This window comes from Flavobacterium sp. U410, assembly GCF_053570605.1.
This window is the reverse complement of the sequence record NZ_JBSEFI010000017.1, coordinates 1-57,671: the sequence shown is the minus strand read 5'-3', so window position 1 is coordinate 57,671 and position 57,671 is coordinate 1. Positions and strand designations below refer to the sequence as shown.

Genomic DNA, 57,671 nt, shown 5'->3' with positions numbered 1-57,671 from the left:
TTTGGCCATGCCAGTTTCATCTTTAATACTTTTGTAACCTTCAAAACTTTTTTGATAATTTAAAATTGCCAAATCATATTTTCCATGTAAATCATTAGCAGAACCTAAACAGGTATAAGCTTCAGCTTCAAGTTTAGGATGTTTTTTTTTGGCCATTGACAAAGCTTCTTCTGCAAAAGCAATTGAAGAATCGTAATCAGTAGGAGCAATTTCCCAACTCAAATCATTTAGAATTTTGATTTTTTCTTTATCGTTTTTACTTTCTGCTAGGCTCTTTTTCAAAGAGTCAATTACATCTTGTGCATGACTACTATGAGGCAGAAAAAAAGCAAATAGGAAACAATAAGTTAAGAGTAGTTTTGTTTTCATATAAAAGACTTACTATCCAAATTTAATATTATTTTAAAGAAACAAAATAAAAATGTTATCAAGTGGAATGGGATTAAATAAGAAATAAATCAATTTGGAGCGAAAAAATGTGTTTTTTCTAGTAGATCATAAAGTTTCATAATCCGAAAATGAGGTTTTATGGAAAGAAATAGAGCTTTCGTGAACTTTATAAATATCTAAAAATCTTTATTGACTAGCTTTGAAACATGAATAAGTTAGTTGATCCATATAATTTAATTTTTGCTATTTCAGTTCTGGTTTTAATTTTAAACTTAATTGTGCTATTTATACTATAAGTAATTGTTAGAATCTCGTTAAACTTTATTGAGAATCAAATTTCTAGGAGAAGAATTAGTTACTTTGCATAAAATATTGATTTATGTATCGTATTATTGTCCCAATATTGATCTTTCTTTTTATAGAAATATATTCTTTTCAAGCAGTTAAAACCGCTGCCAAATCGAAATGGGTATTGTTGATCTACGGAATAATATCTGTGGTCTTTTTACTTTATTTAGCCTATTACTTTTTTACGTTTGATAGAAATACAGCTCAGGATAAACGTTTTCAGTGGACTATTGGTTTACTTCTATTGTTGTATTTGCCTAAAATTATTTTAACGTTAACGTTGTTTTCGGAAGATGTCTTCAGATTGTTTCAAGGTACTTTCCAATATTTTTCAAAAAGTGAAGAAACAACAGTGAGTTTTTTACCGGAACGAAGAAAATTTGTGAGTCAAATGGCTTTAGTTTTAGCTGCCGTTCCTTTTACATCGCTTTTGTATGGTATGACCAAAGGAAAATACAATTTTAAAGTAATGAAGCAAACCTTGTTTTTTCCGGATCTACCAGAAAGTTTTGACGGAACAACAATTACACATATTTCAGATATTCATAGTGGAAGTTTTGACGATGCAGAGAAAATCCAATATGCTATTGATTTGATTAACGAACAGCAATCAGATTTAGTATTGTTTACCGGTGATATCGTGAATACACATGCTTCTGAAATGGATCCTTGGATTGATACGTTTAAAAAAATTCACCAACCGGTTTTAGGGAAATATTCAGTTTTAGGGAATCATGATTATGGGGAATATTATGATTGGAATTCTAAGGAAGCTAAAGAAGAAAATTTTAAAGCAATAAAAGATTTACATCAAAAAATAGATTTCAACTTATTACTTAATGAAAACGTTGAGATTAAAAAAGGCTCTGATTCCATTAAATTAGTTGGAGTTGAAAATTGGGGTAAGAACTTTAAACAGGCTGGTGATTTAAGGAAAGCCTCTCAAGGAATACAAGAAAATGATTTTAAGATATTAATGAGTCATGATCCAAGTCATTGGGAATATGAAGTTAAAAATCACCCGAATAATTACCATTTAACGCTTTCTGGGCATACACACGGATTTCAGTTTGGAATTGAAGTTCCCGGTTGGATCAAATGGAGTCCGGTGCAATATGTATATAAGCAATGGGCAGGATTGTATGAAAATCTAGGGCGCTATGTATATGTTAATCGCGGATTTGGCTTTCATGCTTATCCTGGAAGAGTGGGGATTATGCCAGAAATTACGGTTATTGAACTAAAAAAAGGAGAAAATATAGCTTAATTCAGTAAAAATGCTACATTTGTATATTGTTTTCTACGAAAAACGTATTTTTTGATCCTTTAAAATCAATTTTATGTCAAAATTTGGAGAGTTAATTGATGCTAGAGTTCCTGTACTAATTGATTTTTTTACAGAATGGAACGATTCGTCTGTAGCCATGAACGAAGTGATCCGTGATGTTGCTGCAGCATTAGGCGATAAAGCAAGGGTAATTAAAATTGATGTGGAAAAAAACAGAGAATTAGCCGATGCTCTAAGAGTGAAAGGTTTACCAACTTTAATGATCTATAAAGCAGGACAAATGGTTTGGCGTCAAAGCGGAGAGTTAGATGCAAATACATTAATAGCTTTAGTTCAAGAGCAGGCTTAATCTAGTTTTCCAAACTCAAATCCCTTACTTTTTAACGCTTTTATTACTTCCGGGAGGGCTACTTGCAAGTTAGGCCAAGCTTTCTTACTGTCGTGAAATACGATAATGCTTCCGTTTTGCACATTCTTTACAACATTTTGAATACAAACTTCTGTAGAAGTGTTGGCATCAAAATCATAAGTAATAATATCCCACATGACAATTGTATAGCCTTTTTTACGAATGATTCTGGCTTGTGAAGGCTTAATCTTTCCGTAAGGAGGGCGAAAAAGCTTTTGTGCTGTTTTTGCTTCTTGTGAAATGATATTTTCGCAAGCTTCAAAATTTTGAATATACTCTTTGGCTGACGTTTTCCATCCTTTTAAGTGATTGAAAGTGTGGTTGCCAACAGAATGTCCTGCTGCAATTACTTTTTTAAAGATATCGGGATGTTTTTTAATATTGTCACCAATACAGAAAAAGGTTGCCGGAATATTTTCTTCTTTTAAAAGATTCAAAACCCATTCGGTTATCTCCGGAATCGGACCGTCATCAAAAGTGAGATACACTTTTTTTTCGGCATTCGGAACTGACCAAAGATACTTTGGAAACAAAAACTTGATGATTTTATATGTTTTAACCCAATTCATATAGTTAAAAAAGCCACGATCATAAATCGTGGCTTTTTCTGGTTTATTCCATTTCTCTTCTAAATTCAGGGAAAAGTTTGTTGTAATTGTTGAATTTTACTTTCTCTTGATTATAGAATTCGGTGTCTTTAGCATCTTTCATGTATTCTAATAAGCTTCTATAGCGTTCAATACTACTTACAATGTCGTAGCGATAATCATAACGTTCGTTAGCAGTCATGCTATTAAAGAAAGTTAACTCTTCTTGATATTTAGAAATAAGCTCTGTTAATAATTTTCTTGCTTTATCTTTCTTGCCTACTTCATAGTATCCTTGAGCAAAGGGCTCAACGATAGTATAATATTCAAAGTATTTAACCGGCATTTTCTCCATTGCTAAATCAATTATTTTTTCAGCTTTTTGATTTTTACCTTCAATAATCAAAGCCTCCATTAGTCTAGCCATGTTGGTTCTGTAAGTAATACCATTTCTTCTGGTCTCAGGATCGTGATAGATTTCAGGACTACCGCTATTTCCCCAATACCATTTGGTAACAATGTCATACATTTTATCAGTATCGATAGCTCCCATTTCCATTGGATTAGGTTTGCCTTTTTGAGGAGTTTTAACAGGAACTAGTTTAAAACATAAACCATCTAACTCTAAATAGTCTTTCATCCACAAGTAGTCATCCTCTCCAAAACTTCCTCCGGTAAAATAAATAGGACGTTTCCAATTATTGGTGTTAACGATGTCTAACATCATCAAGCGGTTTTTGTACAACGCATCACCTTTGATTTTAAATTCCATTGTAGGTACAATTGAATCGTAGAATTTAGGGGAAACAACTTTGTTTTTGATGATAGTCTCTTTATCAATAGGGATGAAAACTTTATTAGTTGGGAAATAGTTAATCCATTGGCCACTTCTCATTTGAATTTTAGCTCTTTCATCATCTAAAGATAAAAATTTAATAAAATCATCCAATGAAAGGGAATCTTTAGTACGTTCTAATAAGAAACTGTAATCGCGATTACTTCCTTTGTATTGATCTCTTGTAAAAGAAATTGGCACCGGATCTGAATTATATGCTTTTCTTTTCATTTGGTCAATGTACCAATCTGTCATGAATAAACTAGTGTTTACAATTCTAACGTCGGTACGATACCCTTCAATTTCTTGCGCATACCATAAAGGGAATGTGTCATTGTCTCCGATAGTAAATAGGATGGCATTTTCGTCACATGAATCTAAGTACGCTTTTGCCATAGCAATAGCTGTATAGCGATTACTTCTGTCGTGGTCGTCCCAGTTTTCTTTTGCCATCAAAAGTGGAGAAGTTAAGAAACAAACGGCCAAAACTGAAGGAACTATAACTTTTGGACTTAGATATTTTTTTAATCCGTCATATAGTGAGTAAGCTCCAAAAGCCATCCACATTGCAAATACATAAAATGAGCCTACTAAGGCATAATCACGTTCTCTAGGCTCAAAAGGTCTTTCATTAAGATAGATCTTTAAAGCTAAGCCTGTGAAAAGGAATAAAGCTAATAAAACATAAAAACTTTTAAGATCTTTTTTGGCATGATAAATCATTCCGATTAATGCTAAGATAAGAGGTAGGAAATAATAAGTGTTTCTTCCTTTGTTGTTTAGCATGTCAGAAGTTAAGTTTTTCTGTGAACCAAGCCTTGCAGAATCTACTATAGGAATTCCGCTGATCCAGTTTCCGTCTAAATCATCACCACGCCATTGTTTGTCGTTTTGTCTTCCGGTGAAGTTCCACATTAGATAGCGCCAATACATGTGACCAAATTGATATTGGAACATGAATTTGATATTATTAAAGAAACTTGGCTTTTCAACAATTAAATATTCGCCATATCCTTTAAGAAACTTATCATAGTCGTCTAAATCAAATTTTCCTTGACTAAAACCACTTCTAAACTCAGCAACCACTTCAACTAATTCTTGTTCGTCAGCATATTCCGGTTTGATTCTAAAATCAAGAGGTTCTGTAAACATCATGTAGTTTACATTGTGTTCACTACTCCACATTCTAGGTAAGAATGCTTTGTGATTATCATCAGTATTTTGAACAGAATTGATGTAGTTGTTTGTAATTACATATTTTCCGGTTTTGTAGTCTCTTTCGTAGTTAGGTTTTCCGTCTAAATATGGGGTGTTTTCATCAAGTCCTGAATAGGTATCAGAAAATTGTGGTCCGTAGAACAGCTTTTGTTCACCATATTGCTCACGGTTATAATACGCTAAAACTTCAGCCGCATCTGATGGTTTATTTTCGTTAATCGGAGGATTAGCATTGGCACGAATAGGTAACATCATCCAAGTTGAAAATCCAATCAAGATGAAAAGAGTGCATAATAAAATCGTGTTGTAAAGAATAAAGCCCTTCTTTTGAGTATATCTTAAGCCGAAGAAGAATACAGCCAAAATAGCTAAAAAGGCAAAAACAGTACCTGAGTTGAACGGCATACCTAAACTATTGACCATGAAAATTTCTGTTTTTCCGAAGAAAGCCAAAGTGTATGGTAAAAGAAGTTTGAATATGAAAAGTAAGATTGCAACAATAACAATATTGGCAATGATAAAACTTTTTGTAGTAACGTTTTTGTATTTTTTGAAGAAATAAAGAAATCCGATAGAAGGCAAAGTTAATAATGCCATAAAGTGAACACCAAAAGAAAGTCCAATAATTAATGAAATTAATAATAACCAACGATTTCCTCTTGGAGTGTCAATGTCTTGTTCCCAACGCAAGCCAAGCCAAAACAGAATTGCAATTAAGAAAGAAGCCATAGCATAAACTTCTGCTTCAACAGCATTAAACCAAAAACTGTCTGAGAAGGTATAAGCTAAAGAGGCTATGAATGAGCCACCTAAAATCATGATATAACTTGAATCGCTGTCATCTTCTTTTATAAATATTCTTTTCATTAATAAGGTTAATGACCAAAACATAAATAAAATGGTAAATGCACTAGAAAAAACAGACATCATGTTTACCATTAATGCAACTTGAGTTGGGCTGCCGGCAAACATGGCAAAAAATGCACCTAACATTTGAAATAACGGAGCTCCGGGTGGGTGACCTACTTCTAGTTTAGCAGAAGTTGTGATATATTCACCACAGTCCCAAAAACTCATAGAAGGTTCAACAGTTAAAGAATAGGTGGTTAATGCAATTGCAAAGGAAACCCATCCAAGGATAGTATTCCATTTCTTAAAATTGAATGAACTCATAGAGATTGTTTTAACGTCGCTTATAAACTTTTACAAAGAAACTATTTTTTTGCTTAAAGAAAAGCCAAAAAAAAATTTTTAATATTTTTTTTGAAAAAATTTGCAGGGATAAAAAAATGTACTACATTTGCACTCGCAATGACAAAGTTGCTTGGGAATTGGCCCATGGTGTAATGGTAACACTCCGGTTTTTGGTACCGTCATTCAAGGTTCGAGTCCTTGTGGGCCAACAAAAAAACTCTGATAGAAATATCGGAGTTTTTTTATGCTTTTTTGTAAAAAAAAGAAACTCAGCCTAAGCTGAGTTTTGAGTGTTATATTTTAAAAGTAACTACAGGTCTTTTTGCGTGGTTGACTAAATCTTCGCTAATACTGCCGTTAAAAAAGTGAGAGATGCCTTTTCTTCCGTGAGTGCTCATTCCTATTAAGTCTGCATTGACTTCTTTGGCGAAATGTAGGATGCCTTTCTCTACATTGATATCGTTGTAGATATGGGTAGAAAACTTATGGATTTTGAAGTTGGATGCAAATTCATCCATTATCTTTTGAGCAACGCGAGTAGATTTAAAGTTGTTAGGAGTGTTGATGGTTAGTAGGTGGAGATGTGCGTTGAATTCATTAGCAAATTGAACTACTTTTTCAAAAGGTTTTTTAATCTCGTCTGAAAAGTCAGAAGCGAAAACAAAATGATCAATAGCGAATGCAGGATCGTCCTTTTTGATTATTAAAACGGGGGTTGTGGAATTTCGGACTACTTTTTCTGCGTTAGATCCAATGAACATTTCCTGAAAACCGCTTGCGCCATGTGATCCCATTACTATTAGGTCTGCATTGTGGATTTCTGCATTTTTGACAATACCTGTAAAGGCCATTTCAAATTGCATGATTTTTGATATTTTCGTATCTTTTAAATAAGGAGCATCCATTAAAGCGTCTAATTTTGCTTCTGCGGCATTTTTAAACAGCATTAATTCAGGTATTTCGTGAGATGTTGAAATAGCATCATTGCCAGATGTAGGAAGTTCCAACATGTGTATTAAGAAAATTTCGCCGTTGTTTTTTTGAGCAATCTGTGCCGCTACTTTTAATGCGTATTCGGCATGTTGGGAAAAATCGGTTGGGACTAAAATTCGTTTCATAAAGTACGTTTTATAAGGTTGGATGTAAAAAATTACATAATAAAGTTAGTAAATATGTATCAAATCTACAATTTTTTTTTAATTAAAAAAATATCCTTATATTTGCTGCAAATTATTTATTACTAGTTAAATAATGAGGCACGCACAGCGTGCCTCTTTTTATAAAATATGAGTTTTAAAGAAAGAGTTCAGCATTTATTAGAAACGGCATTAAATGAGCGTTCAGACTTGTTTTTAATTGATTTGAAAATAGGGGAAGGAAATAAGATAAATGTTGTGATAGATGGAGATAATGGTGTAAATTTGCAAGACTGCATAGATGTAAGTAGAGCAATTGAACATAATCTTGACCGTGAAGAAGAAGATTTTTCGCTTGAGGTGGCTTCTGCCGGAGCTTCTAGTCCGTTACAGTTGGTGAGGCAATACAGAAAGAACCTAGGAAGAAAGTTGAAAGTGAAGATGAATTCGGGGGAAGTTTTAGAAGCAGATATAACTGCTGCTAGCGATGACAACATTACCTTGGAGTGGAAAACCCGAGAGCCTAAGAAGATAGGTAAAGGGAAAGAAACAGTTATAAAACAAGAGGTGCTGCCTTATAGTGAAATTAAAGAAGCAACAGTTATAATATCATTTTAAAAAAAAACACAAATAAGTTGACATGGAGAATATTGCGTTAATTGAGTCGTTTTCAGAGTTTAAAGATAATAAGCTCATCGATAGAGTTACCTTAATGGCAATCTTGGAAGATGTGTTTCGCAATGCATTAAAGAAAAAATACGGTTCTGACGATAATTTTGATATTATTATTAATCCGGATAAAGGAGATATGGAAATCTGGAGAAACAGAACGGTTGTAGAAGATGGTGAGGTAGAGGATTCAAATTCTGAAATTTCTCTTTCTGAAGCGCGCAAAATTGAACCTGATTTTGAAGTTGGTGAAGAAGTATCAGAAGAAGTGAAATTAATTGATTTAGGAAGAAGAGCAATTTTAGCTTTACGCCAAAACCTAATATCTAAAATTCATGAACACGATAATACAAATCTTTACAAACAGTTTAAAGATTTAATTGGTGATATTTATACCGCTGAAGTTCATCATGTGCGACCTAAAATGGTTGTTTTGATGGATGATGAAGGAAATGAAATTGTGTTGCCAAAAGAAAAACAAATTCCAAACGATTATTTCAAAAAAGGAGATAATGTGAGAGGGATTATTGAATCGGTTGAATTAAAAGGAAATAAACCTCAAATCTTAATGTCGAGAACTTCTCCGGATTTCTTAGAGAAATTGTTTGAGCAAGAAATTCCTGAGGTGTTTGATGGTTTAATCAATGTTAAAAAAGTAGTTCGAATTCCTGGTGAAAAAGCAAAAGTAGCGGTAGATTCTTATGATGACAGAATTGATCCGGTAGGAGCTTGTGTGGGGATGAAAGGTTCTCGTATTCATGGAATTGTACGTGAGTTAGGAAATGAAAATATTGATGTGATTAATTTTACCACAAACCCGCAATTATATATTACCAGAGCATTGAGCCCGGCTAAAGTTTCTTCGGTTAAAATAGATGAAGCAAATAAAAAAGCAGAAGTGTTCTTGAAAATTGAAGAAGTGTCTAAAGCTATTGGTAAAGGAGGATATAATATTCGATTAGCTAGTATGCTTACAGGATTTGATATTGATGTTATTCGCGAAGGAGTTGAAGAAGTGGATGATGTAGAATTAAGAGAATTCTCAGACGAAATTGAAGCTTGGGTAATTGAAGAATTTGAAAAAATCGGTTTAGATACTGCAAGAAGTGTACTGGAACAAGATGTGCATGATCTAGTAAGAAGAACAGATTTAGAAGAGGAAACAATCTTAGATGTATTTAGAATTTTAAAAGAAGAATTGGAAGACTAAATCTCTAAAATATATTTACACTGCTAAACACAACACAAACTAGAATTTAGAAAAATTAAAAACATTATATGTCTGATAAAAGAGTTATAAGAATCAACAAAGTTTTAAGGGAATTAAACATTTCTCTTGATAGAGCTGTGGACTTTTTGAAAGAGAAAGGGCATGAAATTGAATCAAGTCCAAATGCCAAGGTCTCTCAAGAGGAATATGATGTCTTATGTCAACAGTTTTCTGCAGATAAAGGCAAGAAAGAAGCTTCTATGGAAGTAGGAGAGGAAAAAAGAAAAGAGAAAGAAGCTTTAAAGCGCGAGTTGGAGAAAGAATTAGAACTAAAACGTCAGCAAGAAGAAAAGTTAAGACAAGAGCAAGAGATTATTAAAGCAAAGGCTATTGTTACGGCTCCGAAAGCTGTTGGTAAAATAGATTTGAATCCAACGAAACAAGAAGAGAAAGCAGAAGAAGTTGTTGAACAAAAGATTGAAGAAGTAGCTAAACCTGAAGAACCTAAAGTTGTTGAGGAAGTGGCTCCGAAAGAGATAGCTCCTAAAGAAGAGCAAATTCAAGTTCAAAAAACAGAAGAAAAGGTAACTCCTAAGTTAGTTAAAGAGGTTAAAGAAGTAAAAGTTGAAAAGAAAGATGAAGGCTTGATAATTGAAGATGAAAAAATTCAAACGCAATATCAAAAGCTTTCGGGAGCAACGTTTACCGGACAAAAAATCGATTTGTCTCAGTTTGAAAAGCCTAAAAAGAAAAAAGAAGAGAAAAAAGACTTCAAAAAAGGCAATCACAATAACTCAAATAATAACCAAGGAAATAATAATCAAGGACAGAATAATAACAATAACGCAAATAAGAAAGAGGTTGGCGGAGATAAAAACAAACGTAAGCGTATTGTAAAACCTGTTCAAGGACAAAATAACCAAGGAGGAAATAATAACCAACAAGGGGCTAAAAAAGATTTCGGTAGAGATCGTTTTAATAAAGGTAAAAAACCGGTAATCCAAAAAGTTGAGCCGACAGAAGAAGAGGTTAAAAACCAAATTAAAGAAACGCTTGAGAGATTACAAGGTAAAGGGAATAAATCTAAAGCAGCTAAATATCGTAAGGACAAACGTGAGACTCACCGTCAGCGTTTAGATGAAGAGCAACAACAACAAGATCTAGAAAGCAAAATATTAAAAGTAACAGAATTTGTTACTGTAGGTGAAATTGCTACGATGATGGATGTGCCAATTACTAAAGTGATCGGAACTTGTATGTCGTTAGGAATCATGGTAACCATGAACCAAAGATTAGATGCTGAAACACTTTCTATTGTTGCAGATGAGTTTGGTTACGAAGTTGAGTTTATTACAACAGATATTGAAGAAGCTGCTGAAGAGATTCAAGATAGCCCGGAAGATTTACAAGAGCGTGCTCCTATTGTTACGGTGATGGGACACGTTGATCACGGTAAAACATCATTCTTGGATTATGTTCGTAAAACGAATGTAATTGCAGGTGAGTCAGGAGGTATTACACAGCATATTGGTGCCTATTCAGTGAAATTAGATGATGGTCATAGAATTACGTTCTTAGATACTCCGGGTCACGAGGCCTTCACGGCAATGCGTGCTCGTGGTGCTCAGGTGACGGATATCGCTATTATCGTGATTGCTGCGGATGATGACATCATGCCACAAACAAAAGAGGCAATTAGTCATGCACAAGCAGCTGGAGTTCCAATGGTTTTTGCAATTAATAAAGTGGATAAACCAACGGCTAATCCTGAGAAGATTAAAGAGAAATTAGCAGCTATGAACTTGTTAGTAGAAGAGTGGGGTGGTAAGTACCAATCACATGATATCTCTGCTAAATCAGGTTTAGGAGTTAAAGAATTATTAGAGAAAGTTTTATTAGAAGCTGAGCTTTTAGAGTTAAAAGCAAATCCGGATAGATTGGCTCAAGGAACTGTTGTAGAAGCACAGTTGGATAAAGGTAGAGGTTATGTAACTACTATCTTGGTTCAGAATGGTACTTTGAAAATCGGAGATTATGTTTTAGCAGGGAAACACCATGGTAAAATTCGTGCGATGTTTGATGAGCGAGGGCATAACATCAAAGAAGCAGGTCCATCAACTCCGGTTTCAGTTTTAGGATTGGATGGAGCGCCTACTGCAGGTGATAAGTTTGTAGTGTATGAAGATGAAAGAGAAGCAAAACAAATAGCAGCAAAACGTACGCAATTAATGCGTGAGCAATCGGTTCGTACGCAAAAACACATTACGTTGGCAGAAATTGGTCGTCGTATTGCATTAGGTCAATTTAAAGAATTAAATATTATTCTTAAAGGTGATGTGGATGGATCAGTAGAAGCATTGTCAGACTCATTCTCTAAATTGTCTACAGACGAAATCCAAATCAATATTATTCACAAAGGTGTTGGGGCTATTACTGAATCGGATGTATTGTTAGCTTCAGCTTCAGATGCAATTATTATCGGATTTAATGTTCGCCCTCAGGGAAGTGCAAAAGCATTGGCTGAGAAAGAAGAGATTGATATCCGTAATTATTCAATCATCTATGCGGCAATTGATGATGTTAAAGATGCAATGGAAGGAATGTTGTCTCCGGAATTAAAAGAAGAGGTAACAGGTACAGCCGAAGTTAGAGAATTGTTCAAAATTTCTAAAGTAGGTACCATCGCAGGTTGTATGGTCACAGATGGTAAAGTGTTTAGAAACTCTAAGATACGTTTGATTAGAGAAGGTGTAGTAATTTATACTGGAGAATTGGCAGCTTTAAAACGTTTTAAAGACGACGTTAAAGAAGTGTCTAAAGGGTATGATTGTGGTATGCAGATTAAAAACTACAACGATTTGAAAGAATACGATATTATTGAAGCTTTCCAAGAAGTGGAAGTGAAGAAAAAATTGAAATAATTTTCTTTCGAAAAATAGAAAAGCCGAAATCTTAGATTTCGGCTTTTTTTATGAATAATACAATTTTTTTTAAAAAATCTATTTTCCTGGTTTGATTAAAAGAGCTGTAGGATATTTCTTTTTTATTTCTAATAAAGCTCTTTCTGCATGAAGGCGAGATTTATAGTTTCCGACATAAACTTTATAGGTTGGATTAGTATAAATGATAGTACCTTCAATGTCTCTAAAATCTCTTTTAAAGGCAATTAACTGATTATTTGCTTCTAAGCTGTTTCCGTAGAAAATTTGTATCTTATAGCTGTCATTTATTGCTAAATTTGCATTGATTTTAGCTTTTTCATTCAATAAGAATGAAAATTTTTCATCTTGACTTAGAATGGTTTTTGATTCTTGAGCATGCATTCCTATAGAAATAAAAAAGGAAAAAACAGATAGTTTTGCTATAGTGTTAAAGGCTAATTTTCTCATTTTGAATATGGATTTAAAGCAAAAATACAATTTATCTTATTATTCGATAATGATAGAGTTATTTAGAATAAATATAAATTGCATTTTAAGACAAAATTAAGGTTTTTATAATAGTTCGAATGTCGTATTTTTGTCGGAGTTTAAAATAAAGCATGGTGGTAGAGCTACTAAAAATGTTCTAAAATCATGCCAAAAATGACACGATAATCATAATAAATATGAAAAAGGTGGGTAACCATAAATCATTTTCAAAGATTTTCTTCAGTTTAGCGCTAACGCTATCTTTTTCTTTATCTGTATTCTCTCAAGATGCTGCTCCGGAAGCTGCTGCAGGTGCAGGAGACCCGGCAAAAGGTAAAGAGTTGTTTAATACCAATTGTGCTGCTTGTCATAAATTAGACAAAAAGTCTACAGGTCCGGCTTTAAGAGGTGTGGCTGATAAATATGACAAAGAGTGGATTTACAAATGGGTTCACAATAGTGCTGAGTTAATCAAGGCAGGCGATGCTCAAGCAGTAAAAGTATTTGAAGAAAACGGAAAAGTGCCAATGACGGCTTTTCCTCAGTTATCAACACAAGATATTGATAACATTTTGGCGTATACGTCACAGCCTGCGGAAACTAAAACGGAAACAACATCGACTCCTGTGGGAGGAGATCAGACTCAAGAAGCTTCGGGGATTTCAAATGAGGTTATTTTAGGGGCTTTAACTTTGGTATTGGCAATGCTTGTTGTGATGTTGTTGTTGGTAAACAATGTCTTGAGAAGAATTGCTAAAGCTAACGGGATTGAAGTTGTGTCTGAAAAATCGTTGCCTTTATGGAAAGCATTTGCTAAAAATCAGTTTTTAGTATTAGTTTCTGTGATTGTTTTCTTGTTAGTTGCTGCTTATTTTGCTTATGGGTATTTAATGCAAGTGGGTGTGGATCAAGGGTATGCTCCGGTTCAGCCTATTCATTACTCTCATAAAATTCACGCTGGTGATAATGGTATTGATTGTAAATACTGTCACTCTTCGGCAAGAGTTAGTAAGACTTCTGGAATTCCTTCTTTGAATGTTTGTATGAACTGTCACAAGAATATTAGTGAAGTTGCAGAATCAACTGCTACTCCAGAGCATTCTAAAGCGTTCTACGATGAGCAAATTCAAAAATTGTATGCTGCTGTAGGTTGGGATCCGGCTAAACAGACGTATACAGGAAAAACTCAGCCTGTGAAGTGGGTTAGAATTCATAATCTTCCTGATTTTGTTTATTTTAATCACTCACAACACGTAACTGTAGCGGGTGTTGAATGTCAAAAATGTCACGGTCCTGTTGAAACTTATGAAGTTATGGAGCAATTTGCGCCGTTAACAATGGGATGGTGTGTTAACTGTCACAGAGAAACTAATGTGAAGGTGGAAGATAATGAATATTATAAAAAGATTCATGAAGAGCTTTCTAAAAAGTATGGTGTTGACAAGTTGACGGCAGCTCAAATGGGAGGATTAGAATGTGGTAAATGTCACTATTAATAAATTAATTTAAGAAGCTAATATCAATATATAATATGGCATCAAACAAAAAATACTGGAAAAGTGTTGAAGAGCTAAATGAAAACAGCTCTATTGTTGAGACGCTAAGAAACAATGAGTTTGTAGAGCAAATCCCTGTGGATGAATTTCTTGGTAACAAAGAAGGTTTGTCTACTGCAAATACAACTCGTCGTGACTTTTTAAAATACGTAGGTTTTAGTACGGCTGCAGCTTCTTTAGCTGCTTGTGAAGGACCTGTTGTAAAATCGATTCCTTATGTGATTCAACCGGAAGAAATTATCCCTGGTGTAGCAGATTATTATGCTACAACCGTGGCTGATGGTTTTGATTTTGCTAATATTTTAATCAAAACACGTGAAGGTCGTCCAATTAAAGTTGAGAACAATAAATTAGATGGAGCTATTTCTGGTGCAAATGCCAGAGTTCATGCATCTGTTTTATCTTTGTACGATAGTTTACGTTTGAAACAACCTAGGATTGCTGGTAAAGATGCAACTTGGGCTGAAGTAACTTCAAAAATAAAAGTAAGTTTAGATGAGGCTAATGAAAAGGGAGGTAGTGTAGTGTTTTTAACTTCTACAACAGCTAGCCCTTCTACAGAAGCTTTATTGGCTGAATTAAAAGCTAAATATCCAACTGTAAAACAAGTAGTATATGATGCTGTTTCTGATTCAAATGCTTTAGATGCTTTTGAAACTGTTTATGGTGTTAGAGGTTTTGCGGGTTATGATTTTTCTAAAGCAGATGTTATCGTTTCTGTAGGTGCTGATTTCTTAGGAGATTGGCAAGGTGGTGGATATGATGCTGGTTATGCTAAAGGAAGAATTCCTAAAAACGGAAAGATGTCTAAGCATATCCAAATCGAGGCAAATATGTCTTTAGCTGGTGCAAATGCAGACAAGCGTATTCCGTTAACAATAGCGCAACAAAAACAAGCTTTGGTTGAATTGTATAGTGTTGTTGTGGGTGGTGCTAGTTCCGGGTTGAAGAGTGTGGAAGTGGCTAAAGCTGCTCAGCAATTAAAAGCAGCCGGATCTAAAGGTGTAGTGGTTACTGGTTTAGATGATTTGGATGCTCAATTGTTAGTATTGGCTATTAATGCTGCAATTTCTTCTGAAGCTTTTAATCCAAGTGCTGCTAAATTAATTAGAAAAGGTAACGCTAAAGAAGTTGCTCAATTAGTAGCCGATATGAAAGCAGGTTCGGTACACACATTGATTATGAATGGGGTGAATCCTGTGTATACTTTAGCTAATGCTAAAGACTTTGCTGAAGGTCTTAAAAAAGTAAAATTATCAGTAGCGTTTTCTTTAAAAGAAGATGAAACGTCTACTTTAACAACTATAGCTGCAGCAGCTCCACATTATTTAGAATCTTGGGGAGATGTTTCTTTAGTGAGAGGTCACTATAGTATTATGCAGCCAACTATTCGTCCATTGTTTGATACAAAACAATTCCAAGAAGTAGTATTAAGCTTATTAGGCAATAGTGCATCATATTATGATTATTTAAAAGGTTTTGCTAGTACTCAATTAGCTGGTAAATCTTGGAATCAAACAGTTCATGATGGTTTTGCTCAAACTGAAGTTGCGCCATTAACGGCTGCTTCTTTTGATGTATCTTCTTCTGTTTCTAAATTAGCATCAGCTAAATCTTCAGGATTGGAATTAGTATTGTATACTAAAACCGGAATGGGTGATGGGCAGCAAGCTAATAATCCATGGTTGCAAGAGTTTCCGGATCCAATTACAAGAGTTTCTTGGGATAACTATGTGACAGTTTCTAAAAAAGATGCTGAAAAACTAGGGTTAGAGAACTGGAATGTTGCTAACGGAGGTTTAAATGGTAGCTATGTAACTTTAAAAGTTGGAGCTGCTACTTTAACAAAAGTTCCTGTAGTAATTCAACCAGGTCAAGCGGTTGGAACTGTAGGTTTAGCTTTTGGTTATGGTAAAACGGCAGGTCTGAAAGAAGATATGCAAGTAGGTGTTAATGCTTACGCTTTATATTTAAACGCTAATGCTGTTCAAAATGTTGCTATAACTAAAGAGGATGGAGAGCATGAATTTGCTTGCGTTCAGTTACAAAAAACATTGATGGGTAGAGGTGATATTATTAAGGAAACTACTTTAGAGATTTTCAATACTAAAGATGCTGAAGTTTGGAATCCGGTTCCAATGGTTTCTTTAGATCATAAAGAAGTGGCTTCTACAGAAGTTGACCTTTGGGAATCTTTTGATAGAAGTATAGCGCATCACTTTAATTTATCAATTGACTTAAATGCTTGTACAGGTTGTGGTGCTTGTGTGATTGCTTGTCATGCTGAAAACAACGTTCCTGTAGTAGGTAAGTCTGAAGTAAGAAGAAGTCGTGATATGCACTGGTTGCGTATTGATAGATACTATTCTTCTCAAGATACTTTTGAAGGTGATGTTGAATTAAAAGAAAGTGCATCCGGATTAATGAATTCGATTGATACATTCACAGGAATGGAAGATCCTTCAGAAAATCCGCAAGTAGCTTTCCAACCGGTAATGTGTCAACACTGTAATCACGCTCCTTGTGAAACAGTTTGTCCTGTTGCTGCAACTTCTCACGGTAGAGAAGGTCAAAACCACATGGCTTATAACCGTTGTGTAGGTACTCGTTACTGTGCAAACAACTGTCCATATAAAGTACGTCGTTTCAACTGGTTCTTGTACAACAAGAATAGTGAATTTGATTACCACATGAATGATGATTTAGGTCGTATGGTATTGAATCCAGACGTTAACGTGCGTTCTCGTGGGGTGATGGAAAAATGTTCTATGTGTATCCAAATGACACAAGCTTCTAAATTGAAAGCAAAACGTGAAGGAAGATCTGTTAAAGATGAGGAATTCCAAACAGCTTGTTCTGCAGCTTGTTCTAGTGGTGCAATGGTATTTGGAGATGTAAACGATAAAGAAAGTGAAGTAGCTAAATTAGCTGAAGATGCAAGAATGTATCACTTACTAGAGCATATCGGTACTAAACCAAATGTATTCTATCACGTAAAAGTTAGAAACGAAAAATAATTATTAATTAACAGAAACAATATAAAGGATTATGTCGTCTCATTACGAAGCACCCATTAGAAAACCTTTAGTGGTAGGAAATAAATCTTATCACGATGTTACGGTAGACGTTGCTAAACCTGTAGAAGGTCGTGCAAATAAGCAATGGTGGATTGTATTTTCGATAGCATTTGCTGCTTTCTTATACGGTTTAGGCTGTATGATCTATACAGTATCTACTGGTATTGGTACTTGGGGTTTAAATAAAACAATTGGCTGGGCTTGGGATATCACCAACTTCGTTTGGTGGGTAGGTATTGGTCACGCCGGAACACTTATCTCTGCGGTATTATTATTATTCCGTCAAAAATGGAGAATGGCCATTAACCGTTCTGCAGAAGCAATGACGATTTTCTCGGTAATGCAGGCAGGTTTATTCCCAATCATCCACATGGGACGTCCATGGTTAGGATACTGGGTATTACCAATTCCGAACCAATTTGGTTCATTATGGGTTAACTTTAACTCTCCATTATTATGGGACGTATTTGCGATCTCTACTTATTTATCAGTATCATTGGTTTTCTGGTGGACTGGTTTATTACCTGACTTCGCTATGCTTCGTGATAGAGCTGTTACTCCTTTTACAAAAAGAATTTATTCTACATTATCATTCGGTTGGAGTGGTAGAGCAAAAGACTGGCAACGTTTTGAAGAGGTTTCTCTTGTATTAGCTGGTTTGGCAACTCCACTTGTACTTTCTGTACACACAATCGTATCTTTTGACTTCGCAACGTCGGTAATTCCTGGTTGGCATACAACTATCTTACCTCCTTATTTCGTTGCCGGAGCGATTTTCTCAGGATTCGCAATGGTGCAAACTTTGTTAATCATTATGAGAAAAGTATCTCAATTAGAAGACTACATTACATTGCAACATATTGAGTTAATGAACTTGGTTGTTATGATTACAGGATCAATTGTTGGTACTGCTTATATTACTGAGTTATTTGTAGCTTGGTATTCTGGAGTAGAGTATGAACAATATGCATTCTTAAATAGAGCAACTGGTCCTTACTGGTGGTCTTACTGGTGTATGATGACTTTTAACGTAATTTCTCCACAGGTAATGTGGTTCAAGAAAATTAGAACGAGTATTGCTGCTTCATTCGTTATTTCAATTGTAGTTAACGTTGGAATGTGGTTTGAGCGTTTCGTAATCATCGTTACATCATTACACAGAGATTATTTGCCATCTTCATGGACAATGTTCCAACCGACTTTTGTTGATGCTGGTATTTATATCGGAACTATTGGATTCTTCTTTGTATTATTCTTGTTATATTCAAGAAGTTTCCCTGTAATTGCACAAGCTGAAGTTAAGACTATCTTGAAATCATCAGGTGACAATTATAAAAGAGAGAGAGAATTAAACGGTCATAATCATTCTGATAATCATTAATATCATGAGTAATAAAGTTATACACGCTATATATAATGATGATGATGTGTTAATGGATGCTGTTAAACAAACAAGAGCAGCTCATCATCATATTGAAGAGGTTTATACGCCTTTTCCTGTACACGGTTTAGATAAAGCTATGGGACTTGCTCCTACACGTATCGCGATTGCTGCATTTATTTATGGATTAATTGGACTTTCTGTTTATACAAGTTTGATTAATTATGTAATGATTAATGATTGGCCTCAAGATATTGGTGGTAAACCTAGTTTTAGTTTTATTGATAATTTACCGGCTTTTGTGCCTATTATGTTTGAAGGAACTGTATTCTTCGCGGCTCACTTAATGGTTATTACTTTTTACATGAGAAGTAAATTATGGCCTTTTAAACAAGCAGAAAATCCAGATGTAAGAACTACTGATGATCATTTCTTAATGGAAGTTGGAGTTCATGGAAATGAAGATGAGTTAGTTTCTTTCTTACAAGGGACAGGTGCAGTTGAAGTAAAAGTAATTGAAAAGCATTAACAAGTATGAAAAGCTTATATAAAATTGTAGCTGTAGTTGGTCTGTCAATTGTTGCAACTTCTTGTTTCAACAAAAATAAGCCTAACTATCAATTTTTTCCAAACATGTATGAAGCGGTTCCTTATGAAACCTATTCAGAACATGATGTTTTTAAAGGAGGTAAAGAAGGACAGTTACCGGCAGAAGGGACTATCAAAAGAGGTTTTGTTCCTTACGAAATTCCTAATACACCTGAAGGTTATGCTTTAGCTAAAGCTACCTTGAAATCACCTTTAGATTCTCTTTCTCGTAATCCGGAGAATGGTAAAGCATTATTCAATATTTATTGTGCAATTTGCCACGGAGAAAAAGGAGACGGTAAAGGAAACTTAGTGAAAAGAGAGAAATTCCTTGGAGTACCTAACTATAAAGATAGAGAAATTACAGAAGGAAGTATTTATCACGTAATAACGTATGGATTAAACTCTATGGGTTCGCATGCTAATCAATTGTCTCAACAAGAGAGATGGCAAGTTGTTGATTACGTTTTAAAACTAAGATCAGAATTATAATTGTAAAACACTTTTGAAAATAATTGATATGTACACGTTTTCAAGTAAATTAAAAACTTTTTCTTTGATTTTGATGGTGATTGGAGCTATTGGAATTGGAGTTGGTTTTTGGAGTGCACCAAAGACTATAGAAGAAGTTGAAACTATTTTATCAGAGAATAGCCATGGTCATCACGATCAAGCTGCCTCTCATGACGCACACGCTGCGCACGATGCTCATGCTAACCATGACGCTCATGCAGATGCTGCTCATCAAGAACATGTAAACCATGTTTTCCACCAATTGCAAAACAAACCTTGGGCTGCATTCTATGTTGCTTGTATTTTCTTCATGTTGTTGAGTGTTGGTGCTTTAGCATTTTATGCTATTCAACAAGTAGCACAGGCAGGTTGGTCACCAATTTTATTCCGTGTTATGGAAGGGATTAGTGCTTACTTATTACCTGGTTCTATTATTTTCTTCTTAGTTTTAGTTCTTTCGGGTGTTCATATGAATCACTTATTTGTATGGATGGATCCTGAAGTTGTAGCACACGATCACTTAATTCAAGGGAAATCTGGATACTTAAACGTAACATTCTTCTTAATTAGAGCTGTATTGTTCTTAGGTGTTTGGAACTTATACAGAATATTTGCTAGAAAAAATTCGATTGCTCAAGATGAAAACGAAGGAAATTCTTTTTATAAAAAGAATTTCAAATTATCAGCATCATTTTTAGTATTCTTTATTGTTTCTGAGTCTATGATGTCTTGGGATTGGATTATGTCTGTAGACCCTCACTGGTATAGTACATTATTTGGATGGTATGTTTTTGCTAGCTTCTTTGTTAGCGGTATTACTGCTATCGCTTTGATTACAATCTATTTAAAATCTAAAGGTTATTTAGAGCAAGTTAATACAAGCCACATTCATGACTTAGCTAAGTTTATGTTTGGTATTAGTATTTTCTGGACATACTTATGGTTCTCTCAATTCATGTTAATTTGGTATTCTGATATTCCAGAAGAGGTTACTTACTTCGTAACACGAATTGAACACTATAAATTACCATTCTTTGGTATGTTGGCTATGAACTTTATTTTCCCATTATTAATTCTTATCAATACAGATTTCAAACGTTTGTCTTGGATAGTGGTAATGGCTGGTATAGTTATTCTTTCAGGACACTATATTGATTTCTTCAATATGATTATGCCTGCTACAGTTGGTGATCAATGGTTCATTGGTTTACCTGAAATCAGTTCAGTTTTATTCTTCTTAGGATTATTTATCTTCGTGGTATTTACTGCATTGACTAAAGCTCCGCTTGTAGCTAAAGGAAATCCATTAATGGAAGAAAGTAAACATTTTCATTATTAATATTTAAAGAATAAACAAATGACAGGTTTATTGGTATTTATTATTTTAGTTTTAGTCGGGGTTGCTATTTGGCAATTAACTAAAATATTTGATTTAACTCAAATTGGTGCAACCAATGACTCTGAGGTTGCAAACGATAGAGATAATAGTGTTAACGGATATTTGATGTTTGCATTCGTTGGGTTTATATATTTATTTACTATCTATTCAATTTATGCATGGGGACATTTAGTTTTAGGAACTCCTGCATCTGAACATGGTCCTGACTATGATAACTTAATGACTATTTCATTGGTTATTATTTTTATTGTACAAACAATTACTCAGTTCTTATTGCATTACTTTGCTTTTAAATATAGAGGAAAAGAAGGGCAAAAAGCATTATACTTTGCTGATAATAGCAAATTAGAAGCTATTTGGACTGTAATTCCTGTTGTAGTTCTTGCTGGACTTATTTTATACGGATTGTATACTTGGAATAACATTATGTTCTACGACAATGAAGAAGACGTAATGTATGTTGAAGTATATGCAAAACAATTCGCTTGGGAAGTAAGATACTCTGGAGAAGATAATACTTTAGGTAAAGCTAATGTTCGTTACATTGAAGGTATCAACACTATGGGAGTTGATTTAGCTGATCCGTCTGCTCAAGATGATAAAGTGACTAATGAATTACATTTACCAAAAGGTAAAAAAGTAGTTTTCAAGTTCCGTTCACAAGACGTATTACACTCTGCTTATATGCCTCACTTCAGAGCACAAATGAACTGTGTTCCTGGTATGATTACTCAGTTTACTTTTGTGCCAACTGTAACTACAGCTGATATGAGAGAAGATGAGAAAATCAAAACAGATGTAGCTAAAATTAATGAAATTAGAGCTAAGAAAAGTAAAGAACTTGAAGCAAAAGGAGAATCTGCGTTAGAGCCATATACATTTGATTATTTATTATTGTGTAACAAAATTTGTGGAGCTTCTCACTATAACATGCAAATGAAGATTGTAGTTGAAACTCCAGAGGAATTCAAAGCTTGGTTAGCTGAAAAGCCAACTTTAGCATCACAATGGAAAGAAGCAAATGCTCCTGCTGAAACTCCAGCTCCGGAAGTAATGGAAACTGTAGTAGATACTACTAAAGTTTTAGCTCAAAATTTAAATTAATTATAATATAAGAATTATAAGATTATGTCAGCACTAGAACACGGTCATCACAAAGAAACGTTCATAACAAAATATATATTTAGTTACGATCATAAGATGATTGCTAAGCAATATTTGATTACTGGTATGGTAATGGGTATTGTAGGTATTTTGTTATCTATTTTATTCCGTATGCAAATTGCTTGGCCTGAAGAATCATTTGGAATTTTTAAATTTTTATTAGGCGAAAAATTTGCTCCGGGTGGAGTAATGCGTCAAGATATTTATTTAGCATTAGTTACTATTCACGGTACAATCATGGTTTTCTTCGTGTTAACTGCTGGTTTAAGTGGTACATTCAGTAACTTATTATTGCCTTTACAAATTGGAGCGAGAGATATGGCTTCTGGATTTATGAATATGCTTTCATACTGGTTGTTCTTCCTTTCTTCAGTAATTATGTTAGGTTCATTATTTGTTGAGTCAGGTCCTGCAGCAGCTGGTTGGACAATTTATCCTCCTTTAAGTGCATTACCTCAGGCTATTCCAGGTTCGGGTTTAGGTATGACTCTATGGTTAGTGTCAATGGTATTTTTCATGGTTTCTTCTTTAATGGGATCTTTGAACTATATTGTTACAGTAATCAACTTGAGAACTGAAGGAATGACAATGACTAGATTGCCTTTGACTGTTTGGACTTTATTCGTTACAGCTATCATCGGTGTGGTTTCATTCCCGGTTTTAGTATCTGCAGCTTTATTATTAGTATTCGATAGAAGTTTTGGTACTTCTTTCTATTTATCTGATATCTTTATCTCTGGTGAAGTTTTACATTACCAAGGAGGTTCTCCGGTATTGTTTGAGCACTTATTCTGGTTCTTAGGTCACCCGGAGGTATATATCGTATTATTACCGGCTTTAGGTATTACTTCTGAAATTATTGCAACAAATTCAAGAAAACCAATCTTTGGTTACCGCGCGATGATTGCTTCAGTATTAGCTATTGCTTTCTTATCAACAATCGTATGGGGTCACCACATGTTCGTATCAGGTATGAATCCTTTCTTAGGTTCTGTGTTTACGTTCACGACTTTATTGATTGCTATTCCTTCTGCAGTAAAAGCATTTAACTATATTACGACTCTTTGGAAAGGTAACTTGCAAATGAATCCGGCAATGTTGTTCTCTATCGGTTTGGTGTCAACATTCATTACTGGTGGTTTAACAGGTATCATTTTAGGAGATAGTACATTAGATATCAACGTTCACGATACATATTTCGTAGTGGCTCACTTCCACTTAGTAATGGGTATCTCTGCACTTTACGGTTTCTTTGCCGGTGTTTACCACTGGTTCCCTAAAATGTACGGGCGTATGATGAACAAAAACTTGGGTTATGCTCACTTCTGGGTAACTGCTGTTTGTGCTTACGGAGTTTTCTTCCCAATGCACTTCATCGGTATGGCAGGTTTACCACGTCGTTATTATACAAACTCTGCTTTCCCATTGTTTGATGAACTAGCAGATGTTAACGTTTTAATTACTGTATTTGCTATTGTAGGTTCTATTTTCCAAGTTGTTTTCTTCTGGAATTTCTTCTACAGTATGTTCTACGGTAAAAAAGCTACTCAGAATCCATGGAGATCTAATACATTAGAATGGACTACTCCTGTTGAGCACGTTCATGGTAACTGGCCAGGTGAATTACCTACAGTACACCGTTGGGCTTATGATTATAGCAAACCGGGTCAAGAAGAAGATTTTGTACCACAAAATGTTCCAATGAAAGACGGTGAAAAAGAATTACATCACTAAATTCATATAGCGTTAATAAAGAAACCTTTCCAGTCGGAAAGGTTTTTTGTTTTATATTTGCTTTTATTTGTTGCTATGAACGAAAATTTAGATCCTAACAAGGAGCGCTTTACTCCTCAGGAAATTGATATTGAAAAAGCTTTACGTCCGCTTTCCTTTGATGATTTTGCCGGACAAGATCAGGTATTGGAGAATTTGAAAGTATTTGTTCAGGCAGCCAACTTAAGAGACGAAGCTTTAGATCATACACTCTTTCATGGTCCTCCGGGTTTGGGTAAAACTACTTTGGCTAATATTTTAGCTAATGAACTAGGTGTCGGAATCAAGATAACTTCGGGACCTGTTTTAGATAAGCCTGGTGATTTAGCGGGTTTGTTGACTAATTTAGACGAAAGAGATATTCTTTTTATTGATGAAATACATCGACTAAGTCCTGTTGTAGAAGAATACCTGTATTCGGCTATGGAGGATTATAAGATTGATATTATGATTGAATCGGGACCAAATGCAAGAACGGTTCAAATTAATCTAAACCCTTTTACTTTAGTAGGAGCTACAACGCGTTCAGGATTGCTTACAGCCCCTATGAGAGCTCGTTTTGGGATACAAAGCCGATTACAATATTATAATACAGAGTTGCTAACAACAATTGTTCAACGAAGTTCTTCTATTTTACAAATGCCTATTTCTATGGAAGCGGCTATCGAAATTGCAGGAAGAAGTCGTGGAACACCTCGTATTGCTAATGCATTGTTGCGTAGGGTACGAGATTTTGCTCAAATTAAAGGAAATGGAAAAATAGATATTGAGATTTCTAAATTTGCTTTGAAAGCCCTTAATGTTGATGCCCATGGTTTAGACGAAATGGATAATAAAATTTTGAATACTATTATCGATAAGTTTAAAGGAGGACCAGTTGGTTTAACGACATTGGCAACCGCTGTATCAGAAAGTGGTGAAACAATTGAAGAAGTGTATGAGCCATTTTTAATACAAGAAGGATTTATCATTCGTACACCTCGCGGCAGGGAAGTAACAGAAAAAACATACAAGCATTTAGGTAAAGTTAGAGGTTTTAATCAAGGAGAATTGTTTTAAATTGATTGCAAACAAAGAAAAATATTCAAAATTAATCAAAGCCGAATCGAAAAGACTCGGCTTTTTGTCTTGTGGGATTTCGAAAGCTGATTTTTTAGAAGAAGAAGCCCCTCGTTTGGAAAAATGGCTTTCTGAAAACAGAAATGGCCAAATGAAATACATGGAAAATCACTTCGATAAGCGATTAGATCCTCGTTTGTTGGTTGATGGTGCTAAAAGTGTAATTTCTTTACTTTTGAATTATTATCCCGAGGAAAAACAGCAAAACGATTCATATAAAATTTCAAAATACGCTTATGGCGAAGATTATCACTTTGTTATAAAAAATAAATTAAAAGAATTACTAGATTACATAGAAGCCGAAATAGGAAGAACAGTCTGCGGTCGTTACTTTGTGGATTCGGCTCCGGTTTTAGATAAAGCTTGGGCAGCTAAATCAGGTTTAGGTTGGATAGGTAAAAATGCGAACTTAATTACCAAAGGTGTTGGCTCTTTTTACTTCATTGCAGAACTAATTATCGATTTAGAATTAGAATACGATACGCCTACAACTGATCATTGCGGTACATGTACCGCTTGTATAGATGCTTGTCCTACCGAAGCTATTATTGCTCCTTATGTGGTTGATGGCAGTAAATGCATTTCGTATTTCACTATCGAACTAAAAGAAGAATTACCTGTTGAAATGAAAGGTTCTTTTGATGATTGGATGTTTGGTTGCGATACTTGCCAAGATGTTTGTCCATGGAACCGATTTGCCAAACCGCATCAGGAAAAAGCATTTCAACCTCACTTTGACTTGCTAAATTTGACTAAAAATGATTGGGAAAACCTTAAAAAAGAGTCTTTCAATCAAATTTTTAAAAATTCAGCAGTTAAACGAACCAAGTTCGAAGGACTTGTAAGAAATATTAAATTTTTAAAAGAGTAGGTCTAAAATTTTTTTCTTTCAAAGCTTATTTTAACTTTGTAGGTTCATATAAAACCTATTATATGCATAAAGATACAAAAAGAAGAGAAGCTTTGCTTTACCACGCTAAACCGAAACCAGGTAAAATAGAAGTGGTAGCAACTAAAAAGTATGCAACTCAAAGAGATTTATCATTGGCATATTCGCCAGGTGTTGCAGAGCCTTGTTTAGAAATCAAAAAAGATGTAAATAACGTTTATAAATATACTACTAAAGGAAATTTAGTAGCTGTAATTTCTAACGGTACCGCAGTTCTGGGATTGGGTGATATTGGAGCAGAAGCTTCAAAACCGGTAATGGAAGGAAAAGGATTATTGTTCAAAATTTTCGCAGGCATTGATGTTTTCGATATTGAAGTAGGTACAAAAGACATAGATGAATTCATTCAAACGGTTAAAAATATTGCACCGACATTTGGAGGAATTAACCTTGAAGATATTAAAGCTCCTGAGTCTTTTGAAATTGAAAGAAGATTAATTGAGGAGTTGAACATTCCTGTAATGCACGATGATCAACACGGAACAGCAATTATTTCTTCTGCTGCTTTGTTGAATGCATTAGAATTAGCAGAGAAAGAAATTGACAAGATTAAAATCGTTGTTTCCGGAGCGGGTTCGGCAGCTTTAGCTTGTGCTAACTTATATTTGTTGCTAGGTGTAAAAGCAGAAAACATCTATATGTTTGACAAAGATGGAATGTTGACTGCTGATAGAACGGATTTGTTAGACGTTCAAATGCGCTATGCTAAAGACGGAGGTGCTAAAACATTGGCAGAAGTTATCGTTGGTGCTGATATGTTCTTAGGCTTATCTGTTGGAAATGTGTTGACCTCGGAAATGTTATTGTCGATGAACAATGATCCTATTGTTTTCGCAATGGCAAATCCAACGCCTGAAATTGATTATAATCTTGCGGTTAGTACACGTAAAGATGTAATTATGGCAACCGGTCGTTCTGACTTTCCTAATCAGGTAAATAACGTTTTAGGATTTCCTTATATTTTTAGAGGAGCACTAGATGTCAGAGCGACAAAAATTAATGAAGAAATGAAAATGGCAGCTGTTCATGCTTTGGCTAGTTTAGCTAAAACTCCAGTGCCGGAACAAGTAAATATCGCTTACGGAGAAACCAAATTAACGTTTGGTAGAGATTATTTTATCCCAAAACCTTTTGATCCTCGTTTGATTGCAACTGTGGCTCCGGCTGTGGCAAGAGCCGCTATGGAATCGGGTGTCGCACAAATTGAAATTCAAGATTGGGAAAAATACGAAATCGAATTGCTGGAGCGTTTAGGAAATGACAATAAAATGGTTCGTTTGTTAATGAACAGAGCCAAAACAGATCCTAAGAAAGTTGTTTTTGCAGAAGCAGATCAATTAGATGTTTTAAAAGCGGCTCAAATTGTTTATGAAGAAGGAATTGGTATTCCGGTTCTATTAGGAAATAAAGAGATGATTCAGGAATTGAAAGCTGAAATTGGTTTTGATGCTGAAGTATTAATCTTAGACCCGAAAACAAGAGAAGAGGACGAAACTAGAAAACGTTATGCGCAAGCTTTTTGGAAATCACAACAACGCAAAGGAGCTACTTTGTTAGAAGCCGAAAAATGGATGCGCGAGCGTAATTATTTTGGGTTGATGATGGTAAATGAAGGGGAAGCAGATGCATTGCTTACCGGATTTACCAGAAGTTATCCGACGGTTGTGAAACCTGTTATGGAATTGATTCCAAAAGCACCCGGAGTTTCTAAAATTGCAACTACAAATGTGATGATGACTAAACGTGGTCCTTTATTTTTAGCAGATACAGCTATTAATCCTGATCCGAGTGCTGATGATTTAGCAAGAATTGCATTAATGACAGCTAAAACCGTTCGAATGTTTGGTATGGAGCCAATTATTGCTATGGTTTCTTTTTCAAACTTTGGTTCGTCATCAAAAGAAAGTGCTAAGAAAATTAGAGATGCAGTAGCATATTTGCATAAAAATCATCCGGAATTGATTGTGGATGGTGAAATTCAAACTGATTTTGCTTTAAATTCGGATATGTTGAAAAGCAAATTTCCATTCTCTAAATTAGCAGATAAAAAAGTAAATACCTTAATTTTTCCCAACCTAGACTCGGCAAATATCACATACAAATTGTTAAAAGAATTGAACGAAGCTGATTCTATCGGACCTATAGTTTTAGGCTTGGACAAACCCGTTCACATTTTTCAATTAGGTGCAAGTGTTGAAGAAATGGTAAATATGGCGGCTGTTGCTGTGGTAGATGCTCAGGAAAAAGGAAAGAAAAATAAACAAATAGAAAAGTAATAGATAATGATAACCCACATACAAGGAAAATTAGTCGAAAAAACACCTACAGATGTCGTTATTGACTGTAATGGAGTGGGTTATCTTATTAATATTTCACTTCATACTTTTTCATTATTACCGGATTCTGAAAACTTAAAGTTATTTACTTTCTTACAGATAAAAGAAGATGCACATACGCTTTATGGATTTGTAGAAAAGCAAGAACGAGAATTGTTTAAATTGTTATTATCGGTTTCAGGAGTTGGAGCGAGTACAGCAAGAACCATGTTGTCTTCTATTCCGCCTACAAATATAATTCAAGCTATAGCTTCTAATGATGTAGCAACAATTCAAGGAATAAAAGGAATTGGAGCTAAAACAGCTCAACGAATTATTCTGGATTTAAAAGAAAAAGTGTTAAAAGTATACAATTTAGATGATGTTTCTGTTGTGGTAGGCAATACAAACAAAGAAGAAGCGTTATCTGCATTAGAAGTTTTAGGCTTTGCTAGAAAAGCTGCCGAAAAAGTTTTAGATAAAATTGTTAGAGAAACCCCAAATGCCTCTGTAGAACAATTAATTAAAGAAGCTTTAAAAAATTTGTAATTTGGAACAGAACATTAAAAAAAATTCGCTTAGTAGTATTATTTCTATTTTTAGAATTTTATTCTTATTTGCTCCGGTTATTTCTTTTGCTCAAACAGAAGAACAAGATTCTATTAAAACAGGGTCTGATGTTGGGAGGCTGGAAGTTCCAAATCCAAAGAGTATAGTAGAGGCATATACTTACGATCCGGTTACCGATCGCTATATTTATACGCGAACTTTTGATGGATTTAATATCAACTATCCTTTGGTTTTAACACGTGAGCAATATCAGGAGTTGGTATTGAGAGAACAAATGCGTGAATATTATCAGCAAAAATCATCAGCACTTGATGGGAAAAAAGAAGGTAGCGAAGAAGCTAAAAAAGATTTATTACCAAGGTATTATGTAAATTCAAAATTTTTTGAAACGATTTTTGGTAGTAATACCATTGATATTAAGCCAACAGGTTCTGTTGAAATAGATCTGGGAGTCCGCTTTACAAAACAAGACAATCCCGCTCTTTCTCCAAGAAATAGAAAAACTACAACTTTTGATTTCAATCAACGAATAGGGGTAGGCTTGCAAGGAAAAGTAGGAACGCGATTAAATGTAAACGTAAATTATGATACCCAATCAACGTTTGCATTCCAAAATTTAATTAAACTTGAATATGGCTCTAACGAAGATGATATTCTGCAAAAACTGGAAGTAGGAAATGTCTCTTTTCCGTTGTCCAATTCATTAATTAGGGGAGCGCAGAGTTTATTTGGGGTGAAAGCGCAATTCCAATTTGGAAAAACTACCGTAACAGGGGTGTTTTCTGAACAAAAATCTCAAACAAAAACCGTTACGTCACAAGGAGGAGGAACAGTGCAGGAGTTTAGTTTCTTTGCCTTAGAATATGATGCTAACCGTCACTTCTTTTTATCGCAATATTTTCGTGATAAATATGATGAATCACTAAAAAATTATCCGAATATTCTAAGTCGTGTGCAAATTACACGTATTGAAGTTTGGGTTACCAATAAGCAAAATCGAGTTAATTCTACCGAAAATAATTTACGTAACATTGTTGCTCTTCAAGATTTAGGAGAAGCTCCTTTGTCTAACCTCGCTCCGCAAGAAGTAGTAGCGATGGATTTAGGAACAAATTCAGGCTTTTTTGGATCAACTGCACCTAATTCGCCTCCTGATAATAAAAACAACCGTTTTAATCCTAATTTAATAGGGAGTAACGATTTGAATTCTAGTATTAGAGATGTTGCAACAGCAAATAACGGATTTAATATCTCAGGAATAGATGAAGGAACGGATTATGCTAAGTTAGAAAATGCAAGAAAATTATCGGCATCAGAATATACTTATCATCCGCAATTAGGCTACATTTCATTGAGTCAGGCATTATCTAATGATGAAGTACTGGCAGTTTCGTATCAGTTTACTGTTGGAGACCAAGTTTATCAAGTGGGAGAGTTCGGAACTGATGGGGTAGATGCAACGAATGTTGATAGTTCAACAGGAGTTTCAGTTCCTAGTTCTCAAGCTTTAATATTGAAAATGTTAAAAAGTAATTTAACATTAGTAACAAATACAGTTTCTTCAGGAAGTTATACGATGCCGGTTTGGAATTTAATGATGAAAAATATTTATCAGATTCCGGGAGCTTATCAATTAGAACAAGAGGATTTCAAGTTGAATATTTTCTACACGGATCCATCCCCATTAAACTATATCACTAAAGCTAGTACTTCAGCACCTGATTTACCGGATGATGTTACAGACACGCCCTTGTTGAGAGTGTTTAATGTAGATCGACTGAATTATACTAATGACCCTCAAGAGGGAGGTGATGGTTTTTTTGACTTTTATCAGGGGATAACAGTAGATGCCCAATACGGAAGAATTATATTTACAACTAAAGAGCCTTTTGGAGAGCATTTATTTGAAAAATTAACTAACTCGGCAGGAGAAGATTATACAAATACGTCAACTTATAACGAAAATCAATCGAAGTATGTTTTCCGTACAATGTATACTAAAACACAGGCCGCTTCTTTACAAGAGAGTGCTAAAAATAAATTTCAGTTAAAAGGTAGATTTAAGTCAACAGGAGGTGATGGTATCTCAATAGGCGCATATAATGTACCGCAAGGTTCAGTTGTTGTTACAGCGGGAGGAAGAACTTTAGTAGAAGGAGTAGATTATACGGTAAACTATCAGTTAGGTAAAGTCCAAATTTTGGATACATCATTACAAGCTTCTAATACGCCAATTGAAATTTCAGTTGAAAACAATTCGGTATTTGGTCAGCAAACAAAAAGATTCTATGGTGTTAATGTAGAACACCGTTTCAATAAAGACTTTATGATTGGAGGAACGTTCTTGAAATTATCGGAGCGACCATACACTAACAAGTCAAATTATGGACAGGAATCCGTTAATAATACAATTATAGGGTTCAATACTAATTTCTCAACAGAGGTTCCGTTTTTAACTCGATTGGTAAATAAGTTGCCAAATATAGATACTGATGTTCCGTCAAATGTATCTTTTAGAGGAGAAGTAGCATATTTAATGCCTGATGCCTCTAAAGCGGATCAATTTAATGGTGAACCAACAACATACGTAGATGATTTTGAAGGTTCGCAATCTACCATTGATTTGCGTACAGCAACAAGTTGGACTTTGGCAAGTGTACCGTTAGAAGGTAATTTTGACGGAGATCCAACAGATAATGAATCTGCTACAGATGATATCCATATCGGAGATAAAAGAGCTCATTTAACATGGTATACTATTGATCCGGTTTTCTATACACAAACTCCGGGAGGAATAACTCAGAATGATTTGTCGCTAAATAGAACAAGGAGGATTTATATGAGCGAGCTTTATCCTAATACAGATATCGCTCAAGGACAAAGTAATGTTGTAAATACACTTGATTTAACCTATTTCCCTAAAGAAAGAGGGCAATATAATTTTAACTCTACTATTGCTCCAAATGGAGGAATATTTTCTGATACGGATGCTCCGGATAATTGGGGAGGAATTATGAGGGCTATTTCAACTACAAACTTTGAACAGTCTAATGTTGAGTATATTCAGTTTTGGATGTTGGATCCTTACTATAATAATGGTGAAGAAGGAGATTATGTAGATCAAACGAATATAGGGAAGCTTGTGATAAATTTAGGAGAGATTTCAGAAGATATTTTGAAAGACGGCAGAAAACAATATGAAAACGGATTGCCGGAAGCGGGCTCTTTAACCCCAACTATTCAAACTGATTGGGGGCAAATTCCTACGTCTCAATCTCTAATATATGCTTTTGATACAAATGAAGCTAATAGAAATGTACAAGACGCTGGTTTTGATGGAATGCTTGATGCGGAAGAGGCATTGAAATTTCCGGAGTATGCAGGTTTTAGTGATCCGGCAGGAGATAATTATCAGTTTTACTTGAGCGCAACAGGAGATGTTGTTAATCGTTACAAAAGTTATAATGGTTTTCAAGGGAATTCACCGGTTAACGTCACAGATGCAAACAGAGGAAATACAACTTACCCGGATGTAGAGGATGTGAATCGTGATAATACGATGAATACAATTAATGCTTATTTTAAATTCGAAGTACCTATACAGTATTATCCTCCGACAGAAGATGGTGTTACGATTGGTCAGAATTATGTAGTTGATGCGCGTATTGATAATAGTATTGCTTTGACAAATGGGCAAACAGGGAGAGCTCGCTGGATTTTGTATAAAATACCTATTCAAGATTTAATTACAGATTCAAACAATAAAGTCGGAAATATAGAAGATTTACGTTCCATCCGTTTCATGAGAATGTATTTGACAGGGTTTAAAGACGAAATAACACTTCGTTTCGGAGCTTTAGATTTAGTAAGAGGAGAATGGAGAAGATATACAAGTTCATTAGACGCTACAGATCCAGATATGGATGATGATGATACCGGTTTTGATGTAGTATCAGTAAATATACAAGAAAACACCAATCGCTATCCTATTCCTTATGTATCACCACCTGGTGTTACAAGAGAGCAATTATATAATAACAATACGGTTATTAATCAAAATGAACAATCGCTGTCTCTAAGAGTTTACGATAAATTAGGAGGATATACAAACGGTTTACAAAAAGGAGATTCGAGAGCTGTTTTTAAAAATGTAAGTGTAGATATGCGTCAATATAAAAAGTTACGTATGTTTTTACATGCCGAAGCATTGCCTACACCTCCGGAAACAACACCATTGTTGGACGATCAAATGATTGCCTTCATTCGTTTTGGTAATGATTTTACTGATAATTTCTACCAAGTTGAAATTCCGTTAAAAGTTACGGCTCAAAATGCTGTAACGGCTGAGGATATTTGGCCAACGGATAATGAAATTGAATTGGCACTTTCTCTTTTAACAGCTTTAAAATCTAAAAAAATAACGAATGAATTAGGTTCGCCTGATGTCAATGGAATTTATTTCTTGAACGAGCAAGATTTAGGTAGTTCAAGTAGTAAATTAAAATTAGGTATAAAAGGAAATCCTAACTTTGGGTTAGTTCGAACTTTAATGATTGGTCTAAAGAATGGAAGTACAGATAACATTAGAGGGGAAGTTTGGTTTAATGAACTTAGACTTTCTGATATGGACAACAAAGGAGGATATGCCGCTGTAGCCAATTTAGATTCTAATTTAGCAGATTTCGCCAATGTTTCAGCAACTACCAGAGTTAGTACAATTGGCTTTGGAGGAATTGAAGAAGGTCCAAATGAGCGAAGTAGAGAAGATACATTTCAGTATGATTTAGTAACAAATATCAACTTAGGTCAATTGCTACCTAAGAAATGGGGTATTAGTTTACCTTTTAATTACGGAGTAGGGGAAACAACAATCACTCCTAAATATGATCCATATTATCAGGATATTGAATTAGATCAGTTGTTGGACATAACAACAGATCCTGATCAGAAAGCAAATATTAAGAACAGAGCAATAGATTATACGAAAAGGACAAGTATAAATTTTATTGGAGTTAAGAAAAATCGAGCGCCGGAACAGAAACAGCATTTTTATGATGTTGAAAACGTAACACTTTCTTATTCATATAATGAAACGAATCATCACGATTATGAAGTAGAAAGTCTCCTTGATCAGCAAAATAAAAGTTCAGTTGACTATGCTTATTCATTCAAACCTGCAACTTTTGAACCATTCAAAAAATCGCAAAAATTAAAGAAAAACGGATATTATAAAATGTTATCTGATTTGAATTTTAACTTGTTGCCAACTAACATATCCTTTAGTTCAAATATTACCAGACAATATAATAGACAGCAATATCGATTAGTTGAAGTTCAAGGATTAGGTTTAGATCCTTTGTATAGAAGAAATTATTTTTTCAATTATAATTACGGATTCAATTATAACCTTACAAAATCGTTGAAAGCTAATTTTACAGCTTCACGTAGCAATATTGTTCGTAATTATTTAAATAACGGAATTTCAGATAATACTTTAGATATTTGGGATAATTATTGGGATATTGGAGATCCTAATCAATTTAATCAACAAGTTCAAGTTAACTACGATTTACCTATTGATAAATTACCGATTTTTAGTTTCATAAAATCAACGTATAGTTACACAGGAAATTATAATTGGCAAAGATCATCAGATGCTTTCTCAACTGTTACTACAGAAGCAGGAGAAGTTTATCAATTAGGAAATACTATTCAGAATTCTAATACACATAACTTTAAAACAGCTTTTAACATGGATGTTTTCTATCGTTATGTAGGGTTAACTGGGAAGAAGAAAAAGAAAGGTGTTCAGGCAAAACCAGGAGCGGCTCCTCTTCCGGGACAAAAGATAACAGCCTCTGCTAAAGCAAATGATACCAAAGACGGTAATATATTTATCAATGGATTAAAAGGAGTATTGACAAGTATAAAAAATATTCAAGTCAATTATAACGAAACGAATGGTACTGTACTACCGGGATACATGCAAGGACTAGGTTTCTTTGGTTCTTCAAGACCTGGCTTAGGCTTTGTTTTCGGTAGTCAGTCAGACGTTCGATATGAAGCAGCAAGAAGAGGTTGGTTGACGGATTATCCTGATTTTAACCAAAGTTTCACTCAGGTTACTAATAAACAACTGAATGTTACGGCGCAAATGGAATTGTTCCCGGATCTGAAAATCGATATTACAGGAGAAAGAATGTATTCTGATAATTTTTCAGAGCAATATGATGTAACTAACGGACAGTATAATTCACGTTCTCCTTATAATTATGGAAATTTTAGTATATCTACAATTTTAATCAAAACTTCATTTACGCAAAGTGATATCAATTTTTCTCAGGCATTTCAAGACTTTAGAGATAATCGACTTGTTGTGGCCAATAGGTTAGCGGAGAAATATTATGGAACGACAGCTTTTCCGACTGATGCGCAGGGATATCCGGTAGGTTTTGGAAAAAATAGCCAACAAGTATTATTGCCGGCTTTTATTGCGGCTTATTCAGGTTCTGATGCTTCTGGAATTTCTACGGGTATTTTTAGAGATATTCCATTGCCAAATTGGAACGTGAAGTATACAGGATTGATGCGTTATAAATGGTTTAAAGATAAATTTAAGCGTTTCTCTTTACAACATGGTTACAGAGCAAGTTATAATATTAATTCATATACATCAAACTTAAATAGTTCTCCGGTTGATGCAAATGGTAACTTTTATGCGGAAAAGATTATGTCAAATATTAATTTGTCGGAGCAGTTTAATCCATTGATGAGGGTAGATTTTGAGATGAAAAATTCCGTTCGAATTTTGGCGGAAATGAAGAAAGATAGAACTTTGAACTTGAGTTTTGACAATAACTTATTGACAGAAGTAAGCGGGAACGAATATACTATTGGACTAGGATATCGAATCAAAGACGTTAAAATTAACTCTGCTTTGGCTAATAATAATCAAGGCTTGATAAAAAGTGACATCAATATCAAAACAGATTTGTCTTTGCGAAAAAATAATACCATTGTTCGTTATTTGGATTATGATAATAATGAATTGGTGGGAGGACAAGACATGTGGTCATTAAAAGTTACAGCAGATTATTCGTTCAGTAAAAATTTCACAACAATTTTTTACTATGATCATCAATTTACTAATGCTGTTATCTCTACATCGTATCCTATTACCAATATAAGAGCCGGATTCACTTTAAGATATAGCTTTGGTAACTAATTTTTTACAAGAATCTTTATCAATGCCATAAAAAGAATAGCTTTTTTGCTGTTTAGATTAAAAAAATAACAAAAAAGCTGTTTTACATTTGAATTTTTACATTTACATTTGTCGTCTAACTAAAATAAATTATAATGAACATTCCAACTAACTTAAAGTACACTAAAGATCACGAATGGGTTCTTATTGAAGGAGATGTTGCAACTGTAGGAATTACAGATTTTGCGCAAAAGGAACTAGGAGATATTGTGTATGTAGAAGTAGAAACACTAGATCAAACTTTGGCTAAAGATGAAGTTTTTGGAACAGTAGAAGCTGTTAAAACGGTATCTGATTTGTTTTTACCATTATCAGGAGAGATTTTTGAATTTAATGAAGGATTGGAAGCAACTCCGGAAACAGTAAATACAGATCCTTATGGAGATGGTTGGATGATTAAAGTAAAGATCAGCGACGCTTCAGAAATAGAACAATTATTGTCAAGCGAAGATTATGCCGCGCTTATCGGGGCGTAATTATTATTTGCTGTTAGCAATTTTTTGGACGATCATAATTGTCTGCTTAAGTCTGATAAATATGAATAGCGTTCAAGTGCAGGTGTGGTCTGTTCCAAATGAAGATAAAATTGTACATTTTTTATTTTATTTTTTCTTCGTATGGTTTTGGTACAAAGCAAATACTAAAATAGCGCTTATGAAAATTGTTCTTTCAGCTATTGTTTTTGGCATAATTATTGAAGTATTTCAAGGAGTATTTACTGTTAGTCGACAAGCAGATTTGTTAGATGTTTTAGCAAATACTTGTGGGGCAGTAGCTGCGATGTTGATTTTTAAGTACAAACAAAAACGTTTGTCTTAAAAAAATTTTATTTCAATCTTATAATTAACTATATTAGCACCTCAAAATTGAAATTATGGAACTAAAGAAAAATCCTGATGTAGACCCAAAAAGAAATAGTGGACTCTATTTTTTAATTGGATTAACCTCAGTGTTAGCATTGACTTACATTGGCATTGAGATGAAATCTTATGAGAAGATAGAAGAAACTTCAAGTGAGTTTATTACAGATAATAATGTTATAGATGAAGAAGAAGCGGTGATTACATTGCCTCCTGTGCAACGTCTTCCACCACCACCACCACCGGCGCCGGAAGTAATTGAAGTGGTAAAAGACGAGATTAAGTTAGAAGATAAAAAAATAGAAACAACTGAAGTTCAAGAGGATAAGCCTGTTGTTGTTGTTAAAGCTTCAGAAGTTGGAGGAGAAGGAGATAACTTTGACGATATCCCTGATGAGATGCCGTTTGCAGTTATTGAAAACATTCCTGTATTTCCTGGTTGTGAAGGTTTGCCTAAAAACAAGCAGATGGATTGTTTCAACGAGCATATGAACAAACACATTAAGAAGTATTTCACGTATCCGGAAAGAGCAGCGGAAAATGGTTCTCAAGGTACAGTTTCAGTTCAGTTTACAATTGATAAGAGCGGAAATGTTGTAGATATTATGACAAGAGCCAGAGGAGTAAAAGCTGATGCTGATTTATTAGAAAAAGAAGCTAAAAGAATTATTTCTAAGTTGCCTCAATTTACTCCGGGTAAACAAAGAGGGAAACCTGTAAAAGTAAAATATGGTTTGCCAATTACTTTCAGACTTCAATAATTTTTTTAAAGAAAAAATATAAAATGCCATTCCTTTAGGAATGGCATTTTTTTTGGCACAACATTTGTATAATCTTACTAAAATAATGTTAATTCTAATTTATGTATTTATGAAACAAGATGTTGATTTTGGTAAGAAACAAAAATCGGGAGCGATTTTTTTTCAAGTGGGTTTAATCGCAGTAATGGTAATTGTGCTGTTTGCTTTGGAATTTAGATTTCAGAAAGAGTCTCAGAAGCATCAAGAAGAACCTATTGTTATAGGGTTAGAGGAGCTATTTAATATCAATCCAATTAATATTATTAGAGTAGACCAAAGTCAGCCTAAAGAAGTAGCTGTTGTTAAAATGCCTCGTCCGGATGATATGGTAAAGGTAGAAGTGAAAAAAAATGATGTAAAAGTGGAAACGGAGCCAGAGAAAGATAACTCAGAAGAAATGGTTGATAATACGGATGATAGCAATAATTCTAAGGTAGAAGCAAATACGACTCAATCAGTAAGCGGATCCGGGAATTCAAGTGGGCATACGTTTTTAACAGTAGAAGAGTTACCGTCATTTCCCGCATGTAAAGGCTTGCCGAGAAATCAACAAATGCAATGTTTTGAAGAGCAATTACGAAAAGCAGTTTCTAAAAACTTATCTTATCCTGAGGATGATTATGAGTCTGGACGACAAGGAAGAGCGTATGTGAAATTTACAATTAACGAAGAAGGAGAGTTCTCAGATGTAAAAATAATAGAGAGTAAAGGAGCTATGGCTACTAAAGAAATGAATAAGGCTGCTGAAAGGGCAGTTAAAAAATTAAAAAAAATCAATCCGGCTAAGCAAGGTAATACCCCGGTTAAAGTGAAGTATACCTTGCCTGTTACATTCAGAATTCAATAATTGATGAAATAATGTTTCAAAAAGAATCCCGATTGTTCGGGATTTTTTTATTTTTACCTCAAATATAATCTCGGTTATGGATATTAAGCAATATTTAGACTCTACTTATTTAAAAACAGCTGATCAGGCAGGTATTTCTGTTGATGAAAATGCAAAAGTGGTTGAAAAAGCAATTCAAGAAGCAATTGATGAAAATTTCAAACTGATTATGATTCGTCCTGAATTTGTTGCTACAGCTAGAAAAATGATTCGTGAAGCCAATTCAAAAGTGACAATAGGAACAGTTATCGATTTTCCTAAAGGAGCGCAATCACTTGAATTTAAATTAGCAGAAGCACGGCAAGCAGTTAATGATGGAGTAGACGACTTGGATTTTGTGGTAGATTATGAGGCCTATAAGCGAGGGGAAATAGACTTGGTTAAAAGCCAAGTTTTGGCTTGTACTAATTTTGGTTTAGAGAATGGTAAAATTGTAAAGTGGATTATAGAAATTGCTGCTTTGAATGAGCATCAAATAGTTCAGCTTTCAGTTTTGATTAAAAATATTGTTGTAGCACATTTTAAAGAAAGTGACTATGAAAATGTATTTGTGAAATCTTCAACAGGATTTTATCCGACTCAAAACGGGGCGCCAAATGGGGCAACAGTTCCGGCTATAAAATTAATGATTGAAAATTCGTTTCCTTTACCGGTAAAAGCAGCTGGAGGTGTAAGAACTTACGAAGAAGCTGTGGAAATGATAAAATTAGGTGTGAAACGAATTGGAACATCAGCAGCAAAAACAATTGCAGATGGAGGTGTTTCTGAAGCCGGATATTAATTCAAGTAAAAAAAACTAATGAGAAAAATCTTCTATCTTTTAACATTTGTCTCTTTTGTAGTTTCGGCTCAAAAAGTAGAGAGAAATGAACAACCGCCTGTTTTTGAACAATGTAAAACTGTAGACCAAAGTCAAATGGAATCTTGTTTTTATAACACAATTCAAGATTTTGTTTTCAATAATTTAAAAGTTCCTCAAAGTACGCAAGACCGAAATTTCAAAGGAAATGTTTTTGTTCTTTTTGAAGTAGATACTACAGGAACCATCAAACCCCTGTATATTGAAGCGGTAGATGAAGAACTGAAAAAAGCTACGGAAGATGTTTTTAAGCAATTGCCAAAACCTGAACCGGCTACTTATTCCGGTAAAAAAGTATATGCAAAATATACTGTAAAAATAACAATTCCATTAGAAAAACCTAAACCATACGGAGTTCAAGAAGATAAAGGTGCACAAGATAGAACTAATTCTCAATTGATTGATAATGGTAAAGAATTAGCAGAATTCGAGAATGTAGAAAAAAGTTATAAAGAATTTGAAAATCTGCAATTTAAGAGTGATCTGAATATTCCGTTTACGCATTTGAATTATATGAATTTTGATGCGTTAATGAATCAAGTTGGAGCGAACAATCATACTGCGGTTAAACCTTATTCTTATGCTGAAGTGGCAAAATATTATGATTTTGAAACAGTGTATAAAAGTTTATTGAAAGACAAAAGTACTTGGTGGGGGAGAAAATTGTGGAATGAAAATTTAGTAGCTATTCAAGGAGAGGGCTATTGGTTTACATTAAATCCGGTTCTTGATTTGCGTTTAGGTAAAGACACTAAAAGCGAAGCTTCTAATACTTTCGTAAACACTCGTGGTGTTCAGGTTCAAGGAGGGTTAGGGAAACAATTAACATTTTCGGCATCGGTTTATGAAAGTCAAGGTCGTTTTGCGGATTATTACAATGCCTATGCAGAAAGTATAGCACCTTCAGGAGGAAATCCCGCGATCATACCGGGAATTGGTATAGCAAAACGTTTTAAAGAAGATGCCTATGATTTTCCTATGGCAGAAGCTAATATTAAATATAAACCAAGCGAATTTATTGATCTGCAGTTAGGTTATGGAAGAAATTTTATTGGCGACGGGTATCGTTCGTTATTGCAAAGCGACGCTGTAAGTCCATATCCTTTTTTTAAGATCAATACTACTTTTTGGAAGATAAAGTATACCAATACTTATATGTGGCTAAAAGACGTTCGCCCGGATGCAACAGTTGATGGGACGTATACTACTAAATATATGGCGAGTCATTATTTGAGTTATAATGTGTCTAAGCGTTTAAATATTGGGCTATTTGAAAATGTGGTTTGGACTAATACAAACGATAGAGGTTTCGATATGAATTTTGTGAATCCGGTTATTTTTTACAGAGCAGTTGAATTTTCATCATCGTCAAAAGCAGGAAATGCTGTATTAGGAGCAACAGCTAAATACAAATGGAACAATCAGGTGAATTTATATGCTCAGTTCTTGTTGGATGAATTTGCAATTAGTGATGTAAAAGCAGGTGATAATAGTTGGAGAAATAAATTTGGTTACCAAATAGGAGCCAAATATTATGATGCGTTCAAAGTGAAAAACTTAACACTTCAAATAGAATATAACCAAGTGCGACCTTATGTGTACTCGCATAGTAATCCGGTAACCAATTATGCACACAACAATATTAGTATGGGGCATCAATGGGGAGCAAATTTCAGAGAATTAATCGGGATAGCTCGTTATTTTAAAGGAAGATTGTATGGTGAAGCTAAGCTAATTTACGGGCAAAGAGGTTTTGATTACGATACAGCAACGGATTCTTATAATTATGGAGGAAATATTTTCTTAAGTTATGATGAAAATCGTCCGTATGATAAAGGGGTTACTATTGCTCAAGGAAATAAAACCAATGTTATGATAGGTGATTTGCAGGTAGGTTATATTGTGAATCCGGCATCTAATTTAAAAGTATTTGGAATGTTTATGTACCGAAGCTTTGATCCGAAAGTAGAAACAGCTTCGACTATGAAAAATACGACTACTTGGTTCTCAGTTGGTTTAAGAAGTGATCTGTTTAATTGGTATTTTGATTATTAATATTGTTTTTTAACGTTAAAAACCGCTGTTAGTAAAGAATCTTCTTTGTATCTTTGCGCGCAAATAAAAAATAATCTTTTTTAAAATTGAATTCTTTGAGTACTTCAGTTGCTAAACCATCATTCTTTTCAAGCTTTCTGGCTATTACTAAGGCTCGTTTGGCAATTAGTGTTGTTTTTTCAACCTTAGCGGGTTTTATGTTAGGGGTTGAAGAATGGAATTCAGGTTCTTGGTTAACAATCTTTCTATTGGCGATTGGCGGATATTGTATGGTAGGGGCTTCTAATGTTTTCAATCAAGTTATTGAAAAAGATTTGGATGCTTTAATGGAAAGAACTAAAAACCGACCATTACCGTCAGGTATGATTTCAAAACAAAATGCTTTAATTCTAGGTTTTGCGCTTACAATCATAGGTTTGGTGATTCTATTTATAGTGAATCCTAAAACAGCTATGTTTGGAGCAATCTCTATTTTTATGTATGTAAGTCTATATACACCTTTAAAGACAGTTACGCCGCTTTCTGTTTTTGTAGGAGCCTTTCCGGGAGCCATTCCTTTTATGTTAGGTTGGGTAGCGGCTACAGGCCATTTCGGAATAGAAGCAGGTACATTATTTATTATTCAGTTCTTTTGGCAATTTCCGCATTTTTGGGCTATAGGATGGTTCTTGTATGAGGATTATGAAAAAGCAGGATTTTATATGTTGCCAACGGGTAAAAAAGATAAGAAAACAGCATTGCAAACCATTTTGTATACTTTTTGGACAATTACAGCATCGGTAATTCCAGCTTTTGGTTTTACAGGTAAATTGCATTTGTCTATTGCTGCTGCGGTAATTGTGGTGTTATTGGGATTCTGGATGTTGTTTTATGCGTTTAAGCTGTATAAGGAGATGGATGCTAAGGCAGCTAGGAAATTAATGCTGGTAAGTGTTTCTTATATTTCTTTGCTGCAAATAATTTACGTTATAGATAAATTTATTCGTTAATAATGGGAAGTAATAATACATATAAAGAAAACGAAGCAAAAAAAGGAAAAACCTATAAAATGTTATTGGTTTTTGCAATGATTAGTATTGTAATGGTTTTTGCCGGACTTACAAGTGCTTTTGTAGTCAGTAAATCTAGACCCGATTGGTTGAAAGATTTCGCTTTGCCAACGGTGTTTTTCTATAGTACAGCAACTTTAATGTTGAGTAGCGTTACCTTTTGGATGGCAAAAAGAATGGTGAAGAAAGGAAATAACTCCGGTGGAATGATTTTCTTATTGGTTACTCTAGCTCTAGGATTGCTGTTCATTGTTTTACAATTTAAAGGCTTTAATGAATTGTATGAACAAGGTTTAGTGCCTGTTGGAGAAACTGGATCAGTAACTATTTCTTTCTTGTACGCTTTTGTGGTAATGCACATTGCTCACCTTTCCGGAGGGTTGATTTCATTACTTATTGTAATTTATAATCATTTTAAACAAAAATACAGTCCTTCTCAAATCCTTGGTATTGAACTAAGTGCGATATACTGGCATTTTATGGATTTTATTTGGGTGTATTTGTTTTTATTTTTCTACTTTTACAAATAGAAAAAAAATAATAAATTTGGGAACTTTTTAACAATTTAATTTAATATGGGAGCGACAGTTACAACAAATGAACACGCTTTGTTAGACGGAGGACCAGGACCATTAGGGGCTACCTATGGTAAGATGATGATGTGGTTTTTAATCTTATCTGATGCCTTAACGTTTTCTGGATTCCTAGCCGCATATGGTTTTTCAAGATTTAAATTCATTGAAACTTGGCCTATAGCCGATGAAGTGTTTACACACTTTCCTTTTTTACACGGAGTAGACGCTCCTATGTATTACGTTGCATTGATGACGTTTATTCTTATCTTTTCGTCTGTAACAATGGTGTTGGCTGTTGATGCTGGTCACCACTTAAAAAAGAATAAGGTAGCTTTCTATATGTTGTTGACTATTGTAGGAGGTTTTATTTTCTTAGGTTCTCAAGCTTGGGAATGGAAAAATTTCATCAAAGGTGAATACGGTGCTTTAGAAACAAGAGGAGGTTCAATTCTTCAATTTGTAGATAAAGAAGGAAAAAGAGTAGCTTTAGCTGAATTTGCAAAAGTATTACCGGAAGAAAGAGAAACTTTAACACGTGACAAAGGAGTTTGGTTCATGGGTGGAAGTTCTGTTCCGTCATTCTCAGTAGCTGAAGTTGTTGAAGGGTTCAAAACAAATCCAGATATTTTTATTCGTTCAGAATATATTAATAAAGATAAAAAGAAAATAGTTCTTTCAAGAGAAGAGTCTTTAAAACGTATCGAAGATGCTAAGTATGTAGTTGAAGGAGCAGGTTTAGTTCGTAACGAGTACGGACATAAATTATTTGCTGATTTCTTCTTCTTCATTACAGGTTTCCACGGTTTCCACGTATTTTCAGGAGTAGTTATCAATATCATTATTTTCTTTAATGTATTATTAGGTACTTACGAAAAGAGAAGAAGCTATGAAATGGTTGAGAAAGTTGGATTATACTGGCACTTTGTCGATTTAGTGTGGGTATTCGTATTTACATTCTTCTACTTGGTTTAATTTTAGAAAAGATATTATCATGGCACACGCACACGAATCAAATACAAAAAGAATCTGGACAGTATTCGGAATATTATCTGTAGTTACAACAGTTGAAGTAGCTTTAGGTATCATGAAACCAGAAGCTTTACACATGACTTCAGTATTAGGAACTAGTCCGTTAAACTGGATTTTCATCATCTTAACGTTAGTAAAAGCATACTATATCATGTGGGCTTTCATGCACTTAGAAGGTGAAAAAGCAAGCTTCCGTTGGTCAATTGTTGGTCCGCTTGTATTCTTAATTTTATACCTATGTTTTATTTTATTGGTGGAGGGTTCTTACGTTCATCATGTATATAAAACAGGTCACTTAGAATGGATATTCTAATAAAAATTTTCATATAGTTAAAATCCCGCTTTACGCGGGATTTTTTATTATTTTTGTCAAGTATTTTAAAAAGATTTCAGAGCGTTTGCTTTTGAATGAAATTTCATAAATTGATGAATAAAAATAAATTAATTTTAATTGTTCTTTTTGCGTTGCCCATTGTAGCGTATTTGATATTTGCTTCTGCAGAACATAATTCTTTATTCCTTCCTACCATTTCTAAAAATAATCAGGAATTGCCCGATAACTGGGAATCGTTGAGAGGGAAACCTGTTGCTCTAAAAGGAAAAATCACAGTTTTAGGATTTCCTGGAGATAGCATTATGGAAGTTAAAGGAAACCTTTTTAATTTGAATCAAAAAATTTATAATAAGTATTTTGGATTTAAAGACTTTCAAATGGTTATGGTTATGCCAAAAGGAAGTGAAGAGGATTGTAAAGAAATTTTAAGAAAATTGAGTGCGGTAACTGAAGATTTATCAGGTTGGAATTTCGTATTTACCACTCCTGATTCTATTAAACAATATTTTGATACTTTTCATTTTGTTGAAGGATTAGACAATACATCAGGTACACCATCTGTCTTTATTATTGATAAAGAATTGTCTTTGAGAGGTCGAAAAGGGAAAAATAAAAAAGGAGAAGAAGAGTTCAGAGAAAGTTATAATACCGTTTCCGCAGCTGATTTGCACAACGAAATGAGCGATGATGTGAAAATATTACTAAGAGAATATCGTTTGGCTTTGAAACGCAATCACAACCAAAGAAAAGATGAGTTCCGCGATAAAATTTCAGAAGGTGTTGAAACAGGTTTAAACAAATAGTTCATGAAAAATAAATCGTATATAGGAATTTCATTTATCGTTTTGATTTTTGGAATCTGGACTGTAAAAGAAATTAGAGCGCGTTATTTTACACCAGCTGATTTGGTAGAAATTGGTTCGGCGCCCAGTTTTGAATTGACCAATCAAGACGGGAAAAAGATAACAGATAGAGATTATTTAGGAAAGGTATATGTTTTAGAATTCTTCTTTTCGACTTGTCCAACAATTTGTCCAAAGATGAATCAAAATATGTTGAAGATTCAAGATCAGTTTAAGAATAATACTGATTTCGGTATTGTGTCTATCACTATAAATCCCGAAAACGATACGCCTGAAGTTTTAAAAGAACATGCTCGACTTTTAGGAGTCAAACATCCGAATTGGAATTTTTTAACCGGAGACCAAAAGTATGTTTATGAACTAGCAAACAAAGGATTCAATTTATATGCTGCCGAAAACAGTCAGGTAAATGGTGGATTTGAACATTCAGGAATGTTTGCTTTAATTGATAAAAAAGGGAATATTCGTTGTCGAAAAGATCAATTTGGAAATCCTATTTTATATTATGATGGTATAGAGCCGGAAGGAATAGAAGCCATTACAGAAGACATTCAAAAATTATTAAAAGAATAACAATTATATTATGAATAACGCTATAGAAACGAAATATAAAAAGTTAATAGTTGCTTTATCTGTTATTATTCCATTAGCAGTAGCTGTTTTATTTGGAGTAAATCTGAGAAAAATGGGTTTTGATGTAGAGCCTTTATCTTTTTTGCCTCCGATTTATGCGTCTATTAATGGAGTTACAGCTATAGTTTTGATTATCGCGGTTTGGGCTATTAAAAACGGGAATCGTAAATTGCATGAAAACTTAATGAAGTTGGCTATTGCTTGTTCCGTGTCTTTTTTGGTGATGTATGTGGCCTATCACATGACTTCTGATTCTACAAAATATGGAGGAGAAGGACTGTTAAAAGGACTTTATTTCTTTATTCTAATTTCGCATATACTACTTTCCATTGCAATTATACCTTTGGTTTTAGTTACCTATGTAAGGGCTCTGGCAGAACGCTTTGATAAACATAAAAAATTAGCGAAAATTACCTTTCCTATCTGGTTATACGTTGCAGTTACCGGAGTAGTAGTGTATTTAATGATTTCCCCTTATTATGCTCATTAATAAAAAAAGAATGCAGAGTAAAACTCCAAAATACTTAGGAATCCTATTTTTTCTTTTTTCTTTTTTCTTTTCTGCTGCTTCGTATTCACAATGCGCCATGTGTAGAGCAGCCTTAGAAAGTGAAGAAGGAGGCGTGAAAGCAGAGGGAATAAATAACGGAATAGTATACCTAATGGTTATTCCATATATCTTAGTAGCTGCTGCCGGATTTGCTATTTATAAAATTAAGTATAGCAAAAAAGACAAAAAGGAAAATTAATCCATTCCGTCAATTTTAATACTGATTTTTCCTTTGGTCGACAAAAAAGCAATGATAGCTTTATTGGTCAATTCAATTTTTTCAAATTCAAAATCGCCTAAAGTTCCGTTGATGAAAATACCTTTCATAGGGGTATAATTGTTTAGGTAAGGAAGCATATTTTTCTTGCCTTCATCTAAGTTTTCTCGGATAGAGTAGCGGCAATTTTCTTGAATTTTTTTCAAAATAGTACCTTGTGCTAACCAATTGGCCGATTTCAAAAGAACGTTTTTAGTGTTCAGAACATAGTTCAATTGGTCAAAATAAATCTCTTGAGTCACCGGATTATAGTTTGGATAACCGTTTAAGTAAATTTCGCCGTTAATGCTTCCTGATAAACGTAAAGCAATGATGAGCTTGTTGTCTTTTTCCCAAAGATTTACTTCTTCTACAACAACTTTTCGACTTCCTGAAGCAAATTCCTGTCCTTTAAAATTTTTAGTGATTACTTTAGAAGCGCTTTCGTAAGTAGAAACTCCGGCTAATGCTAAATTTACTTGGTCTGGCATTTTGCCGACAGGTTTTAAAACCATTTCTTTTCTGTTGAATTTTTTATCAGGTTTTTGTCCGATCATTGTTTGTAAAGTACATTTCAACCCCATATCCAAATTGATTTTCTTGTTTTTTAACTCGGCTTCCGTTACATATAATTCAATAGGGATTAATGAAAACCAAGTTTCATATCCGTCATGAACTAAAAGAGGCTCACTGATTTTATCTAACGCATCAAACACCTGAGGTTTAAAATCACAAGTGTTGTCAATGGCTTTATCAATTTGTTGCGCAATTGTTTTTTTAAAATAACTCAGTGTAGGGTTGATAAGATATGTGATCGGAATTTTTTTACCGGAAACCAGAATGGTCGGACTTTCATTCCATTTAAAATCTTCAATAGTGGAAGTGGTAGTGAGTTTCCAATTGGTTAAGTGGGCTTTACTTTTCATGGTAAGGATTCCATCCAAATAAATTTCTCGAGTATCATTTAATCCTAAGAAGTCCGTTCCATATTTTACTTTGGTCCAAATTTTTAGCGGAAGCTTAGAAACAATATCGCCATTTTGTTCGTCAAGTGTAATAGGATCAGATTTCCATATTTTTAATTCGCAGTTATCATCTTTCAAAATAGAATCGTTGTAAATCAGTCCTTTTAAGTTTTTATTCAACTGTTTTTCAATGTCTTTTAAAGTGATTTCAACGGGAAGAGCAATAAAAGAAGTTTTATTACTGTAAACCATAGGCGTATTGTCAGAAGGTAAAGGTTTTAGCGCTTCAATTTGTTTTGAAGTACTGCCACAAGAAGTAAAACATAGTAAAACGATTAAAGAAAGTAAAATAAAAAGTAAAAGCGGTTTCATGAGTGAATTTTTGTGTAAAATTAAAATTTTATCGATTTGCTGTAACAAAAAGATTAAAAATCGGTCATATAGTAAAATCACAAGAAATAGATAAGCAAATGCTAAAAAAAATAACATTGTTTTTGTTGGTTCCTTTGGCTTTTCAGGCGCAAACTAAGAAGTGGTCACTTCAGGAATGTGTAGAATATGCTATGGAAAACAATATTAGTATTGAGTCTAGTGGGCTTGATTTAAAGAATTCTGAAATTGATAAAAAAGATGCTTTGGGTAACTTTTTACCGAGTGTGAATGCTTCTGCGTCTCATTCTTGGAATATAGGGTTGAACCAAAATATAACAACAGGTTTGTTAGAGAATCAAACTACTCAATTTACCTCAGCTGGTTTTAATGTTGGTATTGATGTGTTTAAAGGTTTGCAAAACCAAAACAGGTTAAGAAGGTCTAATTTGGCATTGATTGCTTCTAGATATCAACTTACAAAAATGAAAGAAGATGTCGCATTGAATATTGCAAATGCATATTTGCAAATTTTATTCAATAAAGAAAATTTAAAAATTCAGCAAGAGCAATTAAAAATAAATAATGAGCAGTTGTCTAGAACTCAAGAGTTAGTAGATGCAGGAATGGTTCCCAAAGGAGATTTGTTAGATATTCAAGCAACAGTAGCTTCAAATCAAAAAACAATCATTACCGCCGAAAATACTTTATTGATTTCAAAGTTAAGTTTAGCTCAATTACTCAAAATAAAAGATTTCATGAATTTTGATGTTACCGAAGAAGAGTCGGATGTTTTTCAAAGTCCTGTTTTAAACGAATCTTTTGATGTCATTGTTGATAAAGCTAAAGCTGAACGAACTGATTTGAAAATTGCACAGTCTAATTTGGAAATTGCGCAGAAAGATATTGCCATAGCAAGAGGATCATATTATCCTACGATTAGCGGTTTTTATGCTTTCAATACCAGAGCTGCTTATAGCGATAGAGTGATTGGTGTTATGCCCGATGCAACAAACCCTACTTCAGTAATTGGATATGTTGATGGAACAGGGCAAAATGTTTTGCAACAGAATTTTTCTCCGATAATTGGCGGTCCGGCTTCAGTTTGGGATCAATTTAAAGACAATAAGGGGCAAAATTTTGGACTACAAATCAGTGTGCCAATTTTTAATGGATTTTCCGTTCGAAATAATGTGCAAAGATCAAAAGTAGCTTATGAAAAAGCTAAATTAAATTTAGATCAACAAGAATTAGATTTAGAACGAAATGTATTTACAGCTTATACAGATACTAAAGCAGCAAAAGAAACTTATGAAGCTTCTTTAAAGGCATTTGAGGCAAGAAAACTTTCGTATGAATATGCAAGCGAAAGATATGCTATTGGGTTAATGAATGTTTTTGATTTTAATCAAGCTCAAACAGCTTTAGCCAATGCCGAATCGGATGTCTTAAACGCAAAATACGATTACATTTTCAGAACCAAAATTTTAGAGTTTTATTTCGGAATACCTATAATTCAAAACAATTAACCATGTCAAAGAAAACCATTTATATTTTAGTAGCTTCAACTGTAGGCTTAATTATTGTACTTTTAGGCTTAAAGAAAGCAGGTGTTATTGGTCAAAATGAAGATGTTAAAACCGTAGAAATAACAAAAGCCGCTCAAAAAACAATTGTTGAAACCGTTTCAGCAACCGGAAAGATACAGCCGGAAATTGAAGTAAAGATTTCATCGGAAGTATCGGGCGAAATCATAGATCTTCCTATCAAAGAAGGACAACAAGTAAAGAAAGGAGATCTATTGGTTAAAATTAATCCGGATATATATGTTTCCGGAGTAAATCGTACAGCAGCATCTCTTTCTACGACTAAAGCAGGTTTAAATCAGGCTGACGCACAGTTAAAAGAAGCGAAAGCAAACTACGATAGAAATAAAGTATTGTTTGATAAAGGAGTGATATCAAAATCAGAATGGGACAAGATAGTTTCTGCTTATGATGTAGCAGTTGCTAGTAAGCAATCGGCTTATTTTAATGTACAAAGTGCATCGGCTACGTTAACCGAGGCAAAAGATAATTTAGGAAGAACAACCATTTATGCTCCGGCAGACGGAACAATTTCTTTGTTATCAGTTGAGTTAGGAGAGCGTGTTTTAGGAACACAACAAATGGCGGGAACTGAGCTTTTGCGTGTGGCTAACTTAAATAATATGGAAGTTGAAGTGGATGTTAATGAAAATGATATCGTAAAAGTTAGTATTGGAGATTCCGCTAAAATTGAAGTGGATGCTTATTTGAAAAAAGAATTTAAAGGAATTGTGACTAGTATTTCCAATTCGGCAAGTTCTGATTTAACTGCAGATCAAGTGACGAATTTTAAAGTAAAAGTTCGCATTCTGAAAGAATCCTATCAAGACTTACTGGAAGGAAAACAGGAGAATTATTCACCTTTTAGACCCGGTATGACAGCTACAGTGGATATTATAACTAAAAGAAAAGAAAATGTAATTGCAGTACCTATCAGTGCTGTGGTAATTAAAGACGATACGACTTCTGTTAAGAAAGATGTGATGGCTGAATTAGAGAAGAAAGAAGCAAAGCCAACAGCGTCATCTTTTGATAAAAAATACGAGTGTGTTTTTGTGAAATCTAACGGTCAAGCAAAATTAAGAGTAGTGAAAACCGGAATTCAAGACGATTCTAATATTGAAATCGTTTCAGGATTAAAACCGGGCGAAGAAATAATTACAGGACCATATACTGTTGTTTCCAAGGAATTAGTTTCTGGCGATAAAGTGAAGCTGGAAAATGAAGCCGACAAAAAGAAATAATAGCATTTTAAATTTTAGTTTTGGGTTTAGTTAAAGCACGAATTTTTTCGTGCTTTACTTTTTTCGTGCTATTCTTTGTATTTTTGCACCGAATTTAAGGACTTATGGCAATTATTCTAAATATAGAAACGGCAACTAAAAATTGTTCAGTTTCATTGGCTAAAGACGGGCAATTGATTGCATTGAAAGAATTGGCAACTGAGCAGTTCTCTCATGCTGAAAAATTACATGTTTTTATTGAAGATATTTTAAAAGAAACACAGTTGACGTTTAAAGATCTGCATGCTATTGCAGTAAGTCAAGGACCAGGATCTTATACGGGATTACGTATCGGAGTTTCAACGGCCAAAGGATTGTGTTATGCTTTAAGTCTACCTTTAATTGCTGTGGACACTTTAGAAATTTTGTCTCAAACCATAACGATTGATTCCGGAGTAATTATACCGATGATTGATGCAAGACGAATGGAAGTCTTCTCAGCTGTTTTTGATTCAAATAAAAATAAAATAAGAGCAACCAAAGCCGAGATTATAGATGAAAATAGTTATAAAGAAATAACGGAAGTAATTCATTTAGTTGGTGATGGAGCTCCTAAGTTACCAACTGTGTTAACGGATGATAAGTTTGTTTTTCACCATGAGATATTGTTCCCTTCAGCAAAAGAAATGGTAAGTTTGTCATTTGAAAAGTACAAAAAAAGCGACTTTGCAGATGTCGCTTATTTTGAACCTTATTATTTAAAAGATTTTGTAATTACTGCTAAAAAATCTTAAGCTTTCGATGGTTTTTTAATTTCAACTTGGTGTGGGTAAGGAATTTCAATACCGGCAGCATCAAGGGCTAATTTAGTTTGTTCCATTACATCAAAGTAAACGGTCCAATAGTCTGCAGTATTAGACCAAGGTCTTACCGCAAAATTTACAGAACTGTCTGCTAATGCTAATACATTTACTGTAGGTGCAGGATCTTTCAGAACTAAGGGGTGATCGGTTAAAACTTTCATTAAAACATCTTTAGTTTCTTTGATGTTAGCATCATAACTCACACCAAAGACTAAGTCTACTCTTCTGGTTCCTTGGGTATTGTAATTTACGATGTTACCGTTTGAAAGGACGCCGTTTGGAATAATGATTTCTTTGTTAGACAACCCGATTAGCTTGGTAGTGAAAATTTCAATTTCTTTAACAACCCCCATTTCTCCTTGAGCTTCGATAAGATCTCCGATTTTAAAAGGTTTAAAGATCATAATTAAAACTCCTCCGGCAAAATTTCCCAAAGAGCCTTGAAGTGCCATACCTACTGCTAAACCTGCAGATGCTAGAATAGCAGCAAAAGAGGTAGTTTCAATTCCTAGTTTAGCTAGTATAACAAGAACTAAAAGAATTTTAAATCCCCAACTAATTAAATCTAATAAGAATTTTTGAAGACTCTCTTCCAGACTCCTCTTGAGCATGATTTTTTTGGTGGCAAGCATGATTTTTTTAATGATCCAACCTCCAATAATCCAAATTAAGAAAGCACCTAGAACTCTTAGTCCATATTCTGTTCCTAATCCAATAATTTTTTCTAACCAGTTTTCAATTTTCATAAAGGCATATAAATTTTAATATTTTCTAAATTTAAGTTATTTTGAATTAGTGGACAAAATTAATCAGGAGAGTAGATGAATAATAGCTTTTTAACAAGTTGTTTAGATTTATAACTTCAAGTTTATTAATAGTAATGAGAAAAGGTAGAGAGCTAAATATTTGAAAGAATGGATAATTAATAACATTAACTTAACATTAAAAACGAATTCTTAAAGGAATTTTGCAAAAAATAAAATTAAGTAATGGAACAGGTTTATATTGTAATGCTCGTAGCATTAGCCATTTTAGCAATTATCGATTTAATGGTGGGTGTGGCTAACGATGCTGTGAACTTTTTAAACTCGGGTATTGGTTCTAAAGCAGTCTCTTTCAAAACATTAATGATTGTGGCTAGTATAGGTGTTGCTTTAGGGGCACTTTTTTCTAGTGGAATGATGGAAATTGCCAGAAGTGGAATTTTTGTTCCGTCCATGTTTACGTTTGAGGATGTCATGATGATATTTTTAGCTGTAATGATTACAGATGTTTTATTACTAGATATTTTTAATTCTTTAGGATTTCCAACATCTACTACTGTTTCTGTTGTTTTTGAATTATTAGGTGGAGCTGTTTGTTTGGCAATCTATAAAATTGCCACGCAAGATGGAGATATTGATACATTATCAGCTTATATTAATACCGCAAAAGCATCGGAAATTGTCTCAAGTATTCTACTTTCGGTAATTATTTCTTTTACTGTCGGTGCTTTTGTAATGTATATTTCGAGAATAGTATTTTCATTTCATTACGAACAAAAGGTAAAATATTTTGGAGCTATTTTTGGTGGTATTGGAATTACAGCGATAACGTACTTTATCCTTTTTAAAGGGATTAAGAGTTCTTCTTTCATGACTCCGGAATTGAAGGATTTGATGAAAGAAAATCAGTTTTACATCATTTTAGCCAATTTTGTTTTTTGGACCGTATTTTCTCAAGTTATTATTAGTCTGAAGCAAAATATTTTTAAGATAATTATTATCATCGGAACTTTTGCATTGGCTTTAGCTTTTGCAGGTAATGATTTAGTGAATTTTATTGGTGTACCTATTGCAGCTCTTCAATCGCATGAAATCTATGTTGCTAATGGTAGCGATGCTAATATGTTGATGGGAGCTTTGGCTTCTAATGAAATTAAGGCTAATTTTTGGTTGCTTCTTTTTGGTGGTGGGATAATGGTATATACCCTTTGGACCTCTAAAAAAGCCAGAGAGGTTATTAAAACAGGTGTAGATTTATCTCGTCAAAGTGAAGGAACGGAAAAATTTGATGCTAATAATTTATCTCGAATTATTGTAAGAGGAAGTATTTATGTTGGTCAATTGATTAACTATGTATTACCAAAATCATTAGAAGTTAAAATTGACAAGAGATTCGAATCAAGAAAATATGCTAAAAAAGAAGAGAAACCGGCTTTTGATATGGTAAGAGCAGCTGTTAATTTGATGGTTGCTAGTATTTTGATTGCTGTGGGAACTTCATTGAAATTGCCTTTGTCTACAACTTATGTAACTTTTATGGTAGCTATGGGTACTTCATTTGCAGATAGAGCTTGGGATAGAGAAAGTGCTGTGTATCGTGTTGCCGGAGTTTTTAATGTAATCGGAGGTTGGTTTGTAACGGCATTTGTGGCTTTCTTTATGGCATCTACAGTGGTGTTTTTGCTGAAAGTAGGTAAAGTGTTTACCTTTGTTGGGTTGATGATTTTAGTTGGAATTTTATTATACCGAAGTGGTAGAAAATATGTCCAAAAGACAAAAGAAGAAGAGGAGCAGGCTAAATTGAAAAGAGAAGATATTGCTACCATTAAAGAAGTAATGTCCGAGAGCTCTGCTCAAATTTCTAGAGTTGTTGCTAGTGCAAGATCATTATATGCTGATGTAATCAATAATCTAGGATTACAAGACTTGAATAAGCTAAAAGAAAATAAAAAGAAACTTAAGAAGCTTGAAAAAGAGGTTGATGATCTAAAAGGAAATGTGTACTATTTTATTAAAAACTTAGATGAGACTTCAGTTGAAGGAAGTAAATTTTATATTCTTATTTTAGGTTATTTACAAGATATGGTTCAGTCAATTGGTTATATAACAAATAATAGCTACTCACATATTAATAATAACCATAAGAATTTAAAATTCAATCAAATAAGAGATTTAAAATCTGTTGACAATCAATTGAATCATCTGTTTGAAAGTTTGGAGAGTAGCTTTGTTAACGAAAAATTTGACTCTATAGCTTTAATTTTAAAAGAGAAAGATCAATTGTTAGATTCAATTTCTGAATTGATCCAAAAGCAAATTACTCGAATCAGAACGACTGAAAATAGTCCTAAGAATAGTAAGTTGTATTTTGGATTGCTTTTGGAAACGAATGATTTAATCAAAGCGACAATGAATCTTTTGGAGCTATTCCAAGAATTTGACAACCACGTCAAGACTAAAAATACGATTAAAAAAGTAATGGTTTAATCATAAAAAAACAGGAACTCAACGAGTTCCTGTTTTTTTATATGTATGTATTAAATTATGCATTGTTAGCAACGACAACTATTTCATTGTCATTTAACATTTGGCGTAACATGTTTTCAATTCCGTTTTTAAGCGTAAAAGTAGAAGATGGGCAACCACTACACGCTCCCTGAAGAACTACGTTTACATGTTTGTTATTTTCATTAAATGATTCAAACATAATATTCCCTCCGTCACCTTGTACGGCCGGTTTTACATACTCTTCTAATATATTTATAATTTGTTGAGAAGTAGCATCTAGCTTGTCAAAATAGGTCTCTTGCTGTTTCTCGTGATGCTCTGTCTTTGTAATCAATGACTCGTCAATAACGGTTTTGCCATTTTCTAAATATTCTTTAATAAACGTTCTGATCTCTAAAGTAAGATCATCCCAGTTGGCAATTTCATATTTCGTAATCGAAATATAATTTTCATCAATAAAAACTTCTTTAACAAAAGGGAATTTAAAAAGTTCTTGTGCTAAAGGCGAAGCCTTAGTGTGATCAATATTTTTAAATTCAACCATTGTTTTAGTTAACAATTTGTTGGCAACAAACTTCATTACTGCGGGATTTGGAGTCGTTTCACCATAAACTGTTACCGGAGTTTTTTTAATGGTTTCGTCGATTTCAATTATTTTTCCGCCATTAGCAATAAAGTCCTCAATTTGTTGTGCTACTGCATCTTGAACATCTTCCCATTCAACAATTGAAAAGCGCTCTATGGCAATAAAGTTTCCCGAGATGAAAACTGTTTTGACAAAAGGCAAATAGAATAACTTTTGCGCTAATGGAGAGTTTTTTGTTTCATCAATGTTCTTAAATTCAAAACTCTGATTTCGAACTAAAAAATCTTCGATTTCAAATTTAACAATTGCGGGGTTATTTGTGTTTTTTATAGATATTTTATTCATTGAATCAATTTTTTTAGCAAAAATAGCAAAGAAATTCGTTACTTATTTATATTTTCGCTTTTTTAAACAAAGTTTAACTTGTTTTTAAAGAATAAAATATTCTATCTATGATGTCGATTATAAAACAAAACTCTTATCTAAAAGTTTTGTTGTTTGTGCTATTTTTTCTATCTTTTAAATTTTCATACTCTCAGTGTTCAACAGATGTTGTGGCTTGTGATTTGTCTAGTGCTCCAACATTTACTTTTGTGAATCAAAGTTTAGCAACTAGTTCTTGTTTAGATTTGGTTCCAGGTAATACAGTAGCTTATATTACTACGTACGTTACTTCTGATGGTAATCTTAATATGTTGATTAATGGGAGTTCGGGTTCGGGTTATCTAGATGTTGCTGTTTACAATGTCCCATCTGGATTGTCTCCTTGTGATGCAATTCAAGATGTTAATAATGAATTGCAATGTAATTATGCAGATTTTGATAACGGCTGTAATCAGTTAGGAACTCAGTTTCCTTGTATGTCTTCTGTTCCTGCACCATACGTTACCGCAGGACAGACGTTGATAATTGTTGTCGAAAACTGGAGTGGACTTTCTAGTTTTTTTAGTATTGAGGTAGCTTCGTCACCTGATTCAGCCCAGTTAGGATTGCCAGATGCTACAATAAATACTGTAGCGCCATTTTGTGTAAATGATTCTCCTTATCAAATGACAGCAGTAAACAATGGTGGGAATTGGTCTGGTGCAGGGATTTCTACAGAGGGTATATTCTCTCCTTCATTAGCAGGGCTAGGAACTCATACTATTTATTATAGTATAGGAACTGGAATCTGTTCGACAAATATTGAGTCAATAACAGTAGAGGTACTTGATGCGCCTTCTGTACCAACGATAACAACAACATCAGCGACTTGTAGTTTAGCTGGAGAAAGCACGATTACCAATATAGATCCGTCATTGACTTATGTGTTTAGTCCAACAGGACCAACTGTAGATTTAACAACAGGAGTAATCAGTGGTATGGTATTAGATACGCCTTATACTGTTCATTCGAACAATGGCGATTGTGATTCAGCAGCTTCGGCATCTTTTACCAATGATACGATGTTGGTAACTCCAGCTGTACCGGTTATCTCAACAGCATCAGCGACTTGTAGTTCAGATGGGGAAAGTACAATTACCAATATAGATCCGTCATTAACTTATGTATTTAGTCCAACAGGACCAACTGTAGATTTAACAACAGGAGTGATCAGTGGAATGGTAGTAGGAACTTCTTATACGGTTTATGCGGGTCATGGAAGTTGTTCTTCTACTTTAAGTTCCGGTTTTGTAAACGACCCTATGCAGTCTAA

The 57,671-nt window shown here is 34.1% G+C and carries 44 protein-coding genes, 1 tRNA gene and 1 pseudogene (1 of these 46 running past the window's edge); 38 read left to right on the top strand and 8 right to left on the bottom strand.

Features of this window, described 5'->3' with window-relative positions; genetic code table 11:
- Positions 1-282 carry the beginning of a tetratricopeptide repeat-containing sensor histidine kinase gene (locus ACUSJC_RS11910; protein WP_449269791.1) on the bottom strand. 1,527 nt of this gene lie to the left of the window's left edge, so only the first 282 of its 1,809 coding nucleotides appear in the window; it begins with the start codon at positions 280-282; its stop codon lies beyond the left edge, outside the window.
- Positions 283-769: 487 nt separating this feature from the next.
- On the opposite strand from ACUSJC_RS11910, the gene ACUSJC_RS11905 reads away from it, so the two are divergent.
- Positions 770-2,005 carry a metallophosphoesterase gene (locus ACUSJC_RS11905; protein WP_449269790.1) on the top strand — a complete coding sequence of 412 codons (1,236 nt, stop codon included), beginning with the start codon at positions 770-772 and terminating at the stop codon, positions 2,003-2,005.
- 73 nt (positions 2,006-2,078) lie between these two features.
- The gene (locus tag ACUSJC_RS11900) at positions 2,079-2,375 is read left to right on the top strand and encodes a thioredoxin family protein (RefSeq protein ID WP_449269789.1); all 297 of its coding nucleotides are present in this window, start codon (positions 2,079-2,081) and stop codon (positions 2,373-2,375) included.
- Here ACUSJC_RS11900 and ACUSJC_RS11895 read toward each other — a convergent pair.
- Complete coding sequence (locus ACUSJC_RS11895) at positions 2,372-3,004, bottom strand: polysaccharide deacetylase family protein (RefSeq protein WP_449269788.1); 633 nt, start codon at positions 3,002-3,004, stop codon at positions 2,372-2,374. The two genes, ACUSJC_RS11900 and ACUSJC_RS11895, sit on opposite strands and share 4 nt — an antisense overlap.
- Positions 3,005-3,047: 43 nt before the next feature.
- The gene (locus ACUSJC_RS11890; RefSeq protein WP_449269787.1) at positions 3,048-6,248 is read right to left on the bottom strand and encodes a glycosyltransferase family 117 protein; all 3,201 of its coding nucleotides are present in this window, start codon (positions 6,246-6,248) and stop codon (positions 3,048-3,050) included.
- A gap of 159 nt (positions 6,249-6,407) precedes the next feature.
- Here ACUSJC_RS11890 and ACUSJC_RS11885 point away from each other — a divergent pair.
- Positions 6,408-6,478, top strand: a tRNA-Gln gene (locus tag ACUSJC_RS11885).
- 84 nt (positions 6,479-6,562) lie between these two features.
- Here the strand turns inward: ACUSJC_RS11885 and ACUSJC_RS11880 are convergent.
- The gene (locus ACUSJC_RS11880) at positions 6,563-7,387 is read right to left on the bottom strand and encodes a universal stress protein (RefSeq protein WP_449269786.1); all 825 of its coding nucleotides are present in this window, start codon (positions 7,385-7,387) and stop codon (positions 6,563-6,565) included.
- Between the two features lie 168 nt (positions 7,388-7,555).
- On the opposite strand from ACUSJC_RS11880, the gene rimP reads away from it, so the two are divergent.
- The 3 genes from rimP (at position 7,556) to infB (ending at position 12,205) form a co-directional block, all read left to right on the top strand.
- Complete coding sequence (rimP, locus tag ACUSJC_RS11875; protein WP_449269785.1) at positions 7,556-8,023, top strand: ribosome assembly cofactor RimP; 468 nt, start codon at positions 7,556-7,558, stop codon at positions 8,021-8,023.
- Positions 8,024-8,045: 22 nt separating this feature from the next.
- On the top strand, positions 8,046-9,284 hold the full coding sequence (gene nusA, locus ACUSJC_RS11870) for a transcription termination factor NusA (RefSeq protein WP_449269784.1): 1,239 nt from the start codon (positions 8,046-8,048) through the stop codon (positions 9,282-9,284).
- 68 nt (positions 9,285-9,352) lie between these two features.
- Positions 9,353-12,205: a translation initiation factor IF-2 gene (infB, locus tag ACUSJC_RS11865; protein WP_449269783.1), complete on the top strand. Its 2,853-nt coding sequence runs from the start codon at positions 9,353-9,355 to the stop codon at positions 12,203-12,205.
- A 78-nt stretch (positions 12,206-12,283) separates the two neighbouring features.
- Here infB and ACUSJC_RS11860 read toward each other — a convergent pair whose 3' ends face one another.
- Positions 12,284-12,673 (bottom strand): SPOR domain-containing protein, encoded by a 390-nt coding sequence (locus ACUSJC_RS11860; RefSeq protein WP_449269782.1) that lies wholly within the window; start codon positions 12,671-12,673, stop codon positions 12,284-12,286.
- Between the two features lie 218 nt (positions 12,674-12,891).
- On the opposite strand from ACUSJC_RS11860, the gene ACUSJC_RS11855 reads away from it, so the two are divergent.
- From ACUSJC_RS11855 to ACUSJC_RS11725, 27 genes are all read left to right on the top strand, one after another.
- Positions 12,892-14,190: a c-type cytochrome gene (locus ACUSJC_RS11855; protein WP_449269781.1), complete on the top strand. Its 1,299-nt coding sequence runs from the start codon at positions 12,892-12,894 to the stop codon at positions 14,188-14,190.
- Positions 14,191-14,225: 35 nt separating this feature from the next.
- Complete coding sequence (locus ACUSJC_RS11850) at positions 14,226-17,267, top strand: TAT-variant-translocated molybdopterin oxidoreductase (protein WP_449269780.1); 3,042 nt, start codon at positions 14,226-14,228, stop codon at positions 17,265-17,267.
- Positions 17,268-17,298: 31 nt separating this feature from the next.
- A complete protein-coding gene (gene nrfD / locus ACUSJC_RS11845) occupies positions 17,299-18,708 on the top strand; it encodes an NrfD/PsrC family molybdoenzyme membrane anchor subunit (protein ID WP_449269779.1) in 1,410 nt (469 codons plus the stop codon).
- 4 nt (positions 18,709-18,712) lie between these two features.
- Entirely contained in the window at positions 18,713-19,237 is a 525-nt protein-coding gene (locus ACUSJC_RS11840) for a DUF3341 domain-containing protein (RefSeq protein ID WP_449269778.1), read from the top strand.
- A 5-nt stretch (positions 19,238-19,242) separates the two neighbouring features.
- Positions 19,243-19,788 carry a c-type cytochrome gene (locus tag ACUSJC_RS11835; RefSeq protein ID WP_449269777.1) on the top strand — a complete coding sequence of 182 codons (546 nt, stop codon included), beginning with the start codon at positions 19,243-19,245 and terminating at the stop codon, positions 19,786-19,788.
- Between the two features lie 28 nt (positions 19,789-19,816).
- Positions 19,817-21,148, top strand: a complete 1,332-nt coding sequence (locus ACUSJC_RS11830) for a quinol:cytochrome C oxidoreductase (RefSeq protein ID WP_449269776.1) — start codon at positions 19,817-19,819, stop codon at positions 21,146-21,148.
- A gap of 18 nt (positions 21,149-21,166) precedes the next feature.
- Positions 21,167-22,312 carry a cytochrome c oxidase subunit II gene (locus ACUSJC_RS11825; protein WP_449269775.1) on the top strand — a complete coding sequence of 382 codons (1,146 nt, stop codon included), beginning with the start codon at positions 21,167-21,169 and terminating at the stop codon, positions 22,310-22,312.
- A 24-nt stretch (positions 22,313-22,336) separates the two neighbouring features.
- On the top strand, positions 22,337-24,106 hold the full coding sequence (locus tag ACUSJC_RS11820) for a cytochrome c oxidase subunit I (RefSeq protein WP_449269774.1): 1,770 nt from the start codon (positions 22,337-22,339) through the stop codon (positions 24,104-24,106).
- 75 nt (positions 24,107-24,181) lie between these two features.
- The gene (gene ruvB / locus ACUSJC_RS11815; protein WP_449269773.1) at positions 24,182-25,204 is read left to right on the top strand and encodes a Holliday junction branch migration DNA helicase RuvB; all 1,023 of its coding nucleotides are present in this window, start codon (positions 24,182-24,184) and stop codon (positions 25,202-25,204) included.
- A gap of 1 nt (position 25,205) precedes the next feature.
- Positions 25,206-26,135: a tRNA epoxyqueuosine(34) reductase QueG gene (gene queG / locus ACUSJC_RS11810; RefSeq protein ID WP_449269772.1), complete on the top strand. Its 930-nt coding sequence runs from the start codon at positions 25,206-25,208 to the stop codon at positions 26,133-26,135.
- 62 nt (positions 26,136-26,197) lie between these two features.
- On the top strand, positions 26,198-28,489 hold the full coding sequence (locus ACUSJC_RS11805; protein ID WP_449269771.1) for an NADP-dependent malic enzyme: 2,292 nt from the start codon (positions 26,198-26,200) through the stop codon (positions 28,487-28,489).
- 6 nt (positions 28,490-28,495) lie between these two features.
- Positions 28,496-29,077: a Holliday junction branch migration protein RuvA gene (gene ruvA / locus ACUSJC_RS11800; RefSeq protein ID WP_449269770.1), complete on the top strand. Its 582-nt coding sequence runs from the start codon at positions 28,496-28,498 to the stop codon at positions 29,075-29,077.
- 1 nt (position 29,078) lies between these two features.
- Positions 29,079-36,323: a T9SS outer membrane translocon Sov/SprA gene (gene sov, locus ACUSJC_RS11795; protein ID WP_449269769.1), complete on the top strand. Its 7,245-nt coding sequence runs from the start codon at positions 29,079-29,081 to the stop codon at positions 36,321-36,323.
- Positions 36,324-36,457: 134 nt separating this feature from the next.
- Positions 36,458-36,838 carry a glycine cleavage system protein GcvH gene (gene gcvH, locus ACUSJC_RS11790; RefSeq protein WP_449269768.1) on the top strand — a complete coding sequence of 127 codons (381 nt, stop codon included), beginning with the start codon at positions 36,458-36,460 and terminating at the stop codon, positions 36,836-36,838.
- Entirely contained in the window at positions 36,816-37,181 is a 366-nt protein-coding gene (locus tag ACUSJC_RS11785) for a VanZ family protein (RefSeq protein WP_449269767.1), read from the top strand. The genes gcvH and ACUSJC_RS11785 overlap by 23 nt, the downstream gene beginning before the upstream one ends.
- 55 nt (positions 37,182-37,236) lie before the next feature.
- A complete protein-coding gene (locus ACUSJC_RS11780; RefSeq protein WP_449269766.1) occupies positions 37,237-37,983 on the top strand; it encodes an energy transducer TonB in 747 nt (248 codons plus the stop codon).
- 109 nt (positions 37,984-38,092) lie between these two features.
- Entirely contained in the window at positions 38,093-38,869 is a 777-nt protein-coding gene (locus ACUSJC_RS11775; RefSeq protein ID WP_449269765.1) for an energy transducer TonB, read from the top strand.
- A gap of 76 nt (positions 38,870-38,945) precedes the next feature.
- The gene (deoC, locus tag ACUSJC_RS11770) at positions 38,946-39,689 is read left to right on the top strand and encodes a deoxyribose-phosphate aldolase (protein ID WP_449269764.1); all 744 of its coding nucleotides are present in this window, start codon (positions 38,946-38,948) and stop codon (positions 39,687-39,689) included.
- An 18-nt stretch (positions 39,690-39,707) separates the two neighbouring features.
- Positions 39,708-41,822 (top strand): energy transducer TonB, encoded by a 2,115-nt coding sequence (locus tag ACUSJC_RS11765; RefSeq protein ID WP_449269763.1) that lies wholly within the window; start codon positions 39,708-39,710, stop codon positions 41,820-41,822.
- Between the two features lie 86 nt (positions 41,823-41,908).
- A complete protein-coding gene (gene cyoE / locus ACUSJC_RS11760) occupies positions 41,909-42,811 on the top strand; it encodes a heme o synthase (protein WP_449269762.1) in 903 nt (300 codons plus the stop codon).
- Between the two features lie 2 nt (positions 42,812-42,813).
- A complete protein-coding gene (locus ACUSJC_RS11755) occupies positions 42,814-43,401 on the top strand; it encodes a cytochrome c oxidase subunit 3 (RefSeq protein WP_449269761.1) in 588 nt (195 codons plus the stop codon).
- 45 nt (positions 43,402-43,446) lie between these two features.
- The gene (locus tag ACUSJC_RS11750; protein ID WP_449269760.1) at positions 43,447-44,418 is read left to right on the top strand and encodes a cytochrome c oxidase subunit 3; all 972 of its coding nucleotides are present in this window, start codon (positions 43,447-43,449) and stop codon (positions 44,416-44,418) included.
- Positions 44,419-44,437: 19 nt separating this feature from the next.
- Positions 44,438-44,788 (top strand): cytochrome C oxidase subunit IV family protein, encoded by a 351-nt coding sequence (locus tag ACUSJC_RS11745; RefSeq protein WP_449269759.1) that lies wholly within the window; start codon positions 44,438-44,440, stop codon positions 44,786-44,788.
- Positions 44,789-44,883: 95 nt separating this feature from the next.
- Positions 44,884-45,612 (top strand): hypothetical protein, encoded by a 729-nt coding sequence (locus ACUSJC_RS11740; RefSeq protein ID WP_449269758.1) that lies wholly within the window; start codon positions 44,884-44,886, stop codon positions 45,610-45,612.
- A 3-nt stretch (positions 45,613-45,615) separates the two neighbouring features.
- Entirely contained in the window at positions 45,616-46,245 is a 630-nt protein-coding gene (locus ACUSJC_RS11735; RefSeq protein WP_449269757.1) for an SCO family protein, read from the top strand.
- 10 nt (positions 46,246-46,255) lie between these two features.
- Positions 46,256-46,795 (top strand): DUF420 domain-containing protein, encoded by a 540-nt coding sequence (locus ACUSJC_RS11730; RefSeq protein WP_449269756.1) that lies wholly within the window; start codon positions 46,256-46,258, stop codon positions 46,793-46,795.
- Positions 46,796-46,805: 10 nt separating this feature from the next.
- Entirely contained in the window at positions 46,806-47,054 is a 249-nt protein-coding gene (locus ACUSJC_RS11725) for a hypothetical protein (protein WP_449269755.1), read from the top strand.
- Here ACUSJC_RS11725 and ACUSJC_RS11720 read toward each other — a convergent pair.
- The gene (locus ACUSJC_RS11720; protein WP_449269754.1) at positions 47,051-48,448 is read right to left on the bottom strand and encodes a DUF4403 family protein; all 1,398 of its coding nucleotides are present in this window, start codon (positions 48,446-48,448) and stop codon (positions 47,051-47,053) included. The genes ACUSJC_RS11725 and ACUSJC_RS11720 overlap by 4 nt on opposite strands.
- A 98-nt stretch (positions 48,449-48,546) precedes the next feature.
- Here ACUSJC_RS11720 and ACUSJC_RS11715 point away from each other — a divergent pair, with 98 nt between their 5' ends.
- The 3 genes from ACUSJC_RS11715 to tsaB all read left to right on the top strand — a co-directional run bounded on the left by ACUSJC_RS11715 (position 48,547) and on the right by tsaB (position 52,048).
- Positions 48,547-49,974 (top strand): TolC family protein, encoded by a 1,428-nt coding sequence (locus ACUSJC_RS11715; RefSeq protein ID WP_449269753.1) that lies wholly within the window; start codon positions 48,547-48,549, stop codon positions 49,972-49,974.
- 2 nt (positions 49,975-49,976) lie between these two features.
- The gene (locus ACUSJC_RS11710; protein ID WP_449269752.1) at positions 49,977-51,275 is read left to right on the top strand and encodes an efflux RND transporter periplasmic adaptor subunit; all 1,299 of its coding nucleotides are present in this window, start codon (positions 49,977-49,979) and stop codon (positions 51,273-51,275) included.
- Between the two features lie 104 nt (positions 51,276-51,379).
- Complete coding sequence (gene tsaB, locus ACUSJC_RS11705) at positions 51,380-52,048, top strand: tRNA (adenosine(37)-N6)-threonylcarbamoyltransferase complex dimerization subunit type 1 TsaB (protein ID WP_449269751.1); 669 nt, start codon at positions 51,380-51,382, stop codon at positions 52,046-52,048.
- Here tsaB and ACUSJC_RS11700 read toward each other — a convergent pair.
- On the bottom strand, positions 52,045-52,863 hold the full coding sequence (locus ACUSJC_RS11700; RefSeq protein ID WP_449269750.1) for a mechanosensitive ion channel family protein: 819 nt from the start codon (positions 52,861-52,863) through the stop codon (positions 52,045-52,047). The genes tsaB and ACUSJC_RS11700 overlap by 4 nt on opposite strands.
- A gap of 243 nt (positions 52,864-53,106) precedes the next feature.
- On the opposite strand from ACUSJC_RS11700, the gene ACUSJC_RS11695 reads away from it, so the two are divergent.
- Entirely contained in the window at positions 53,107-55,368 is a 2,262-nt protein-coding gene (locus ACUSJC_RS11695) for an inorganic phosphate transporter (RefSeq protein ID WP_449269749.1), read from the top strand.
- A 55-nt stretch (positions 55,369-55,423) separates the two neighbouring features.
- Here ACUSJC_RS11695 and ACUSJC_RS11690 read toward each other — a convergent pair whose 3' ends face one another.
- Positions 55,424-56,320 (bottom strand): NifU family protein, encoded by an 897-nt coding sequence (locus ACUSJC_RS11690; protein ID WP_449269748.1) that lies wholly within the window; start codon positions 56,318-56,320, stop codon positions 55,424-55,426.
- A 107-nt stretch (positions 56,321-56,427) separates the two neighbouring features.
- Between ACUSJC_RS11690 and ACUSJC_RS11685 the strand changes: the two are divergent.
- Positions 56,428-57,671: pseudogene (locus ACUSJC_RS11685) on the top strand (hypothetical protein); the annotation flags it as partial.

Bases quoted from the DNA above. Each gene is read 5' to 3' on its own strand.
- gcvH (WP_449269768.1), top strand. From the start codon at position 36,458: ATGAACATTCCAACTAACTTAAAGTACACTAAAGATCACGAATGGGTT.
- ACUSJC_RS11900 (WP_449269789.1), top strand. From the start codon at position 2,079: ATGTCAAAATTTGGAGAGTTAATTGATGCTAGAGTTCCTGTACTAATT.
- ACUSJC_RS11695 (WP_449269749.1), top strand. From the start codon at position 53,107: ATGGAACAGGTTTATATTGTAATGCTCGTAGCATTAGCCATTTTAGCA.
- ACUSJC_RS11805 (WP_449269771.1), top strand. From the start codon at position 26,198: ATGCATAAAGATACAAAAAGAAGAGAAGCTTTGCTTTACCACGCTAAA.
- ACUSJC_RS11745 (WP_449269759.1), top strand. From the start codon at position 44,438: ATGGCACACGCACACGAATCAAATACAAAAAGAATCTGGACAGTATTC.
- infB (WP_449269783.1), top strand. From the start codon at position 9,353: ATGTCTGATAAAAGAGTTATAAGAATCAACAAAGTTTTAAGGGAATTA.
- nrfD (WP_449269779.1), top strand. From the start codon at position 17,299: ATGTCGTCTCATTACGAAGCACCCATTAGAAAACCTTTAGTGGTAGGA.
- ACUSJC_RS11690 (WP_449269748.1), bottom strand. From the start codon at position 56,320: ATGAATAAAATATCTATAAAAAACACAAATAACCCCGCAATTGTTAAA.
- ACUSJC_RS11775 (WP_449269765.1), top strand. From the start codon at position 38,093: ATGAAACAAGATGTTGATTTTGGTAAGAAACAAAAATCGGGAGCGATT.
- ACUSJC_RS11890 (WP_449269787.1), bottom strand. From the start codon at position 6,248: ATGAGTTCATTCAATTTTAAGAAATGGAATACTATCCTTGGATGGGTT.
- ACUSJC_RS11700 (WP_449269750.1), bottom strand. From the start codon at position 52,863: ATGAAAATTGAAAACTGGTTAGAAAAAATTATTGGATTAGGAACAGAA.
- ACUSJC_RS11740 (WP_449269758.1), top strand. From the start codon at position 44,884: ATGAAATTTCATAAATTGATGAATAAAAATAAATTAATTTTAATTGTT.
- ruvB (WP_449269773.1), top strand. From the start codon at position 24,182: ATGAACGAAAATTTAGATCCTAACAAGGAGCGCTTTACTCCTCAGGAA.
- ACUSJC_RS11860 (WP_449269782.1), bottom strand. From the start codon at position 12,673: ATGAGAAAATTAGCCTTTAACACTATAGCAAAACTATCTGTTTTTTCC.
- ACUSJC_RS11830 (WP_449269776.1), top strand. From the start codon at position 19,817: ATGTACACGTTTTCAAGTAAATTAAAAACTTTTTCTTTGATTTTGATG.
- ACUSJC_RS11720 (WP_449269754.1), bottom strand. From the start codon at position 48,448: ATGAAACCGCTTTTACTTTTTATTTTACTTTCTTTAATCGTTTTACTA.
- ACUSJC_RS11855 (WP_449269781.1), top strand. From the start codon at position 12,892: ATGAAAAAGGTGGGTAACCATAAATCATTTTCAAAGATTTTCTTCAGT.
- ACUSJC_RS11725 (WP_449269755.1), top strand. From the start codon at position 46,806: ATGCAGAGTAAAACTCCAAAATACTTAGGAATCCTATTTTTTCTTTTT.
- ACUSJC_RS11765 (WP_449269763.1), top strand. From the start codon at position 39,708: ATGAGAAAAATCTTCTATCTTTTAACATTTGTCTCTTTTGTAGTTTCG.
- ACUSJC_RS11825 (WP_449269775.1), top strand. From the start codon at position 21,167: ATGACAGGTTTATTGGTATTTATTATTTTAGTTTTAGTCGGGGTTGCT.
- ACUSJC_RS11835 (WP_449269777.1), top strand. From the start codon at position 19,243: ATGAAAAGCTTATATAAAATTGTAGCTGTAGTTGGTCTGTCAATTGTT.
- ACUSJC_RS11905 (WP_449269790.1), top strand. From the start codon at position 770: ATGTATCGTATTATTGTCCCAATATTGATCTTTCTTTTTATAGAAATA.
- ACUSJC_RS11755 (WP_449269761.1), top strand. From the start codon at position 42,814: ATGGGAAGTAATAATACATATAAAGAAAACGAAGCAAAAAAAGGAAAA.
- ACUSJC_RS11840 (WP_449269778.1), top strand. From the start codon at position 18,713: ATGAGTAATAAAGTTATACACGCTATATATAATGATGATGATGTGTTA.
- ACUSJC_RS11715 (WP_449269753.1), top strand. From the start codon at position 48,547: ATGCTAAAAAAAATAACATTGTTTTTGTTGGTTCCTTTGGCTTTTCAG.
- ACUSJC_RS11730 (WP_449269756.1), top strand. From the start codon at position 46,256: ATGAATAACGCTATAGAAACGAAATATAAAAAGTTAATAGTTGCTTTA.
- ACUSJC_RS11710 (WP_449269752.1), top strand. From the start codon at position 49,977: ATGTCAAAGAAAACCATTTATATTTTAGTAGCTTCAACTGTAGGCTTA.
- ruvA (WP_449269770.1), top strand. From the start codon at position 28,496: ATGATAACCCACATACAAGGAAAATTAGTCGAAAAAACACCTACAGAT.
- ACUSJC_RS11850 (WP_449269780.1), top strand. From the start codon at position 14,226: ATGGCATCAAACAAAAAATACTGGAAAAGTGTTGAAGAGCTAAATGAA.
- ACUSJC_RS11780 (WP_449269766.1), top strand. From the start codon at position 37,237: ATGGAACTAAAGAAAAATCCTGATGTAGACCCAAAAAGAAATAGTGGA.
- tsaB (WP_449269751.1), top strand. From the start codon at position 51,380: ATGGCAATTATTCTAAATATAGAAACGGCAACTAAAAATTGTTCAGTT.
- ACUSJC_RS11820 (WP_449269774.1), top strand. From the start codon at position 22,337: ATGTCAGCACTAGAACACGGTCATCACAAAGAAACGTTCATAACAAAA.
- ACUSJC_RS11880 (WP_449269786.1), bottom strand. From the start codon at position 7,387: ATGAAACGAATTTTAGTCCCAACCGATTTTTCCCAACATGCCGAATAC.
- ACUSJC_RS11735 (WP_449269757.1), top strand. From the start codon at position 45,616: ATGAAAAATAAATCGTATATAGGAATTTCATTTATCGTTTTGATTTTT.
- deoC (WP_449269764.1), top strand. From the start codon at position 38,946: ATGGATATTAAGCAATATTTAGACTCTACTTATTTAAAAACAGCTGAT.
- rimP (WP_449269785.1), top strand. From the start codon at position 7,556: ATGAGTTTTAAAGAAAGAGTTCAGCATTTATTAGAAACGGCATTAAAT.
- ACUSJC_RS11895 (WP_449269788.1), bottom strand. From the start codon at position 3,004: ATGAATTGGGTTAAAACATATAAAATCATCAAGTTTTTGTTTCCAAAG.
- ACUSJC_RS11785 (WP_449269767.1), top strand. From the start codon at position 36,816: ATGCCGCGCTTATCGGGGCGTAATTATTATTTGCTGTTAGCAATTTTT.
- nusA (WP_449269784.1), top strand. From the start codon at position 8,046: ATGGAGAATATTGCGTTAATTGAGTCGTTTTCAGAGTTTAAAGATAAT.
- ACUSJC_RS11750 (WP_449269760.1), top strand. From the start codon at position 43,447: ATGGGAGCGACAGTTACAACAAATGAACACGCTTTGTTAGACGGAGGA.